The following is a 57,671-nucleotide window of genomic DNA, read 5'->3' as shown; positions in this document are numbered from 1 at the left end:
GATGGATTACGCAAAAGGAGATGCTGTAATTATTATGGATTCCGACTTACAACATCCTCCTGAAGTAATCCCCAAAATGATTCATGAATGGGAAAATGGCTTCCATGATGTTTATGGAAAGCGGGTTACACGACACGGAGAAGGTTTTATCAAAAAAAAGATTTCAAATATCTATTATCGTATTCTCGGAATGCTTTCTGAGGAACCCGTTTTACCTAACGTTGGTGATTTTAGACTATTGGATCGCGTATGTGTTGACAGCATTGTACGCATCAGAGAATCTCAACGTTACACAAAAGGATTATACATGTGGATAGGTTTTGACAAAAAAGAAATCGAATTCGAAGCTAATGAAAGGTTCGCCGGAGAAACAAAATGGCGTCTTAAAAATCTTGTAACCTTAGCCGTAGATGGTATTATTTCCAACTCGAATATCCCATTAAGATTTTCTTTCTACACTGGATTTATATTGTCTTTTATTGGCTTCTCCTATATGCTGTATACTTTTATATCAGCTCTTTTTTGGGGAAATGATGTACAGGGCTACCCAACTATTGTTATTTTAATATTGCTATCAAGTGGTTTTCAATTTCTATTTTTAAGTATTATTGGTGAATATGTAGGTAAAATTTTTAAAGAAGTAAAGAATAGACCTGTTTATTTTACAAAAAAATATTCTGATAACAAAACAAAAAAAACTGAATGAATACTTAATAATGAAAAAGGAACTAGTACAAAACAAAAATTGTACTAGTTCCTTTTCCACTATTTGCGCTCATACGTTTCAAAGCGATGGGCGTATTTGTTTTTTTCATCAACTAAGCCATCCGTTCGCTCCACCAACTGCCAATCGTCCCAGTTAATAGTTGGAAAATAGGCATCTCCTTCAAACGTTTCCTCGATCACCGTTCGATACAGGCAATCAACATAAGGTAAGAAATCGGAATAAACCGTTGAACCACCAACAATCATCAGTGGTTCTTCTTGTTGTTTAGACAGCGCTAAAATTTCTTCTACCGAGTGCATAACTTTTACACCTGGATGATGATAATTCACATTGCGTGTTAAAATAATCGTTTGACGATTTGGTAATGGGCGACTCCCCATTCCTTCAAACGTCTTACGCCCCATAACAATTGTTTTACCTACAGTCATTTTTTTAAAATATTTCAAATCATTCGGTAAGTGCCATGGTAATGTTTGATTTTTACCAATTAGACCGTTTTGATCTTGTGCCCAAACTGCTGCTAACATTAATGACTCCTCCTTATTAAACCGCAATCGGTGCCTTAATCGCCGGGTGCGGTTCATACCCTTCTAACTGAATATCATCCATCTCAAAATCAAAAACAGATTGCTTCTTACTGTTCAAAACGAGTTTAGGCGCTTGACGAATCTCACGTGTTAACTGTTCTTGCATTTGCTCTAGATGATTCATATATAAATGGGCATCTCCTAGCGTATGAACGAATTCACCCACTTCTAAGTTGGTTTCATGCGCAATTAAGTGTGTCAATAACGCATAACTTGCAATATTAAACGGCACACCTAGGAAAACATCTGCACTACGTTGATAAAGTTGGCAACTGAGTCTTCCATCATGCACATAAAACTGGAACATTGTGTGACACGGTGGCAGTGCCATACTCGGCACATCTTCTGGGTTCCAAGCTGAAACAATTAAACGACGAGAATCAGGATTTGTTTTAATCATTTCAATGACGTCTGTTAGTTGATCAATCCACTCGCCTTTAGCAGTCTCCCAGTGACGCCACTGATAACCATAAACTTTTCCTAAATCACCATGTTTTTGTGCAAAAATTTCATCCGTCAAAATCAATTGACAAAAATTCGCTAGCTCTTTTTGGTAACTTTCATTAAAATCTGCATCAATCAGTGCTCGTTGCCCAAAATTAGTCATATCTGGTCCTTGATAATCCGAACTTTTCACATAGCGTTCAAATGCCCACTCATCCCAGATATGGTTGTTATTTTGTAAAAGGTAACGAATATTTGTGTCACCTTTTATGAACCACAATAATTCACTCTTAATTAGACCAAAAGGGACTCTTTTCGTCGTTAATAAAGGGAAACCTTCTTGTAAATTAAAGCGCATTTGGTAACCAAACAAACTCTTAGTTCCTGTTCCTGTACGGTCTTCTTTGAAATTGCCTTCCGATAAAATCTTTTGACCTAATGATAAATAAGCTTGTTCCATCTTTTTCACCCTTCTTTAGTCGGCCCACTCACTTAAGTATTCCCAACGATTCATTTTCTCTTCCAACATGGTTTCTTTTTCTGTAATTTCTTGTTGAATTTTTTGCAATTTTGTAAAATCTGATCCTTGATTATTCATTTCCTGGGTCAATTGTTCAATTGCCTCTTCCAAAGAACCAATTTTATCTTCAATCGTTTCCCATTCTCTTTGTTCCATATAACTCAATTTCTTCTTTTCTTTTTGAATCGGTGTGATGTCTGCATCTACTTTGACCGGTTCACTCTGACTAGTTTCGGTTATTCTATCTTCCAATAAATAATCATTAATTGATCCGAAATAAGGTTGGATTTGCGCATCGCCTTCAAAAACTAATAGTTTTTCAGCCACTTTATCTAAGAAATAGCGATCATGAGAAACAGTGATAATTGCTCCAGGAAAACTTTGCAAGTAATCTTCTAGAATCGTTAATGTATCAATATCTAGATCATTTGTTGGCTCATCTAGTAATAAAACGTTGGGTTGGGCAACGAGTAATTTCAATAAATACAAGCGACGTTTTTCTCCACCTGATAGTTTACCCAATTTTGTCCCATGGACATGTCGTGGGAACAAGAAACGTTCCAATAACTCTGCCACACTCATTTGGGTTCCGTCTTGTCGGGTCACCGCTTCTGCCGCTTCTTGTAAGTACGCAATCATACGTTTATCATTATCCATTGCTTCATTTTCTTGCGTATAATAAGCCAATCGAACCGTCTCGCCAACAGATAACATACCTGTGTCTAACTCTAGACGTCCTGCCAGGAGATTCAGTAAGGTCGATTTCCCTGCGCCGTTCGCCCCTGTGATTCCTAAACGTTCACGCGATTGAATCAGTAAATCAAAATGTTCTAAAATAGTTTTACCGCCAATTTTGTAACTAGCATCTTTTAATTCGAAGACTTTTTTACCTAGGCGTTGAGTCGCAATGTCAATTTCGATATCTTCTGAATGTTTGACTTGATACAAATTATCCTTTAAATCTTCAAATCGATTGATTCGCGCCTGTTGTTTCGTCGTTCGAGCCTTTGCTCCGGCACGCATCCAGGATAATTCTTGTTTGTATAATTGTTTTCTTTTTTCTTCTTGCTCGCCTTCTACACGATCACGTTCAGATTTTTCTAGTAAATAAGTCCCATAGTTACCTTTGTACTCGTGTAATTGGCCATATGACAATTCAAAAATTCGATTCGTCACCCGATCAAGGAAGTAACGGTCATGCGTCACCATCACTAAAGAGCCACGGTACTGCCTCAAGTAGTCTTCTAACCATTCAATTGTTTGATAATCTAGATGGTTTGTTGGTTCATCTAATAAGAGTAAATCTGGTTCATCAATCAAAACTTGCGCAAGCCCTACGCGTTTTTTTTGACCACCCGACAATTCTTTAATTTTTTTATTTAACTCTTGGATTCCTAACTTCTGTAAAATAATTTTTGCATTGGTATCGGTCATCCAAGCATCTTTTTCTGTCATTGCATCTTGTGCTAATTGAAATTCTTTTTGAGCCTCAATATTTTCTCCGTCTTGTTCCAAAATCATTAGAGCTGCCTCATAACGTTTGACTGCTTTTAGTTGTTCGCTCTCACCTTGAAAGACTGCTTCTAAGACCGTTAATTCTTCCGCTAAATCGGTTGCTTGTGATAAGTAACCTACGCGATAATCCCTTGGATAGAAAACACTTTGACGATCGCCATCGCCTTTTTCTTTTCCTGAAAGGATTGAGAGTAAGCTCGTCTTACCTGTACCGTTGACACCGATCAATCCGATTCGATCGTGTGTATGAATCAAAAAGGAAATCTCGTTAAAAATATCTTTATCTCCATATGTTTTTGATAACTCCGTAACCTTTAATTCTTTCAACAATATTCCCCCTATTTTCGTAAAACAAACTTTTCTTGATTACTTCTTAATAAACATCTCATAGTAGGCATCCATAATTTGGTTTGTAATCTCTAAATGAGCCGCAGGTCGATTCAATCCTTGTAATTGAGGAATCACGACAGCAACAGCTACCTTAGGATCAGACGCCGGGCCATAAGCCACCACATTGGAGTTTTCGACATCAATTGTACGTCCCTCATCAACCACAAGAACTTCGGCTGTACCGGTTTTAGCCGCAATTTCTATTTTACTATTACGTAAACGCGTCCCTGTTGTATAGGGATGAGAACCTGTTACAACATCGCGAAATCCTTGTTGGATAATCGCCAACTCCTCTGCAGAAAGATCCACTTCGTTTAATACTTTCGGCTCAATAACTTGTTTGACTTGACCAAGTCCACCATCTTCGCTGTTACCGTAGATTCCTTCAACTAAGTGAGGTTGTAAACGAACCCCATCATTGGCAACCGTTGCGACATATTGCGCTAATTGCATTGGTGTATAGGTATCAAATTGACCAAAGGATAAGTCTAAGATTTTCCCTCCATCGCGATTCGCATCTGACAAGTATGTAACGGGTGTTTGGATACCTGTTTCTTCATCAGGTAAATCAATACCCGTTTCCGTTCCCATTCCATATTGAGCCATCGCTTTTCGTAGTTGTTCATAGGCTTTGGCTTGATTTGGCACACTTGGAACAGAAATCCTATTACCTTGATATTGAATTCCGAGTAATCTCAAGGCAATTTGAATCATATATGAGTTGGAAGAAACTTCCAGTGACTGTCTTGCAGAAAGATTTTGGTTATTGTTACCGGTTGGGTTAAAGATCGAAGCTTTGATCTGCGAACCTTCTAAATAAATCGGTTGATCGTAGATTACTTCATTTCCAGAAAGTACACCATTTTGCCAACCAGCCGTTAAAGTCGCAGCCTTGACAACAGACCCTGGAACAAATGATTTCTTATACACACCAATTGTATCTTCTTGTAATTCTTTCGAATGAATCTCATGGTAATAGCCTGACATTGCCAAGACCCCACCAGTATTCGTATCTAACACGACTACATAAGCTCCTGGGGAATAAGTCGCATAATTAGCATCAACTAATTGCTGATAGTTTGTTCTCAAAATGTTATCGACTTTACTTTGAAATTCTGAATTGAGCGTCAAGACAAGATTGTCGCCTTTTTCGCCCGAGAAAATTTCTTTTTGGCTTTGAATTTCCCCCTCATGATTAATCGTGATTTCACGTTGAGACTTTGTTCCTTGTAAAACTTCTTCATATTGTTTTTCTAAAAAGCTTGTTCCAACACGATCATTACGAGCATAACCCTTCGCTAAATATTCATCCGTTAATTCTGCTGGCAATCCTTGTTTTTCTGTCGACACTTTACCGATTATGCTGCGAAGAGAGTCATTTTCTGCAAGAACCTCTCGCGACCAATCCGTGCCTGTTGAGATACCTGGTAACTCTTTGCTGTGTTCTGACACAATGGCCAATTCTTCATTTGTGACGTTAGAATTTTTTACAAAGACCGTAGTCAACTCCTGAGCACTGTTTAACTGTTTAAAGACAGTTGCCACTTTCAGTTGCTCCTCATCAAAAACAATCTCTTCTGACGTGACCGCATCAACTAAAGCTTGATATTCATTATCTACATTTTTCTTTGGTAGTCTTTCACGAGCGACTTCTAAATTGTCTTTATTCGCTAACCAAGTATCCTTTAAATCTCGTTCGGTTAATTTATCATCAATTTCAATCTCAATCAGTGGTACGAGTGTTTCTGCAACTTTTAATAGTTCATCAGCCGTTACATTTAATCCTCTCGTATAAGTAATTGCTGGATTGGCATGATTTTGAACAAGCGGTTTTCCTTCAGCATCATAGATCATCCCTCGTGGGGTACTTGTTTCAACTTTCCTGATAGAAGAAGCTTCTATTCGTTCTTGTAAACTCTCACCGTTTATAATTTGTAAATAACCTAATTGAACAATCAAAGCGACAAATAAAGCAAATACTATGAAAAATAAAAGGTTGAGTCGAAAAGGAATGTGTGACTTCTGTTTATTTTTCTTGTGATTTTCCTCTGGCATACCTTCAGAAAATATCTTTTTGAATTTTTGCATGTGACTAATTCCTTCCTTACATCATATCTTATCTATTTTACCAAAGATTCGACTTGTTTGGCACCCTTTAACAAAAATTTAAATGCTTATAATTGTTTCACAATTAAATTACATCCTTCTTAACAACGATATAAAAGGCTCATTATTCAACGTTTATAAAAAAAATAAATACTAAACCTTGTGAAACTTTATTTCCAGTCGAACTTTGTGGATAATTAAAAAAAAGAGACATCTCTTCTGAGACGCTCTTTTCAATATAATTTATACTATTTTCAGGTTATTGCGCATAAAATGTCTCTTCGACACTTTCGACACTACTATAATCCCGATCATCATAAAACTGATTGCCGATAAAACCATTAAATGAATATTCGAACTGAGGATCGATTTCTAATTCCTCATTCGTTGGTATTTCTAATTGTTCTTTGAGTAAATTTTGGACTTTTAATAACTCATTCACACCAAGTATTTGATAATAAATACCGTTAATCTGTTCGCCTTGCCCTTCAAGTTGAGCTTGTTCGATATTTTCAAACGCCGGATAATAATTCGTCACAATATCAAGCATTTCATTCCAAACTAAATCGGTGCGTGAATTTTTCTCAACAGCTTTTAAGATTTTCTGATAATTACTTACACTATCTAAACTGAGCAGTTTATCAACAATTTTTGTAATAACCTCTCTTTGTCGACGTTGACGTCCAATATCACCTTCTGGATCCTCTTTACGCATTCTAGCATATGCTAGGCCAGTTTTTCCGTCTAAAGTAATTTTACCTGCAGGTACGTGGACCTTTTCAAGTGTAAAGTCAATCTTATTATTCACTTGAATCCCACCAACAGCATCGATTAAATCTCTTAATCCTTGCATATTCATCATGACATAATGATCAATTGGTACATCAACTAGCTTTTCCACAACATCCATCGCAAGTTCAACATCGCCATAAGCGTAGGCATGATTTAATTTATCAAATGTAACGCCGTCCAACATATCTGATAATATATCACGATCCAAACTAACAATCGTCGTCTGTTTTTTCTCAGGATTTACCGTTACAACCATCATACTGTCAGAACGTCCGTGATCACTTCTACCTAGAGCCCCAGTATCAATTCCTAAAAGTAATATGGAAAAAGGATCCTTATTACCAAAACTAACAGCCACTTCTCTTTTCTTAGTTTCACGATCGACTTGCTGACTAATGGTATCGACTGCTTTATTCGCATCGCTTAAAACTTTCATCCCATAGCCTGTTACAATAGCTATCATAACGACCATTGCGCTCAATATAGATACAACTACTTTTTGATACGTACGCATGTGACACCTCTTTCACTTCTGAAATAACTATAAGAATTTTCCCACAACTCCGCCAATGATACAATGTTTTTTTAAATTTGTTGTCAGATTGTAACAAAAACTTAAGAGAGAGTACCTTCTAGTAAACTGATATCCATAGCTGAATTCGTAAGTTTACTAGTCATTAATCGATTATTTTATTGCCCATTGATTCTAAATCTTTTTTTATTTGCGTAGTAGAAATTTCAGGCGTTCTCTCTAAATAAACAACGTCAGATGATGTTTTCTCTTTAAGAAAATCGAACTGTCCTTCCCAGTCATTTCCCATAACGAAAACATCCACATTATATTGATTAATATCGAATATTTTTTGTTCCCAACTTTCTTCAGGGATCACCAAATCCACATAGCGAATGGCTTCTAGCAACTGCTTACGTTTTTCATATGAAAAATAACATTTCTTTTGTTTTTCTTTCCAATTAAATTCATCTGTCGATAATGCGACGATTAAATAATCGCCTTGCTCTTTTGCGCGACGCAATAAATTGATGTGCCCGTAATGTAATAAATCAAAGGTACCGTAAGTGATGATACGTCTCATTTGTATTCCCTCATTTATCATTTTATTAACTTCAATCACGATAACAAATATCTTTTCAAATAGCAACCAAAAAAAGCTTATCATCCCTCTAGAGAGATGATAAGCTTGATGTTATCGATTATTTTGCTGCTAAGTAAAGTTCGTTTGCTTTATTCCAGTCAACTAGATTCCAGAAAGAATCAATGTAGTTTGGACGTAAGTTTTTGTAATTTAAGTAGTAAGCATGTTCCCAAACGTCTAAGCCAACGATTGGTGTTGCGCCTTCCATGATTGGTGAATCTTGGTTTGCAGTAGAAGTTACTTCTAATTTACCATCTTTTAATGATAACCAAGCCCAACCTGAACCAAAACGAGTTGTTGCTGCCGTTTTGAATAATGCTTTAAATTCAGTGAAGCTACCAAAAGCTTCATCAATTGCTACTTTTAGTTCTCCCACTGGCTCGCCACCAGCATTTGGTGCCATGATATTCCAGAAGAATGTGTGGTTTGCGTGACCGCCACCGTTATTACGAACTGCTGTGCGAATGTCTTCAGGAATCGCATCCATATTAGAAATTAATTCTTCGATTGATTTTTCACCTAACTCAGGGTGTTTTTCAATTGCTACGTTTAAGTTTGTAACATAAGCATTGTGATGTTTTTCATGGTGTAAGTGCATTGTTTCAACATCGATATGTGGCTCTAACGCATCATATGCATAAGGTAATTTAGGTAATTGGTAAGTCATAAAAAATTCCTCCTAATAATAATTGTATTTACAATCTTTAGATTATCAAAGATATGTGAATTCATCAATTCATATGCTTAGTTTTTGAAAATTAACCACTTACTAAACAAAAAATTCGCAACCACAATGATAACCTGCGTTATTAATTTAGCATAGAAATCATGAAAGTGCAAAATTTCGATCAATAACAACATGCTCAACATATCGAGGACAAATGAAAGTCCACGATAGAAGACAAATTTAACTAACTCAAACGTTATTTGTTTGCCACCAATTGCCTTCGATTTAAAGACGAAAATCCGATTCGTTACATACGCAAACAAAACAGAAAGTAACCAAGAAAAACTGTTGGCTATTATCATTTCTATTCCTATAACAGATTTAAAAGTAAAGTAAAAAAAATTAACCAGTTTCGTCAGTATTCCAAACATTAAATACAAAATGACTTACTTATTCTTCACTATTTTCACATTATCGTCTCGTTTAGATTATATTTAATTGGATTTCCTTGTCTTCTTTCGTAACGTCCGTTAAAATGAAACATATTACGTAAACTACTGAGGAGTTCAATTATGTCATACATTCAATTAGTAAAAGCTTCATTTCGTCAATTTGATCAATTAAAAGCGGCTAAAACATTAGCTTTCGGTAAAATAGTCGGTCATTTAATTCTACTTAGTCTCATTTTCGCCATCCCTATTTCATTTCAAGTTATGAAAATTTTCTCAGCGATTCAAACAGATGGGAGAGAAATCGCCAAAAAAATCCCTGATTTTACAATTCAAAACAATCAATTAACAGTGGATAAATCGCAAGAAGGCTTTATTTATCAAACTGATTCAATTATTTTCACTTTTGATCCAGAGGGCAAACGAGATGCCACTGCCATTTCAAATGATCTAGTCGGGAATTTTTTAAGTGTTGGACTTTTAAAGGATCAACTAATCGTATCGCTTCCTGCTACTGAAAACATTACTACAATTTTAGGATCGAATCAATTAAAAATTCCTTATTCAAACCCACAAATTCAGCAATTAACCGGAGAAGCTTTACGAGCAAGCATTAATCAAAACCAGTTACCTTGGTGGTTATTTCCTTTGATATTTCTCATAGCCCTCTATCCTTCATTTATTACGCTAGGTTTTTCATTATTATTTACCACCTTATTCGCGAATCTTTTTGGGCGTTTTCGTGGACTACGTCAAACTTTTTTAGAAAACTTCAAAATTGTTGTACTAGCGAGTACGTTACCTGTGGTAGTCGCAGTTATCGTCAATAGTTTCATCCCCAATTTCGCTGCGGATACGTTCTTAACGATTGGAAGTCTCTTTATCTTTAACTTAGCTACGAGAATCCCTCGACCGCCAGTAAAATAAAAAAAGCACTTGAAATCAATTCATTGTCAGAGTTGATTTCAAGTGCTTTATTTATCTAGTCGTTTGACTCATTGATTTCAGAAAAAGAATATGCAGGCTCTTTTAACTGCTCGTTATAATTTACTTGCATGTTGTACCCTTGAAAGAACCAATCGTCACTTTCCTCTACAAAAAAGAGGACACCATCAATGGTCGTTTGATACAACGGACGTTCTGGTTGATCGACTGACATTCCAACTGAAAAACCTTCATGCACTTGCGTACTTCCATAAACTTTACCAAAAAAACGAATTCCTTGGTGCGAATCAATAACTATTTCTTTTTTAAACCATTCTAAGACTTCTGGAGTTACTGTAACTTTCACTTCGCCTACACCTCATATCTATTTTTAGATCATTTGTTAATTTTTTCATCAAGCATGTCTACGTCATCCGCTGTTCCGATAACGAGTAAATTATCATATTCTCTTACAACTTCCGAAGCATCCGGTGATACCACAACTTTTCCAGTCCCACGACGAATCGCTACAACCGTCAAGCCGTACTTTTGACGGAAGTTCAAATCGATTAATGTTTTATTGAAAAACTTAGGATTCGTCACACGGATTTCTGCCAATGAGAACTCATCCGATAATTCAATAAATTCAAGAATATTTTTAGATACAAGATTATGCGCAATACGTACGCCCATATCTCGTTCTGGATGGACTACCTTATCTGCTCCAATTTTCTCAAGTACGCGTGCATGGTATTCGTTTTGAGCCTTTGCTAAAATATTGGGAACGCCCATCTCTTTTAACATTAAGGTAACCAAGATACTCGCCTGAATATCTTCGCCAATTGCAACAATCACATGATCAAAATTGCGAATCCCTAGCGAACGTAAGGTCATCTCATCTTGAGCATTTCCTACCACGGCATGAGTCGCAATATTCATATATTCATTTACTCGATCTTCATTGCTATCAATGACTAAGACCTCTTGCCCTGATTCTACTAAAGAACGACAAATACTACCACCAAAACGACCTAGTCCGATAATTGCATAGTTTTGTTTCACTTTGCTAACTCCCCTCAATTACTTAATTAAGTGATGCTTAAATGCATAAATTGCGGCTTGTGTGCGATCTTCCACTTCAAGCTTTGCTAAAATATTTGATACGTGTGTTTTTACTGTCTTCAATGTAATAAACAACAAATCAGCGATTTCTTGATTGCTTCGTCCATCTGCAATTAATAATAACACTTCATGCTCTCTCTTTGTTAAATCTTCATGCAATTCTTTTGGCGGTCGTGCCAAATGATTGACCATTTTTGTTGTAACTTCTGGTTCAATCACCCGTTCACCGCGTTTGGTGGAACGAATGGCATCTGCTATTTCTCTAGCAGTTGATGTTTTTAATAAGTAACCACTAGCTCCAGCCTTAATTGCTGGATAAACTTTTTCATCGTCAATAAAACTCGTAACAATTAAGATCTTCGCTTCAGGCCATTCACTTAAAATTTTCGTTGTTGATTCGATACCATCCATAACTTCCATTACTAAATCCATTAGAATTACATCGGGTCGTAACTCCAGTGCTTTATTAAAACCAATCAGACCGTTTTCAGCTTCACCAACAACCTCAATATCTTCTTGAATTGATAAATAAGATGACACGCCCAACCGGACCATTTCATGGTCATCAATTAACAATACTTTTATCATTCGTTATCCCCTCCTAATAGCGGTATTTTTATTTCAACACTCGTGCCTTGATTTGAAAAACTAATAATCTTTAGCGACCCACCTAAACTTGCAACTCGCTCTCGAATATTCATTAAGCCGTAACTACCAGCCTTATTTTTTTGATCTTCAACGTTAAATCCAACACCATCATCGACGATTCTTAATAAAATTGATTGATTGACCTTGTTCAAGTAAACTTCCAATTCAGAAGCTTTTGCATGACGTAATGTATTGGATAATAACTCTTGAATCATTCGAAACAACTGATCTTCTGTAGCTAGCGGCATAACAACTTCTTCCAGTTCCCATTTTAACACAATATTTACTTTTGTTTTTAATTCGAGCAACAATTGCTTAATCCCTTCAGTCAATGTCTTACCTTCCAAAGTAACCGGACGTAGGTGAAGCAATAAGGCGCGCATTTCTGATTGTGCGGCGTTCACAACTTCAGCAATCATCTGTAGCTGTCTTTGGTACATCGTAGGCTTCTCTTCTTCCATTTCATTCAGTGTCGCTAATAACATCATCGCTGCAAATAGCTGTTGAGACACCGAATCATGTAATTCTCTAGCCAAACGATGACGCTCACCTTCTAATAACTCTTCTTTAGAAATACCATCAATCAGATGCGGACGACTATTCACCGTCTGCAGTTCAGATAACACTTCTTTTAGTTTCATTTTGACCATATATATATCATTATCCATCTCAAACAACGTCTGATTCGTTGGAGAATAAAGCATCGGTTGGTCTAGAATCGGATTATCAAAATTTCCACCCGCTAATAAACGTAGTTTTTCTTCGATGGGTGCTAACAATCGCGTTTGATAAAATGATAATAAGACAAAAATAACCAATCCAGCAATAACCGATAAAACAAACAAATAAAAAATCATTGGTAGCCACAATATCCTAATTTGAAATAATTGTGCAATTTGCTTTTCTTTCCCCGTAGTAAACCAATACGACGATGTTGAAACAAGTAGTAGTAAGAGAAATGTCGATACGCCACTGTAAAGTGCAATAAAAACTTTTGGACTTCGCTTCATCATATTTCAATCACCTCGACATCACCAATGAGGGTATTTGAGATAATCTTAATTTTACGTGCGGTCTGTTCAAAATCTCTACTATAAAGTGTTAATCGTTCGTTACGAAGCTCGATTTTTTCATCTTTATAAATCACTTTTCCAGCAAATACACTACAATCTAACTGAATACCAACGCCTGAAGGGACTAGAATACGTGTTCGACCGATTCCCTTACGTACGACAATGATGTTCTCGGCTTTGGGTAAGATTGTATTCCCTAAATCAATAATCGTATCTCCGCTTGCAACTAACAAGTTCATATCGTTCCATTCATAGATTTGCTTACCGATTCGCTGATTGCCAAAAATGGCTTGTTTTTTGATTTCCCCACTATGATCTAACGGTTCCACGCCTTCAACGATAATCATCTCTTTTTTTAGATAAACATTCTTCTTCCTGAGAGAAACCCCTGATAATTCCACGCCTTTTAAACCAATAAATAATACGGCGAAAATGAGCATAAACCAAACAGCTGGTAGATACAAAACACTAAAACAAACAAGCATCACACCTAATAAGAAGGGCCCGTTTGACCATTTTGTATTGTTTTTGTTTTTTTGTCCGCGATAAATTAAAATACTACCTAAAATAATCATTAAAATAACAGATATATTTTGCATTAATTGCCACAATACAAGTAGTGCAATTAAACTTTCAACAACTAGAAAAAAACGCCAAGGTCTATTCATTTACGTTACCTCCTTGTAGAAACATTTTTATAAACAGATTTCTCTCATTATCTTACTCATTGTAACAACTCCCTGATATTTTTCATCCATCTTAAGTCTGAAAAATACAAGAAAAAATAGGAATTGTCTAAATGACTGATTCCTATTTTATCGAATTTATTCTTAATTTACACGGACAATCTTAACTTGCATGTCGCCACCTGGTGTTGAGATCGCTACTTCATCGCCAATTTTCTTACCAATTAAGGCTCTTGCAATCGGAGAGTCATTCGAGATTTTACCTGCGAAGGGATCTGCTTCTGCACTTCCCACAATCGTGTACTCTTCCTCATCACCATCTGGCAATTCAACAAAGGCAACCGTTTTACCGATTGAAACTTCATCTTGATTCACATTATTATTATCAATAATTTGCGCAAAACGAATCATTGTTTCTAAAGTCGTAATACGGCCCTCTACAAAAGCTTGTTCATCTTTTGCTGATTCGTATTCTGAGTTCTCTGATAAGTCACCAAAACTACGGGCTACCTTAATACGCTCAATAATTTCTCCGCGTTTAACAGTCTTTAGTTCCTCTAATTCTTGCTCTAACTTCGCTTTACCTTCTTCAGTCATTGGATATACTTTTTCTACCATAATAACACTATCTCCTTTTGTTTCAATTACTCATTTATTTTCTTTATTAAAAGATAAAAGTAACCTTTTGCTTGAGTCCACAAAAGGTTACCATTCTTTTATTTAAATGTAAACTACTTTCTTCAAATTACTTATTTACATACTGTTCAACAAGGCGATTATGTTCCTCAAGCGTTTCTGAGAAATATACTTTTCCAGTTGCTAAATCCGCCACGAAGTAATAATAAGAATTCTTTTCTGGATTTAAAACGGCTTGAATCGCATTTTCTCCTGGGTTATTAAACGCCCCTGGTCCAAAGCCAGTATGTTTATATAAGTTATAAGGAGAATCAACTTCTAAGTCCGCATAAGTGACGAGTTCTTTATGAACCCCTAGCGCATAAAGAATAGCAATATCTGATTGCAACGGCATATCGATTGCCAATCGGTTGAAGAACACTTGCGCAATCATTCGGCGATCCATGTCTTCTACCCCTTCTTTTTCTACAAGTGACGCAAGGGTTAAGACCTCATGAACATTCCAATCACTTTCTTCGATTTGTTCATAGTAGGCACTCAATACTTCATTGGTTTTTCCGACCATTGGGCTAACAAAGTCTTCGATTGCCATCCCTTCAAAGTAATCATAAGTTGCCGGGAATAAGTAGCCTTCTAGACGATAACGAACGCCTTTAGCTTCCGAAGCATCTGTAAGCAACTCCGGGTATTGTTTCATTAATTTGTCAAAGAATGCATCATCGGTCATTAAAGCAATAAAGTCAGCTTTTTTGAAGGATGTCTCTTTTTCTAAAATATCACCAATTTGATTAATATCATAGCCTTCCGGGATTGTTAAGCGCGCATCGGCTTGATCCGCTGCTAAACCACCTTCTTTTAATTGTTGACTAATCTCATCTAACGTCATGCTTGGTGAGAATTGATAACGTCCCGCTTGAAATCCACTATAATTGTTAAACTTAGTAAAGAAATTAAAAATGGTGCCGTCTTTAATTATTTTGTGGTCTTCTAAAATATTACCGATCATTTTATTCGATGAGCCAACCGGGACTTCAACGAATACCATTTCTTTATTTTCTTTATCAAACGGCGCTAAACTCTCGGTCACATGACGATAAAATGAATAACCTGAAATTGACAAGACGATAAGTAGCGTTACAACTACAATCGTGGCAATCCGACTAACAATCTTGTCTTCTTTTTGACGTCGCTTCTTTGGAGTATCAACCGCAGATGTAGTCGATTTTATTTTTTTATTCTTATCATTACGTGAACTTGTTCGTGTTGCTTGTTTATCTGAATTATTTTTAGATGTCTCATTTTCTTCTTTTTCAGATGCTTTTAAGGAATCCATCACTTTATCTTTCATTGATTTCTCCTCGTGTTGTTCGTTAGACAAAACAACTCCTCCTCACTTTCGGGGTAACTAACTTGTACCATTATACACGAAAGCGAGAAAGAGTAAAACAATCGAATAAAAAAACTGTTTTTTTTTAATAAGCTTTATTAATTATTAATTTCCCACTCAATTTAATGCCATACTATTAAAATCTATACTTTTGACGTAACAAACTTTATAAGAGAGTCTATTCATTCAAATTTTTATGAAAGGATATGAAAAAATGAATTTTATTTTAACGCCGCTCTCTTATTTTATTTTGTATTAAATTTATTTATCAAAAGAAGTTATCCTATCAAACACACTCTGTTAGCCTTAACAAGCTGGACCTCTATTGGTAATAGTAATTGGTACATAACAGCTATATTATTACTTTATATTATTGTTTTTATTTCCTTTAAAATTTGGAAACACAACTACCTTCTAGCAATCACTACAACTTTTATTTTAACAATTGGTACTGTATATATTCAAATATTACTGGATAGACCAGGTTATACATACAACACAATGATATGCTTTTCAATTGGTCTTTTCTATTCATATTTCAAACCCTCTATCGATCGGTTTTTGAAAAGCGATTTAATATTTTTCATCACACTATTTATTATTTTTATAATTAGCTCAAAAACGTTATTTCCACGCTATGCTAGTGGTATCGAAGTTTATACTATTTGGATCACAACTTTTACCGTGCTCCTCTTATTAATTACTCAGAAAGTTCAATTAAATAATTCTTTTTTAGAGTTTTTAGGTAAAAAAGTGTTCACTATCTATATTTTACAACGTATTCCAATGACTATCCTCGCTCATTATGGCGTAGACGATCACTATGTTATCTTCTTTATCATTAGTTTTATCGGCACAGTCATTCTAGCAACTATTTTCGAAAAATATATTATCAGAAATATTAACAAATTGTTTAATTAAAAAAATAAGTGTTGATAGGAAATTTTCATGAGATTTTCTTTCAACACTTTTTGCTTTTTTTAAACAAAAAGAGAGTCTACACTGATAAAGTAAAGACTTTATCAGTGTAGACATTTGGTTAACAAGCTTTAAAAAACAATTGTGTCAGCTGTCCTTCTGGATAAATAAATTTAATCATTCATACATATTTAGATTTACTTGAAACCCATGTCTTCGAGAGCATTAAAAAAATCTTCACCTAAAAATTTTAACATGATTCCACTACTTTAGATAATACCAATAAGAGTTATCGATATTTATTCAAAGATTGGTTTATCAATAAAAAGAAAAAATCGGTAGAATATTTTCTACCGATTTCTATAACCATATTTGATTCCATTTGAGTACGTCAATATTCCTTTACAAACAAAATAAAAGGAATACAACAAAGTATTAATCTCTAGATTACCTTTAAAGATTGTACGGCGCTATTTTCCTTTTATTTTATTGGTTCTCTTTTAAAGAATCGAATCGACTATCCTTTTTGCAGACTGCCCATCTAATTGATCAAAGAATGTATTTTTAAATTTTTCAACTTGTTGTAAATTAATCTCATCTAAATGATCAATTTGATTGAATAATTCTTCATTTGTTCGTACGATAGGTCCAGGTACAAAGTCTTGATATTCATAATAAAAATCACGTTCTGCGATATATTCTTCCAAATCATACGCATAAAAAATGATCGGTCTATTCAATAAAGAGTAATCAAAGATAACTGATGAATAATCTGTAATCAAGACATCCGTCGAAATAAGCAAGTCATTCATATCCATCGCACTTAAATTTAAAATATCATCTTTTAGATCAAATGGTACCCCTTGTGATTTACTCACTGAAGGATGCATTTTAATCGCTAAAATATATTCATCCGAAAAATGATCCACAAATTTACGTAGATTTAACATCATCTTAAATTGTTGACGGACTTTTGGTCCTCCTCTAAAAGTAGGTGCATAAGTAATGACCTTACGTCCCCGAACCTGAGGATGCTTGCGTAAAAATCTATTGTGAATAAACGTTCGATATTCTTCGTCTAAAAGTTTATCTGCACGTGGCACCCCTAAAGGCAGCACTTGACTTTCAGCCACATGGAAAGCTTCTGCATAATAGGGTACAACTTCCTTCGAGGAGCAAATAACTTTTGTATAGTTTTGATGAGCAGCCATTTCAAATTCAACTGTATTAGATTCCAGACTACCTATTGCGCCAAATCCAAATTTCTTAAACGCACCTGCTGCATGCCATAATTGGATGACTTCTGTTTTTTTAGAAGTTTTTAATCCGTATATTTGACGATAATAGTCATCTAAAAAAATGTATTTCGCACTTGCAACATCTTTTAAGAGCTTTCTTTGAGCAGAAAAAGAACGAGTATTTGTTTTTAAATGGCAACGGATATCATTAGTCAGTTCTTCATGCTTACGGACTTCGTCATATACCATACGGAATGTTCCTGTCAAGTTAGCTTCTTTATTTGTTAAAAATAAAACTTTTGTTTTTGGAAGGACTAAACGATATATAGGATACATCACTTTAGTCAGCGTTCTACTTTGAATAAACGTTTTAGCTTTGCGTGATAATATCTTTGATTCTTTCACCAAACGTCGCTTAGCTAAAAACAAGAAGATTGGGAGCGTTGTTTGATATTTTACAGATTGCTTTAATGCTGACATCTTCCTATATGCTTCGGATATTCGGACATTGTCTTGCATGGCGCTAAACACTCCAGACTCAATCTTGTCAAATAATGTTTTTAATAGGCGAATATATTCCCCGTGTGCCTCTTTTTGGATAAATTTATAGCGCTCCACCATTTCAACTGTTAGCATTTGGAAATAAAAAATATTTTCTGCGAATAGCTCTTCAGGTAGTTCTTTTGTAATACCGATGAGTTCTGAAAAAACTTGTTTTTGAATCGACCCATCTTGTAATTTTAGAACTTCACGTATCGACGGCCATAAATCGAATCGAACTACCCGTTCAAAGTATGTTTTGAGTGCATCCAAATAAACATATTGGTTGGTTAGATATTTCTTAAATAACGGCAAGCTAACAAACAAACTCTTGCGTATTTCCAAGAAAGCAATCAAAGGATCTACTGATACGATTTGTGATAACGACGCTTCATCTGTTTCACGAGAGCGATAATTATATACAATTGCATCGATTGTATATATTTTCTGACTTCTTAATAACGCCTCTAAAACAAAAGGTTGGTCTTCACCAATTTTAATATTTTCAGGCATACGTAAATTTTCTATAATTTTACGTTTATAAAGTTTACTTGCTGGACCTAAAGAATAGACAAGTTCGGGGTTCGTGGCAAAAGAACGCATACCTTCATTAAATAGTCCTGCATTATAGTGTCCCCCAATGTACCAAGATCCAGTTGAATTAAAACTTAATGATCGTCCAGTAACAATATCTGCTCCTTCTGCTTGAGCTGCCTCATACAATGCCTTTAAGGCTCCTGAAGGCACGATATCATCTGCATCCACAAAATAGAGGTACTCACCTCTAAACAATTCTAATCCCACATTCCGTGCTCTTGATGGTCCTTGATTTTCTTGTGAAACGAGTGTAATTTCTGGGTGTTTTTCACCTAATTGTTTTAAAATGCTCAGTGTGTTGTCACTCGATCCATCGTCCACAATAACTAGTTCTACACCTGGTAAATCTTGATTCACTAACGAATTAACTTGTTCTTCAATAAAAGCCTCAACATTATATGTTGGGGTAACAATTGATATTATTGGATTTTGTATCTTAGACTGTTGTATAACTTGATAACTCATTTCATTCTCCTACCTAATCTGCTTACTAAATAATTTAACGCAGTCATTAATTTTAACGATAATATCTTCGTTTGGCTCCCATTTGAAGCGATAATTTTCGTTGTTAAATCAGACTCAGTATCCTCTTTTTGCCAAAGGTTAATCTGTTTAACAATTTTTATATATGAAGGAAAAGCCTGTTTTTTAATTAAAAAATAAAACTGATATAGTTCGTTCTTAATGTAATTATTAAAGCCGACAGACTGATTCACTAGTAATTCAAAAATAGCCGGCTTTTTTTCTATTCCCTTTAAAAAACTCTGAAAAAACTTTTTTTGTTGCTTCCCTTCTTGACGATAAATCGATTTAAATAAAACTCTAAGCTCAATTTCACATAGACGATTAACATAAGCAATAAATAATTGTTCTTTTTCATTTTGAGAATAATTATTTTGCTCATAAATGAGCTCACAAGCTTGATTAATAATCATCAATATATTTTTTAAGTTCTCATATGCTTGTTTTGAGTATGTTTGCGTAAGTGACTGATTAGCTGTCTGCCGAACACGATAATAATAAACAATTTCTGAAACTATACTTATCTTTTTTGCCTTTAGATACGTTTGTAACACAAATAACTGATCCTCGGCAAAACGTATCGACTCATCGAATGTTTGATTGTCTATCAAACTGTGATGATACAACTTAGCAGCGGGTCCAATCGCAAAAAAAAGCTCTGGACATTTTTCAATGTTAACTTTTTTACGTGTTTGATTTAATTGATATTTCTGATGCGAAGCTACATCCCAAGTCTTATCCCCATTTGTTCTCACTGTACGCCCAACAACTAATAAACTGTTATCTAAAATTGCAGCCTCCACAAGACTATTCACAGCTTTTGGGGGCAAGTAATCATCACTGTCCACGAACATTATGTATTCTCCCGTTGCCCGTTGAATACCGAAATTCCGCGCATGTGCTGGTCCATGGTTATCTGTCGAGTAAATAAAAACTTTTTCCTCATTCTTTGTCACATCATTAGCAATTTGTAATGTGTCATCCGTTGAACCGTCATCTATCAGTATGATTTCAATTGATAAATACGTCTGATTCAATATACTTTTTAAGCAGTCTGTGATATATTCCGCAACATTATACATTGGTACGATGATTGAAACTTTTTCTTTCTTCATTTTACAACCCGCTTTATCTATCTTTTAAAAGTTTTTTTATAAATTGATAACTTCTTTGACTATTCAATCCATCCAAGAATGGAAAATTTTCTTTTTTTAAGCGAGCAACACTCATCCGCTCCTCAATAGAATACTCATTTAAATTCGCTACTAGTTCTTCCGCATTCTTGGAAATTGGTAAGTCTAAATAAGATTGGTAATCTACAAAGAAGCCAACTTCTCGAGTATATTGATCATAATCAGGAGCGTAAATTTTAATTGGTTTTTCAAAATAACTATAGTCAAGTAAAAGAGAGGAATAATCTGTAATAAAACAATCCACTTCTTTTAACAACTTACTTGATTGTGCAGTATCTTGAAAAATGATGATATTGTCTGAGAAGTGATTATGAATCTTTTCAATCTTCAAGTAAGGATGTAAAGAAACATAGAGTTTCGTTGGTATTTTAAAAGACTGTTTCGAGAATTCTAATAAAAAAGCATTAATATACTTGTAAGCTGGATCTTCATCAGTCGCATCACGATATGTTGGTGCATACAGGATTTGATAAACATTCTCTTTTTTTTCAAGATGATTTACTTTAATCAAATCATCTAAGCGCGGTGCACCTGTCACAACAATTTGATTCCTAGTAATATCAAATGATTGACTTAATGCATCAATATCTGCATGAGAATTAGCTAAAACCCAATCATAATTCGAATGGTGCTTCAAGCGACTTTTTCGGTTTTTTTCAATACTTAATCCGTATCGCTTCAAGTGTCCGATTGCATGCCAGACTTGAATCACAATATTTTCATCTCTTTTAGATTCGATACAATAAATAGGTAAAAAATAATCATCGATAATAAAAACTCTCGATGTTGCTAAGTGGTAAATAGATATGATTGAATACCATAAATATTGTACGCGCCCAATAATACTTCGATTATAATTGAAGCAGATAACTTTTATCTGTACATCTTTTTGTTTTTTAAACTCTAAATAGATATTTTTTAAATTTCCAGTCAGCTCTTGACTGCGATTCGTACAGAAGGTTACTTTATCGTAATTCGTGCGTGTCATTCTTGAAAAAAAATGATACAAATAATGGATTGATTTTTGTAATAAAGAAAGTTTCATCAGCTTATATTTCCCACTTCATAACCGTTTTTCCCCATGTGGTCACGAGATCTTCATCAAAACAATCGATAATATCATTAATTGTTTTAACTGTTTTAACTAATCCAATTAGATTCTTCAATCGTCTTCTTGCACCTGGGTGTAACTCAAGAAAGTCTACTGTTGCTTGAAAATCTTGCACACTGCTTCGACTACTCCCGATGAGTACCAATCCTTTTTCTAAAACCATCCGTGTGTTCACCTCAATGTTGTTTTCAGAAACCCCCATTAAAGCGATAACCCCTTCAGGCTTAATAATGTCAATAATTTGATTGATTGCGTACTGGCTACCCATTCCTCCAGTACATTCAAAAGCATGACTGATTTCAACACTTTCTGGAATCTGATTGACCAAATAAACCTTGTCAGCAAATGAGAAATAATCCAATTTTAATTCATGTTTCCCAAAAACAATAATTTTTGAATTTGGGTATTTATATTTTAGCAACAGTGAGGTAATATACCCCAAATTACCGTCTCCCCAAATTCCGAAAACAGAACGATCATCATTCATTCTTGCTTCAGCACGTTCAATTGTATGATAAGCCACCGACACAAGTTCAATGAAGGCAGACATCTCAAAATCAAAATCTACAGGCAGACGAACCGCTCGATCGCGTCGTAAATAAACATACTCTTGCATATATCCATCATAACCACTCGAGCGAAATTTAGAACTACGCAAGTAATTTTCATGAATAACTGGATCTTCTTCTATCGGCGTATTTGGTACCATTACTACAATGTCCCCACGCTGATACTCATTTTTAGGGTCAAAAATGACCTCTCCAATCCCTTCATGAATTAGTGCCATAGGTAATTTTTTTGCAAGTATTGCCTTATCTCTACTACCCGTAAAGTAGCGTTGATCCGCATGACAAATCGACAAATATGTCGGTCTAACAATGATTGTCTCATCTTTTAACTCTTCGTTAACTGCAATCGATTCAAACTGTCTTGGCGATACGAGTCGATACACTTGGTTTAACATCTAATCGCGCTCCTCTACAATCGTATTTGCAACTTTTAAGTCATACGGTGTTGTAATTTTAATATTGTAACTTTCTCCTTGTACCATAGCAACTTTTTCACCTGCTAATAAAATAATTTTACAAGAGTCACTTAAAATATTTTTTTCTTCTTCTGTTAGTCTGCCATAGCTTTCAACAAACGTCTTGATATTAAAGGATTGTGGTGTTTGTCCTTGATACATTTCCTCTCGAATCGGAATATCAATTAATTCGCCATCCGCCCCTCGAACGATCGTGTCAAAAGCAGGAATCACTGTATCGACTGCTCGGTATTGCTTTAATTTTTCAATATTATCTTTAATAATTCTTCTAGTAACAAATGGACGGACAGCATCATGAGAAATAATAACGTCCTCGTCATTTAAACCATAATTTTCTTCAATGAATCGAATACTATTCATTAACGTATCATTGCGCTCTTTTCCACCTGCCACTAATTCGATACGGTCATCACTAATATATTTATCGATAATATCTTTTGTATATTCCATCCAAGCCTCTGGACAAGAAATGATAATTTTTGAAAACTCCTCAATCATAATAAATTTTTCAATTGTATGAATTAAGATTGGTTTATTTTTGATTGATAGAAACTGTTTGGGCATACTGACATTTCCCATTCGGGTCCCTTTACCTGCCGCTAGAATTTGAGCGTATATCATTTATATTCCTCCTCGTATTAAATAAAGTCAACAAAACGCGCACGGAATTTCATATGTAAATGCGATCCAACAATCATAATTAACGTAATAATTGACCAAAAAAAGATTGTCTGTGTGCCTTTTTCAAAAAACCACGCTTTTGATAAAAAAGAATCTCTAAATCCTTCAATAATATAATAAATTGGATTTAATTCTAATACACGAATAAACCATCGGTGCTCCTCACCTTGTATTAATGTCTGAAAGTTCCAAATTGCACCGGATAAGTAAAACAGTAATCTTAAGACAGACTGCAGCATAATGTGATAATCTCTGACTAAAACGGTGATTGTTGAATTTAAAATACCGAATGCAAATAGAAATGCCATCATACAAATGAAATAGTATAAGTATTGTAGCCAGTAAATCGTTGGATAGACTTTGAAAATAAACATAGAGGCCATTAAAACACCCATCATCGCTCGATAACTAACAAAATTGCTTGCAATATTTACTGTAGGTAAAATACTTACTGGAAATTTCATCTTAGAAACCATACCAACTTTAGAATAGATACTATTGGATCCACCTAAGAGTGAATTATTAATAAAGAACCAAGCAATGATTCCGATTAACATCCAAATAATATAGGGGGTCCCTTCCATTAATCTTCCTCTGTTAACTCCGATACCAAATACCAAATAATAAATTCCTATTTGAATAGCTGGATTTAAAAACTGCCACACCAAACCTAAGTAGTGACTCTGATATGTTGCTCGTTCTTCATACTTCGAAATTCGAATAATCGTTCCGAAATTTTTTATTTGCTCAAATAATACTCTTTTGACATCGTTCACTTTATTTGACTCCTTTATTCATCTCTATGTCTGATTTTCCAAAACAGCGCTTCAACTACAAACACTGGCAATTGTAAAATACGGTGAAACCTTTTAGGATTTGAAAGTGAGCGATATAACCACTCCAAATTCAATTGAATCACCCATTGTGGTGCGCGCTTTACCTCACCACTCAATACATCAAATGATCCCCCAACGTTTTGAAATATCACGCTGTTTAATTGATTATAATGCTTTAATAACCACTTTTCTTGTCGTGGGGACCCTAAAGCAACAAATAGAATCTTTGCCTGACTTTCATTAATTATTTGAACAATTTCTGCGTCTGTTTTTGTCGTATAACCATCGATATAACCTGCTATTTTTATACCTTTATAGTCATTCTTAATATTCTCTACGGCTTTACGAACAATGTCAGGATGCGCGCCAAAAAGAAAAACTGATTGTTCCAATCTAGTCGCAATTTTAAGTAACTCCATCATAACATCAATACCTGCTACTCGATGTTTTATTGCCCCACCTGTCCATTTCGATACTTTGATAATACCGATACCATCAGGGAAGGGATGCGTTGAAGTTAGCAAATATTCTTGTACTTCTTTATCTTTTTTTGCCATCAATAGTATTTGTGGATTGATACTTGTGAGCAACATTTTTTTACTCTTACGAAGGTAATTAGGAACCTCTTCCATCATTGCATCTAATTCTATTACGTCGACTGGTATTCCTAATATTTTTTCCGTATTCTTCATTTTGTTTCTCCTAGTATTTCTAAAATATAATCAATCAAACGTTGTGTTGACGCCCCATCATTGTAACTGTTCCATGTTTTATTTAACGTTTCTGATACCATTACTTTTGGGTTCATCAATTGTTCGATTATTTCAGCTGTATTCCTCGCAGGAATAAATAATTCCATGTCTAATAATCCGTTTTGGATTCCAATTAATTCATCATATTCTTCTTGATCGTACCAAAAGAAAATAATCGGTGCTAAAGGGTTCCATAAGCTGTAATCAAATACGACAGATGAATAATCAGTTATCAAAACATCTGACTTTTGAATGAGTTCATCTAAACCTTGATCACTGCGATGCCATGTAATAAAATCTGTATCTTGTTTATTTTTCATTAAATGTTGAATATGTGGATGCAACTTAATAATCAAGTGATATTCATCTGATAATTCTTTTTCTAATCGTTTTAAATCAAGTGGTGGTAGCTCCTCTTGATCTTCACGGTAGGTCGGAGCATACAAGATTTGTTTTTTCTGTTTCTTATCAACTTGGCATTGGATTTGTTGAGCTAAGTGGTCTGCACGTGGTAAGCCAAAATAAAGTAATTGCTCCTCTTTCGCTCCATAACTACGTTCAAAAACTTTCCCCATATTATTCGAGGCAACCACATATTTATCAATTGCTTGATAAACTTGTGTGTATCGTGTGATATCTGTTGTTGTTTTGAAGACCGTTTGCTTATCTTCTAAGCCAAATTTTTTGATTGCACCAATGGCATGCCAAATTTGAATAATGGTTTGATTTCTTTTTTTTAACGCACCTAAAACAGGAAAATAATTATCAATAATAATTATCCGACTTTGTGTTAGTAATGGAATGACTCTCACAACAAAATAAATCGCATGATCTAGTGGGTAAGCTCGGATCCCTTGTTTTTTTAATCGCAGAACTTCTGCTTTACATTTTTTTTTATAGAGTACGATGACTTCTACTTGTTTTCCTAGCTCTTCAATAAAACCTTTATCATTGTCAGGAAAACTCATCAAATAAATGACACGATTTTTTATTTTAAACATCGAAAGGATCTGTGAATATGACGCAACAAGACGCATATATATTTGCTTAAAAATAACTATCAACCTTCTTCATTATTCAAATCATCATGTAAAACCGACATTGTTTGTACTTGTTCGTGTAACGATTCTTGACTAAATAACGATTTGAATGATTTATTTGAAATATGCAACGTGCCAAAGAAAAAGAGCATCATCACTAAAATACCCACAAATATTTTGGTAAATAAAGACATCGTTCCAATTTCAGGGCCTTTGATTGCAGCCTCATCCAAGCCTTGTCGCTCAATAATTTCTTCAATCGCCTCAACACTAAAATTCATCTGTCTTTCTTTAAATTCATCTTGGTATTCTTTTTTTCTTTCCGCTGATATTGTTCGAAACCAATCAATAAACTTTCGATATTTATCAACAACTTCTGCTGTTTCTCCAAACTCTCGCACATCGCCATAGTGCATCCAAACCACTTTATCGCATAATTTTTCAATTTGAGTTAAAGAATGAGAAACAAAGAATATTGTTTTTCCCTGTGCTTTAAATTCCATGATTCGATCGACACATTTTTGATAAAAAGTATCATCACCTACGGACAATGCCTCATCAATAATCAATATATCTGGATCGTGGTGAACAGCAATAGCAAATCCCAATCGTGAGCGCATTCCACTTGAATAATTCTTGACTGGTTGATTGATAAACTCTCCTATGTCTGCAAATGCAATAACATCATCCATAATACTGTCAATTTTTTCATGCGTAAAACCATTCATTAAACACTTTAAACGAATATTTTCAATTCCCGTTAGTTGCGGCTTTAGACCCGCATTGATCGCGATTATTGATGTTTCCCCTTCGATAACCATCTCACCCGTTGTTTGTGGGATAATTCCTGCCAAAATATTAGATAGTGTCGATTTACCAGAACCATTAATTCCAATTAAACCCACTGATTCTCCAGCATAGACTTCTAAATTGACCCCTTTTAATCCCCAAAAATGGGGAACATTCTTTTGCGAAAATTTAAATAATGATTTCACTTTATCTGATTTTCGTTTATACAAATCATACTGCTTCGTTACCATTGTTAACTTAACTTTTATATTGTTTTTTTGATTCATCATTTATTCACCTTTAATCTTCATTCTGCTAGAAATTTTACACTAAAAATACCAAACAAGCAAAGTTCACTTCGTTATTTTCAAAAAATTGCTGTCTTTTTACATTATTTCGCTTGATTGTTTAAAATTTGCTTTAAATCTGTCCCTTTCATGAAATTTCTTTCATAAAAAGTAGAGCGTTTCATTAGTTCTGTATAAAAAGCATCATATCCCAAACTTTCAATCATGGAATCTTCTTCTGAGAACAAATCAACCCCTAAACCTAAGCGATTATTTGATAACTCAACACCCATTGCTGATAGTGTGGTCGGTAGCATATCTACAGCTGAAAACAAGCGATTTGTTTCTATACCGGTGGGATAGCCTGTATTTAGAAAAAGATTATAAATCGTTCTCTGATAGCTTTCTGGAGTATCTCGCATAAAGTCTTTGTCCATAGTCAAGTGATCTCCCACGACAACAATTGTCGTGTCTTCATAAAATGATTGTGTCTCAATCCATTCAATAAACGACAGTATTTGCTGATCGCTATTATGAATCACGTTACTATATTGATCGTCAAATATGTTGGGTGTGCTTTCATCTAAATAACCGTCTTCAAAATGCGTATCCGCAGTCAATAAAGTGAAATTAAACGGCTCTGATTGACTTCCCAATTCTCTTAACGTTTCCTTAGCAAATTCAAACATTTTTGCATCTTCATACCCCCACCAAACTTTATAATCTTCGGGAATTAATTTTTTTTCTTTTGCCCAGTTATAGTCTCTTATTTCATAATTTCCATGTTGTTGAAAGTACTTATCCCTACCTGCAAAAGCAGCGTCCGATCCAAAGAATAACACTTGATTGTATCCTTCTGTTTCTAATATCTCTCCTAATGAATACGCGCCAGGTAGAAAGGTTTCCCCATCCTTACCATAATTATTGACGTGTAAATTTACGCCACTAGCAGTTTTTAATGGGATTCCTGCTGTTTGTGCAACCATTGCACTTGCTGTGTGACTTGCACCCGGGATAGGTAGCATTCCTCCTAAATATTCCCCATTTGAAAAATGGACCCCTTTATCTAACGCCATGTTGGTAAGGTTCGGAATTAAGTTCTCATCTTTTACCCCTCCCAACTCCTTGGAAGTGTAGCTACTTTCCAGTGACTCTAAGAAGATATAGATTAGGTTCCGCTTTTTTTCAGGGAAAACGTACGTCGACTCCTCGGGTTTTATATAATATTGATTATAGAGTTTTGAGTCTTCGAAATAATAGGCTTTAATGTCCTCATAACCGATTTCATTAACACTTAATACGACACTTCCTCCAACAGATATAACACTCAGGAAAAATAAAATAACAAAACTAGGATCTAAACGTTTCTTACTCTCTCTCCTCTTTAAAGAAATTCGATAAAACAAAACTACGTAGCAAGATGTCAAAATCAGCATGGTATAAAAAATCGTAGTTAATAATGGATTTACCAAGTATTCAATAATTTGGCGGGGATCTGTCCCGGTAAGTGGTTGGCTAAACAAATACATCATTTGATCAAAAGTCACATTGTTAAATGTCACCATTGCCCACGTACTGCTCATATATAATAATATTGCTAAGAAAATCAAAAGTCCTGATATGGCAAATAGAATCCATTGATATATTTTTATCTTTGATTTTTTCAACAAATACTCTCGTGAGACAAGAAAATCTATACTGAATATAAACAGTAGAGTCGTCCCCGCAGCAATTAAAGACAAGACCGTATTGCTTAAATTATCATTAGTGAAAGGAATCAATAGTGCGGGAATATTCAGTAGTCTTCTCCCGAACGATCGCCAAAGAATTAACGTTGCCACAGAACTCATTAATACTGCGAAAAAACTCACGAAAAAAAATGTACTCTTCTTCGATTTTCTCTGTTTCACAAGATAACGCCATAATAAAATAAATAATATAACTATCATAAAAAACACATTATTCACTACTTTCTAGATTGTTCGCTATAAAGAAAACTATAACATAAAGTTGAGGAATTGTTGGAAATGTCATCAAATATTAATAAAAGGAAAACAGTTTCTTCATTTTATTTAAAATAACATCACATCTTTTATTTCGAATAAAAATACCATTAAGCCTTCCACCCTTTCAGAGTTTCTAAACTTAATGGTTCACATTTTATTAACTAAAAAAATAATCATCTTCTAATTGGCGTTTTATATCCAAGCGTTCGACTTCAACTTGCGCATGTACTGCAAAATTTTCACTATCAATCAAAGATAACTGCTCAATTTCAACTAAAATGCGTTCTTTAGATAAATCGATAATTTTCCCTACAAAGGAACGATGAAAATTTTTGGTTTGTATTTCGTAACTTTTCCCAACAACTAATTCTTGTATCATAATAGCAGCCTCCTAGTATTTTTCAAAAATATTGGTTTTAATATTTATAACATGTATGACCTACAAACACAAGTTTTAGTTATCTGAAAATTCCGTAAATTCTTTCAATAACATCACTCAAAATAAAAAGTGTTGAATCGGGCCAAAAAGCCTTCATCAACACTATTAAGTCTAATTATGGATACAAGCGGTTTAACAAGCGCGGGAATGGACTTGCTTCACGAACGTGTTCAATACCTGAAATCCACGTTACAGCACGTTCTAAGCCTAAACCAAAGCCAGAATGAGGAACAGAACCGTATTTACGTAAATCTAGATACCATTCATATTCTTTTTCATCTAAACCAAAGCGACGAATTTCTTCTAAGACATATTGATAGTCCGTTGCACGCTCTGAACCACCAATAATTTCACCGTAACCTTCTGGCGCAATCATATCTGCACAAATCACAACGTCTTCACGTGTTGGATGTGGCTTCATGTAGAATGGTTTAATTGCTTTTGGATAGTTTAAAATGAAGACTGGTTGATCAAATGAGTTCGCAATAAACGTTTCGTGCGGTGAACCAAAATCATCGCCCCACGTAATATCATCAAAGCCATTGTCATTTAACATTTTCACTGCATCGTCATAAGAAATTCTTGGGAACGGTAAGTTCGTATATTTTTCAAGTACACTACGGTCGCGTCCTAAAACATCTAATGCGTAGTCACAGTTATCTAAAACAGATTGCACAAGGAATGCTACGTATTCTTCTTGAACAACTAAGCTTTCTTCTTGTGTTGTAAAAGCCATTTCAGGTTCCATCATCCAAAACTCAATTAAGTGACGACGTGTTTTTGACTTTTCTGCACGGAAAGTTGGACCAAATGAGAAGACTTTACCAAAAGCCATTGCTGCTGCTTCTAAGTATAGTTGACCAGATTGTGATAAATACGCTTTTTGATCAAAATAATCCGTTTCAAATAAGTCTGTTGTTCCTTCTGGCGCTGATCCTGTCAAAATTGGTGGATCGATTTTAACGAAATGACGATCATTGAAAAATTGATACGTCGCACGAATAATTTCATTACGGATTTGCATAATCGCATGTTGTCTTGAAGAACGTAACCATAAATGACGGTGGTCCATCAAGAATTCAGTACCATGCTCTTTTGGAGTAATCGGATATTCATTACTTTCACCAACCACTTCGATATTCTCAATTCCAATTTCGTAACCAAATTTCGAACGGCTATCTTCACGAATTTCACCAGTAACTAATACTGATGTTTCTTGATGAAGGTTTTTTGCTGTTTGGAAAACTTCTTCTCCTACTTCACTTTTTACAACAATTCCTTGGAAGTACGCTGTCCCATCTCTTAGTTGTAAGAAAGCAATTTTCCCACTTGAACGCTTGTTTGCGATCCATGCACCAATTTGGACTGTTTCACCAACATGGTGTTTGGCATCAATAATTTGAATTTGTTTCACTTGTATCTCTCCATTTCTGTAAACTTAAACATCCTTTAAAAGTGTATTACTTTTGGCGCTTTTTTTCAACAAAAGCTTTAATTCTTTTTACAGTTTCTTCTAAAGTATCCCAATCACTAGCATAACTAATGCGGATATTCTCAGGAGCACCAAAACCGGCACCTGTGACGAGAGCAACGTGCGCTTCATTTAATAAATCATCTGTAAAGGTTGTCACGTCTGTATAGCCACACATATCTAGGGCTTCTTTGACGTTTGGGAACAGGTAGAAGGCTCCTTGTGGTTTGGCACAAGTAAATCCAGGGATTTCAACAACAAGCGCATGGAGCTTGTTTAAACGCTCCTCAAATGCTTGTCGCATCGTTTCAACGGAATCTTGAGGGCCAGTCAAAGCTTCAACTGCCGCATATTGACTAACTGCTGTCGGATTACTTGTTGCCTGTGAAGCTATATCGGTCATAGCTTTAATTAATTCAATATTACCTACGGCAAAACCGATGCGCCACCCCGTCATTGAGTACGTTTTTGACACCCCGTTAATAATCATTGTTTGTTGACGAATCGCCTCAGAAATTGTGGCAATTGGGGTGAATTCTGCATCACCATATACAAGTCGACCATAAATATCATCGGCTACAATTAGAATATCATGCGCCACAGCCCATTCCCCAATTGCTTGGAGTTCGTCTTTCGTATAAATCATACCGGTTGGATTGGATGGTGTATTTAAGACAACTGCTTGTGTTTTGGTTGTGCGAGCATGTTCTAAATCGTCCACCGTTACTTTGAACTGATTGGCTTCTAACCCTTCCACAAATATCGGTGTCCCACCAGCAAGACTCACTTGTTCTGCATAGCTTACCCAATAAGGGACTGGAATGATGACCTCATCACCTTCATCTAAAATCACTTGGAATAACGCATAAAGAGCAAATTTCGCTCCGTCTGTAACAAGCGTTTGCGCCGGTGTATAAGTTAGTCCGTAATATTTTTCAATATACTCCACAATCGCTTGGCGCAACTCTGGGATTCCTGCTGTTGGTGTATAAAAACTTGCTTTCCCTGATTGAATAGCAGCAATTGCTGCCTCTTGTATGTTTTTAGGTGTCGAAAAATCAGGTTCTCCTAAAGTCACACTTAAGATATCTAAGCCTTGTGCTTTTAATTCTTTGGCTTTTGCGGACGCTGCTAACGTAACTGAAGGTTTTAAATTTTGTGCTCGTTTTGATAATTTCATTTCATTCCATCCTCCCTATTTTTTCGATTATTCTATCGATGGGATGCTCTTAATTAAAGCGCCATCGCTAAAAGCTAATAAATAATAATGTTCTTCTTCTGAGACTTTAGTCATAACTTCCCAGACGATTTGCTCTTGATACATACCTAATGTCACTTTTTTTATTCGTTCATTTGGAAATTCGGTTCGAACAATTCCTTTTGCTTCCTCTTCAGTAATGCCTTCCTCTTGTTTTTTTATCAAGATTTCTTCACCACTCTTGGGAATAATTACCACAATTTCTTGACCTTTAGCATCTTCACCAACTAAGCTAAAATAAGTCGCTTCTCGGGTAAACCAATAAAATTGATCAACAGATGCGAGCTTAACGTGTTGATTGGCTAGTTCAATCGCCTCGGCCCTTGCTTGTCGCATCGGCCGTGATGCTCGAATATAACCAAGTGACGTAATCAAAATAATTAATAATAAACCAACAATTGTAATAAATAATCCTAGCACTGCTTTTTTTTCTTTTGAATCACTTTGACTCATCTATCGTCACTTCCTTACTGCGTCTATTATAACAGACTCTTTTCATTATACTTAAAAAATTATTCATTGTTTAATGGTGTTTTTTTCAAAAAAGGTTCGCGTTTCTTGTACGATTTCTTGTAATGGCAAGGCAGCAATTGGTAAATGCTTTGGTAAACTTTTTTGTATTTGCTTACCGTAAGAAGCATGAACAAGCCGGTGATCGAGCACAATCATCACGCCACGATCATTTTCCGAACGAATTAAACGTCCTAATCCTTGACGTAAGCGCAAAGAGGTCTTCGGAAGTGACTCTTGTCTGAAATAATTAAAGCCTTGTATCTGAGCGTAGCGTGCTTTCGCCTCAATCAAAGGTCGATCTGGATGTTCGAAAGGAAGACGTGTCACAATTAATAATTGCAATGTTTCCCCAGGTAAATCCACACCTTCCCAAAAACTGTCTGCCCCAAAGAGAATAGCCCCTTTTGTATGACGGAAACGTTTTAAAAGCTTTTCTCGACTACCTCCGATTCCTTGGGCCATAATCTCACGTCCATTTTCAAGAAAATCCATTTGTAATTGATGGTAAACCTTTTGCAATATTTCGTGTGAGGTAAATAAGACCAATGTCGAGTGCTCGATTTCTTCTAAGATACTACGCAAATTTTTGGCAATAAACTTCGAGTACTCAAATGTAGACATCTCTTTAATATCAATCACTTCGTCCAAGACCAATAATCGTGCCTGATTTTGATAATCAAAAGGAGATGGAATGACTTTTAATGGCGTTTCTGGAATGCCTAAGCGATTGGCAAAATAATTCGCTTGACTAGGAACCTTTAATGTCCCCCCTACGAGTATAACTTTTTTGTAACGCTCATACCATGTGGTATTCGGCAAAATAGCGGCTGATAAGTCAATAATCTGTAGTCGTCCACTTTGTTGATTTCCATAAGGATAAATTTTATGGATCAATTGCGCTCCCCAGTTCAGCAACCATTGTCTAACAACTTTCACTTGGACTTCGATCGATTCAAATAACGCTAGTAGCTCACCGTAAACAATTTGCTCTCGATTCAACCATTGATCTTTTCTTTGTAGACAAAGTTTTGCAATCTGATTTTGAATTACTAGTGTTTCCTCGTAATATAAGAATAATTTTTTGCAACTACGCTCTCCGCGTACGGATAGACGCATTTGTTCTTCTTCAATTATGATTTCTTGTTTGACTGGTTGATCGATAAGTACTTCTGCAAGGATTTCTTCTTGTAAATCAATAATCCCTAATAATTCCTCTTGATACAACTCCAATAGATGACGAGCATCAATGTCATTTTCAAACATTTCTTCTAATTGATCGAACAATTGATTTTCTTCACGTAAATGACGGATTTTCCTTTGAAAAGACTCGGTATCAAAAAATTGATTAGTCACTTGCTCCATTATTTCAGGTAAGTGATGGGCTTCATCGATAATTAGTAAATCACTCATTGGCAAGGCCAATTCCTCTCGTTGCGTTTCCTGCGCTAAGAAGGCATGATTTACAATTAAAAAATTACTCTGTTGCATTTTCAATTGTAAATGTCGCAAGAAATCTTCTTGATAAAAAGGCTGATTAGCAGTTAAATAATTCAACCCCCTGTGCTTAACCTCTTCAAAAAACAAATGATTGAGACTCGTCAAATTCAGCTCGCTAAAATCACCTGTCTCCGTTTGTGTTAACCATACAAGTATCCGCATTTGATAGAGACGATACTGTTTTTGTTTCATCGGTTCTAGTAAGGTTGCATGGAATCGCTGTAAATCAATGTAATGACTTTTCCCTTTAATCACAGTCGCTTGAATCGAATGATCTAGCAATTGATTTAATTGTGGAATGTCTTTTTTTAGTAGTTGATTTTGTAATAAGATTGAAGCCGTGCTAATAATGACTGGATTTTCTGGCGTTGCTAAATAACTAGCTGGTAATAAATAACCAATCGTTTTCCCAGTACCTGTAGATGCCTCAATTAAAATCGACTTATCATCGGTAGTTGTTGCATGTCGATGAATTAAATTCATCAACTTACTTTGCGCCCGTCGATAGTCCAAAACTTCTTTAAAAAGTTGTTCTTTTCCTTTTTTCGTTGTTGGATACTCGAATGCATAAAGGGGTGCTTGATAAGTAGCAATCTCTTTTTTCTTAAGAACAACACCGGCTACAACCATGGAATTATCTGGTATTTTTTGTGGTGATTGTTTCATTTGGTTATTTAAATTTTGGATATATTGGCTCGTTTGATAGCTTGTTTCTGAGCTTAATAGTGCAATTTTTTGAATCGTAGCAATCGGTAGTGTTCTTGCTCGTCTTTCAATTTCTAGCAATAGCATCGCTGTTACTTCGGCATCACTCGCTGCTTGGTGGGGATTTTCATGCTCGATCCCTAAACTCTCTGCTAAATCATTTAAACGAAAACTCGCTTCAGTCGGTAAAAAAATCTGAGCCAACTCTACTGTATCGATACCTGGAATTGTCAAGGCTGGTAAACCACAACGTATTAATTCTTGATTTAAAAAATGGTAATCAAAGTGAATATTATGAGCAACAAAATGAGTGTCCTCTAATAAGTTATAAATTGTTGTTGCAACATCTTCAAAGAAAGGAGCTTTCTTCACTTGTCGATTCGATATTTGAGTCAAGCTTTGGATTTGCTTGGAGATAGCTTGCCCTGGATTGATGTCCGTTGAAAATCGTCCAACGATTTCATTGTTCTCAACTAAGACACATCCAAACTGGATAATACGATCCATTTTCGGATTTGTTCCAGTCGTTTCAATATCCACAATCGCATAGGTTTGATTCATGCGTTTTCTTCTCCCCTTTCTATGTTCTGTTGGTATTATACTACACTTTACAGCCCTTTTGAATGAAGGTTTACAAAAGAAATGCATACAAAAAAGGCGAAGGAATATTCCTTCGCCTTTGTTTCATTCAAATTGAATTATGCTTTGTTAACGTTAGTAGCTTGAGGGCCACGTTGTCCGTCTTCAACGTCGAAAGTCACTGCTTGACCTTCTTCTAAAGTTTTGAATCCGTCTCCTTGGATAGCTGAAAAGTGTACGAATACGTCTTTTCCGTCTTCTGCAGTGATGAATCCGAAGCCTTTATCTGAGTTAAACCATTTTACTGTACCTGTTTCCATGTCTAAAAATCCTCCTTGTGTTTCACACAAATATTTTGCAATTCGTTGTTTAGGTGAAAATTTGGGAGATGTTTTTAAAAATGAAACAAACTACCATAATTTACCGTTACAAAAACTACATACTTAGTATAACATACCTAACTTAGAAAAAACATCTTTTTCCTTACTTTTTTTTAATTATCTCAAACATTATTAACTAATAACGCAAAATACCTAACAAGGACTTACCGCCCGGTGCGTCTGCTTGTTCTAAAATGTAAACGTCACCACCATTACTAATCGTTTTGATTGAAGTTAAGTTTAATTCTTGACGCCAATCATATTCTGTATCTGGGTCCTCTCCAAAACCAGGAATCAAATTAGCTGTCGTAATAAAGAGTTTATCCAGACGTCCCAGCTCTGCGCTTTGCTTAATATCAGAAAATTGCTCATAATTTTTTGCTTCGATTAGTTTTTGATACGCAGCGACTTCTTTACGCTCCAACCCTTCTTGAATAGGCGACACATTTTTTTCTAATTCTGCTAGAGAAAGTTGAATCGGAGAAGTATTAACAGCAATATCGGATTGTATATTCAGTCCTTTTGCTACTTTCTTGAACACGGCTTGATTGTCTGGTAACCCATAAAGAAATAGTGGCGCTGGATCCATGCCTTCTAAAAATGTTCTTAGGAAAGTGCTGACCGCATGATAATAATTATTTCGATCAACTTCAATTTCTTCATCTTTAGCCGATGTTCCATGACTGGCATTTCCTCCAGCATTACTTGACGAGCGGAAATTTGCTCCGCCTCCGGTTAACTCATTCCCTAACGCAATCTCCATTGTCACTGGTGCGTCTTCTGGTAAATCGATTTTTGATAATTTCTTGTTTTCCATTTTATATAAGGCAACTGAATCGCGGTTTAAGGTTAATAAGTAGTACGGATAATTAAATTGTCCATTTTTAATAATCGCTAAAATATAGGGTGTATCTCCTACGTAGTATTGGTCATCGACTTCAATACTTAGTCGGTGAACAAAGGTTTCTTTTGGTGTTAATATGACTGCGACACTCTTCGTACTTTGGCGCCAAAAGTCTTGACTTGCTAATAAGACTTCTGCATTTTTTTGAATCACTGACCAATCTTCTGATGGATAGCGTTTTTCAAAACGTTTTTTAGACTCTTTAATAAAATTTTTAAATTTTAACTGATCCTTTTCAACTTCTTGATGCGCAACATGAGTGTTTAACATTATTGTGACGAAGGGGCCTTTTACTTGTTCTGATGTCAATTGATTCAATAATTCCCTACCAATTTTTGCCATAAATGAAAACCTCCTACAGTTTTTGTACTACACCCTTAGTGTATCAGAAGTATGAATTATCGTAAAATAAAACGGTTACATAATAGGTGGAATTAACAGATAATTCTTAATTTTCATCCTTTTTTAGAAAAACAATACCCCCGACCAGAATTGAACTGATAATTGACCCTTAGGAGGGGTCTGTTATATCCATTTAACTACGAGGGCGTAATAAAATAACAATAAAACATTCTTTATTTTAATCCTTTTAAGATAAAAAATAAAGAATGTCTGTCATTTTTCTTAGAAATAATCTTCTAAGATAGGTGATTTCTTAGGCAAAATGGATTCAATCAGTTCGATGGCTTCTGTATCTACCTCTAGAAACTCATGAAAAAGCAATTCTTCTACTGTCTTATATCCTAAAAATAATTGTGTGAAACGTTGGATACTGGTCGTTAGTTTTGGAAGAGTCGTTTGTTCTACTTTATTAATTGTTATCGTTCCTTCATTTGAAGCTTGTATTTCATAAATCCCTTGATTCCAAGGCCCATATACATCTGATTCAATTTCAATTGCAAAAGACTGCTGTAAACCTTCAAATGGATAAATCTTTAAAAAGGCTTCGACATCAACAATTTTAACCATCATTTCAGGACGAATCGAGACATTAGATAATGGGGTTGCTGTTTCAAAAAATGGTGTTGACTGTTTAAATGCTTGCTCGTATTTAAACTCTTTAACAGAATCAATATGCGACGAGATGTATCGATTTAACGATTCTTTCGCGCCCTTTGTCAAATATTGCCATTCAATACAAGTAAAGACACCCTGATTTATTTGATAAACAAGATAACCTTTAGCTTCATTATTTTCATCATAGTAAATGGCAAAATAATTTGATCGATTGAGCTCTAAACGATAATATGTCCACCAATCCTCACGAATAAGATAGCCTTCTTCTTTTTCCATCACTTTCGCATAGATCGATTGTAACGCCTCTTTTGCTTGCTCCCAGTTTACTCGACGTACACTGCCAGTCGTCTTAATTGTCGATTTAGGCCAAGCATGGCTTGGAATTTGGTAGGACACGCGTTCAAAGATTAACTCGTAGCCATAACGACGGTAAAAAGGATACGAAAAAGGAGCCAAATATGAAAATAACACGCCATTTTCACGACAATCATTTAACAGCTGTTTCATAATCTCATCAATTCGTCCACCCCCACGAAACGATGGATCCGAAGACACAAAGCCAACTCCAGCCATCCGATGTTTTTGACCGAAAAAATTCACATGAAATGGCGTCATCATCACTTGGCTCGCTAAATTATCACCCTCAAAAGAGCCATAATTAACCGAGTGATCAGCTAAATATTCAATTCGTTCTCTAGATGCCGTATTTGCAGGGACTTGAAACGCATATTGTGCCAAATCAAACATTTGCTGATAATCATCTTGTTGCATTTTTTTAACACCAGACAAAAAAATCACTCCTTAGATTAAAGGCTATTGTACGATTACTCAGCTAAGAGAGGTAAAAGTATTAGACAAATTTCTACACCCTTTTAACGACACTCCGAACAGTTTCAAATACAATGCCATTTGATTATTCATTATATCGAATACTATATAAAATAAAAAGAGTTGCGACTATTTAATCGCAACTCTTAAAGCGAACAGATTAAATACTTTGTTCACGTTTTTGTTCTTGAATCACACTGATTTTAACAAATGGGATGTAAACTAAAACAGAAATCAGTAAGTTTACTGCCGCTAGAATCGCTCCTGCGAAACTTTGAGTAGCTAAGAATCCACCTAATATTGGCGGTGTTACCCATGGTGGCATAATCGTTGCTACTGGTACAATTCCTAATTTTGTTGACCAAAATGCTGTTGATACTAAAATCATTGGGACTAAGATAAATGGAATAAACATGATCGGGTTTAAAACCATTGGTAAACCGAATAACATTGGCTCATTGATATTAAACAATCCTGGTGCCGCACTTAAGTTATTGACTACGCTAAATGCTTTATGTTTACGACCCACTAAGTAAATAGCAATCACTAATCCAAACGTTGCACCCGTTCCACCTAAGTTAACAAAACTATCAATAAATGGTTTGTTAACGATATACGGTGCTGCTTTCCCCGCTGTAATTGCTGCTAAGTTGGCTTCAATAGCTGGTGCATTAATTGTTTGTAAAAATGGATCAATCATATTCGCACCATGTAATCCAAAGAACCATAAGAAAGGTGTGATAAAAGCAATTAATAATGCTGATGGATAACTATTTGCTAATCCCATAAATGGTTCTTGAACCAATGCATAGAATGAACCGATAATATCTGTTACGCCAAATGCTGCAAAAATTGCTGCAATTAAACCGAACAAACTAATAACAATCATTGCTGGCAATAATGCCGCAAATGAACGTGCAACTGCTGGTGGCACGCCATCAGGCATGTTAATAATTAGTTTTTTATTTCCGATTAAACGGACAAAAAGCTCTGTTGAAACAAGGGCAACAATAATTGCGATAAATAATCCATTACTTGACATTCCTAATGCACCACCCAGTGCAAAGAATGAACCTAATGAAACAGCTCCTGCTGCCAAACCATCTTTTCCATATACCTTAGCTAAATTATAAGCGACAAGAAAAGCAATAAAAACTGACAAAATGGCAAATGTACCGTTCCAAACCGAACCGCCAAACCCTTTCCATGATTCGCCGCCAAAAATCGAAGCCATAAAGTTTTGGAAAGCATCGATTGGTATGTTATTAAACATAACCGCTAACGCTCCCAAAATCATCATTGGCATCGTAACCATAAATGCATCACGAATAGCAACAAGGTGTTTCTGTGCACCGATTTTCGATGCCACAGGAACAAATTTTTCTTCCATAAACTGTACAAACCCGTCCATAATAAATCCTCCTAAATAATACAATTTCATTGCTTTGAACATCTCTCTTGCCTAGATCTTTCTCAAAGATTGACCGCTAGAAAAATGCGTTGTTTGGTTTTCACGTTAAGCATACTTATTCTTTTACTTATGACTAAACAGTGTTCATCGCCACCGAACATGTGGAGGCGATTTCTACTCTGTTTATTGATTATTTTTCTTCAATGCGACGGTAAACATCAACAAATTCTTTTGCTAAATCTGTAAATGCAATCGAAGTCATTAAATGATCTTGTGCATGAACTGTTAATAATGTGACTGTCATATGATCACCTTGTGCTTCTTGTGTTAATAGTCCTGTTTGTGCACGGTGTGCTTCGACTAAAGACGCTTTCGCATCTTCGATTTTTTGATCTGCTAATTCTAAATTGCCCTCTTTTGCTGCGGCAATTGCTTCCATTGCGTCACTCTTGGCATTACCACCAAACATAATTAATCCCATAATTGATTCTAAGTTTTTTTCTTCCATCTGTTCGTATCCCCCCGAATTTCTACTTCATTAAACTTTCTGCTTGTTCTAATACTTTTGGTCCATTCATCATGCCATAATCTTTCATATCAATGACTGCTAACGGAATGCCTTTTGGTTCTAATTTCTTCTCAAATTGCGCTTTCATGAAACGAACTTGAGGACCTAATAGTAAAACGTCAACTGTTTTTGTTTCAATTTGTTGATCGGCTTCTGAAGCTGAAACAGCAAAGATATCTGCATCCATTCCTTTTTCTTCTGCTGCTTTTTGCATTTTTGTAACTAATAAGCTAGTACTCATTCCTGCTGAACATACTAACATGATTGTTTTCTTTGACATCATATCCACCTCATCTAATTTTGTTCTTACACTTATACTATAAGCAACAAGCGTGCCAACTTTATATAAAACAAAAACGCCTTTAAATCAGCCTTTACCACTGTTTTCTCATTTACACACTATAAAAAAAAGAACTACACTCTAAATTCAGTGTATGTCCTTTTCGATTTAATATGATGCTTCTATTCCCTCAAGCATGGATTTAAATTGTTTTTTCTTAAAATAACCCAAAACAATTCCGACAAAGAAGTCATTGGCTTTTTGAATCATTCCGAGGGATGTCATGGTTTCGTGATATACCACTTCGCACGTTTGATTATCCACTGGTTTAATCTCATAACTTGCAATAAATTCATTCCTCGTCGTGACGGTACGAAATTGATACTTATGATTTTGCTCTATCTTTTCGATAATGATTTTTGCATGATTATTTTTCGAGAATGTTTTGATGTATTCAAACCCTTCTAATTGACTCTTTTTAAGCGTTCGGCCCGTTGATTGATCGATATCGTAAACAACGGAATGAATGATTCGGTCATAAAAATATTCAGCTGGTACGTTGAGCGTTCTTTGAATTTCCAATGCCTACACCTTCTCTTTCTCTTTTTTATCGCTAAGTCTTCCCTGATTAAAAATGATTGCCCCTATTACGATTAAAATAATTGCAAAAATCACTTTTCCCCACTGATAAACACCAGTGACAGAATTGATACTATACATAATAAAAATAAAACCAATTGACATGATGAACAGACCATTTTTTAACATGAGAATCTCCTTCCTATTATACGACGTTAAAGTAAAGAACGTGTCCCCAGTCGGTTGCTTTAATCGCATCCTTTGCTTTACGAACAGCTAAGTCACGATCACCAGTCACGTCAAAAATTAATTGAATCCCTTTTTTTTCTTTAAATTTGTAAGTGATGTCTTCTTCATTGATTGCTTCTAACAGTTGTTTAATATTGTCTTGTTGCATTGCTGAATTGATTGTAATCATTTTTCTTCCTCCAGAAATGGAATGAATTGGGGTGGTACGCGACCACCCTCATTCCTTTTTATTTTTATTCGTCGACTTGAATACGGTTTGCTGCAATAATGAATGGTGCCCAAATGACTAATGCGACAGCCAAATTGACAAGTGTCAGAACAATTGCTCGCCAGTCACCACCGGTTGCTAAGAATCCACTGATTCCTGCTGGCATTACCCAGATAACGTTTACAACTACTGGTGCTACAAATCCTAAAACTGTCGCAAAATAAGCAATTGTCGCCGTTGCAATTGGTGCTAAAATAAATGGAATCATAAATAGTGGGTTTAATACAATCGGTAAACCAAACATGATTGGTTCGTTAATGTTAAAGAGTCCTGGACCGAAGGCTAAACCACCAATCGTTTTGTAATCTGCTCGTTTAGAGAAAATGATGATTGCAGTTAATAACATTAATGTCACACCTGCTCCACCTGGCCATACGAATGCTTCAAATGATCCTGCTACCCATTTGTAAGGAATTTCTGCGCCAGTTTGGAAAGCGTTTGTATTATCAACCATTGCTGTTCCATAAATTGTTTGTAATACCGGTGCCATGATGTTTGTTCCATGAAGACCAAAGAACCATAATACGTGCACAAGTAAAACGATAATGAATACCGCACCATAACCTTGAGAAAGACCGAGTAATGGTTTTTGAATCGATTCAGAAATCCAGTCAATTAGTGGCATCCCTGCATATTTTTCGAAAAGGAAGTAAATAAGGCCTGATGCATATAATCCTGTAACCCCTGGAATAATCGCTGCAAAAGCTTTTGATACTGCTGGTGGAACTGATTCAGGCATGCGAATAATGATGTTTTTTTGCATCATTTTCGCAAAAATAATTGTAGAAATAAAACCGAAGATCATTGCTGTAAAGAGACCTGAACCACCCATGTATTTACTAAATGGGAAGAAACCCCAACCTGCTGCATCGATTGCTGTATCACTTACTGCCCAACCTGCATCTGTAATCACTTTCGCTGCATCAGATGATAATGCCTCTGATAACGTTAAAGATAATTTCGCTGATTGTGGAATCCCCATAATAAATGCTGATAATGAAACAATTGCACCCGATAATGGATCAACATTATATGCTTTGGCTAAGTTGTAACCGAGTGAAGCTGCAAAGACTGTCGCCATCACCGCTAATGTCCCTGTCCAAACCAATCCATTAATACCAATTAATGGTGTAAAGAATTTCGTAATTCCATTATCTGCTCCTAAATACGTATTCGGAAAGTCGCGTACAAAGGCATTTAATAATGTTGCCATCGCCCCTGCCATCGTCACCGGCATCAAACCAATAAAGGCGTCACGTAATGCGACTAAATGTTTTTCTGAACCAACTTTTGCCGCAAACGGCAGGATGTACTTTTCTAACCATCTTGTCAAAGCTTCCATTTTCTTCCTCCTAATAACCCACTATTTTTATTTTTCCTTCATCACTCTTTTTATATCATAATGTTATAACATTATGATATAAAATTTTATTCATTTTCTTCAATTAATTTCAGCGCAACAGCTAAAACCTTTTCCCCGTTCATCATTCCATAGTCTTTCATATCAATGACATCAAGTGGAATATTTTTGGGCTCCAATTTTTTCTCAAATTGAGCTTTCATGAATCGCACTTGTGGGCCTAGAAGCAAGACATCCACTTTTTTCGTCTCAATTTGTTGATCCGCTTCTGAAGCAGATACCGCAAATATTTCTGATTCAATCCCTTTTTCTTCAGCAGCTTTTTGCATTTTTGTAACCAACAAACTTGTACTCATTCCTGCTGAACATACTAACATAATCGTTTTTTTCATTTCTCTTACACCCCCTATTTATGGATACGCTTTCTTATAAGCAATATGTGTGCCAAAAGAAAAAAACATGTTAATCCCTTTTACATCAAGGTTTAACATGTTTTTCACACTATTACACTTCATTGTTTTTTGAACACACACTAACCTTCAGTGTGTAATTCAAGTTGTTGCAAATCTAATTTATTCTCTAAAAACATTTGGGTTAAGTAGGCAATCTCATCTTCGGTGATTCGGATTTGATATTTCTTCTCAATCCCCATCAAACCTGTTCGAACAAGATCACTTTCTAGACGGTATTGTTTTTGGAATTCAGCTAAGTTTTTAAATCCTCTACGCTCTTCTCCACGTAAAATACTTTCTACTAAGAAAACGAGATGAATCACTAAGCCCGATTCTGCGGCTGGATCGACAATTAATTGTAAGTGATTTTGCATTTGATGAACTAAACGTTGAAGCTCTTCGATTAATTCCTGTAATGGCTGAACGTGAGTTACCGCTCCTTTCAACGATTGAACAATCGTTGAAACAGGTAGACTATCACTCACTAATCGTTTCAACATGTTTAATTTCTCATCATCAAAGACATCGAATGCTGAAAAGAATGGAATATTTTGATACTCAATTTCAACCGTGCCAGCAATGGCTTTAATTTCATATTCATGCAGGAGTTCATCAATATGCTTCTTAAATGTTTCTTTTTCGATAAACTGCATTTGGATGACTTCTACTTTACTTTGATCGACGACGGGTGCAATTCGTTGATACAATCGAGCTGCGGCCCCTTCTCCCGTGAAACAAGTGACGACCACTGCTTTTTTCAGTTTTAGATCACCTTGAGAATCCTTAAATTGGTCACGAACAACCGTTTCAAATGAGATTTGGATATTTTGGAAAATATCTTCTAAACTACGACCAACATCAGCCATACGCAACGCTTCCAGTACAATCATTGTACTCGTCATTGAAATTGTTTTGGTCCGTATCCCAGTTTCTTCATAAATTAAATGGGCAAATGAATTTAAGGAACCCATATCTGTTAAAAATAAAATCCCATTTTCATAGTCTCTTGGATTTTCTTGAATATGGGTGAGTAAGCGTTTATACATCGTTTGAACTTCGATGTCTAACGTCATATTCATCGCTACTCCTGTCGTTGAGCCTAATAATTCTTGAGCTGTTTCTAACATACTCGTTGCTGTTGCACGTCCATGCATTAAGACAATAATCCCAACTTTTTCAACTGCAAGCAATGCCTCTTGTTGCGCATCTAATGAAAGAAACATACTAATAAAGCCAATTTCATCAAAAGGGATTTCAACGTCTTGCTCTTCCTCAATAATTGACGACAAATCCATTGCCACTTGAAATTCAGACTTTAGATTTTTACGGACACTATTTAGATTAGGGTGAATAATCATGTGATCTTCTGCGACTCTCTCTAACGTACTGTGCAAATGTAACGCAAAAGCAAAGCGCATTTTTTCGTTATACTTTCGCGCAAGTTCTGTTTCTGCAATATCATACAATCGATTGGTTAATTGCCAAATATCTGCCGGAATCAACTCTTTATGTACAGGCATTTGCCCCAATTCTTCTACATAAGTCGCAAAAAAAGCATCGACATCTCGAGAAATCAAGGACTCTAAATCAATATTGGCTACACCCGTTTCACTTAGTGTCGCCACTTTTTCTTCAATATCATTATAGACTTTCATGTTCCGTTCTGGATCTTGAGACCAAACAACTTCATTTGAACCTGGATCAAAATTTAAAAATTCGCCTTTACCATCTAAGAAATAATCTAAACGATCCCCAAGTTCTTTGACTTTTAACAAACCTTTTTGAACGGTCAAGGAACAATCTGATTTTCGAACAATTAAATGCGATTGATCATGGGTACGATAATGAAGGAAAGCCTTCGCACACACCAATTTTAAATCACGCTTAATTTGTCCAATATTCGCCTCAGCATCATAGAGCATAAAAGCAATAATGGCTTCTTTTTCAACTTGAATATGTTGATTCAAGCGATTGGCTTCTTGCTTAATAAACAGGGAGATAATTTGGTAACGTTCGTCGAGTGAGCGAGAAGCTAAATTCGGCAAAGTGATAGACATTGGAATTCGACGATTAAACGTCGTCAAAAAAGTATCCGAATTTTCAGTTGTCGCACCGATAATTTGGACGGATGCTTCGTGAACTTGCGTACTTTCACCTAGTGGACGATAAGTTCCTTTATCAATAAAGGTAAAAAGCATCTCTTGACCTTCTGGAGGTAAGCGATGAATTTCATCTAAGAATAAGATCCCACCGTCAGCAGCCGCAATTAATCCCGGACTATCTTCTTGTGCACCGGTGTAGGCCCCTTTGCGAATACCAAAAATATGCCCAAACAAAAGTTGTGGATTTTGGGCATAGTCAGCACAGTTAAAAGAAATAAATGGTGCGTCTTTTTTTAATGTTTTCGAAGAAACAGCAAAGTGGTACATACATTCAGCGAACATTGATTTCCCCGTTCCCGTTTCACCAAATATAATTGTATGTAGTCCCTTTGGTGGGTATAAAATCGCGGCTTTTGCTTGTTGAATACTGACTTTCAACGAATCATTGGCTCCAACTAAGTTGTTAAAAGTAACCACTGTTGATGTATCAACATGTATTTCTTCTACTTTCGTTTTGAATGATTCGTAAACCACCGGTCGGCCATCACTTTTTTGGATATGTTCTTCTTTAAAAAGTTCATTTAAATAACGACTAACGTTACTTCGATCAATATTTAATAATTCAGCAACTTCATTGGCGGTTAACCCTTTAGGGTGTTGAACAATGATTTGCAGAATTTCACTTTTTCTAGAATTCATTTTTTCTCCTTGATTAATCTATTCGTGAATAGTTGGTGTGCGCTTTTTACGTGCACCTTTATTTTTTTGATCTTTTTTCTTTTTTATTTTCTTTTTCTTAGCTACAGAATGACTAACTTTCTCGGTCTTTTTCTCTGTATTCTTCGCTACTTTTTTAATTTTTTCTTCTGATTTTTTCTCTTTATGTTCGATTTTAGCTGGACGTTCAATCGTGAGTTGCCCACCATGTAAATAGACTTCTGTCACTTCGATAGCTAGCTCTTTTGTCATCCGTTTTAAGTCACGTACCGTATGATCTTGAACAAGTGTCACTATCGTACCAGGTGCTCCCATGCGACCAATTCGTCCACCACGGTGTAAGTAGCTTTCTTTCGTCATCGGAACTTCTACGTTAATCACATAAGGAACATTCGCTACATCTAAGCCTCTTGAAGCTAAATCCGTCGTTAATAATTGACGAATCTTCTTTTCTCTAAAGTGTTCCAATGCTAATTTACGCATTTCTTTTGATTGGTCCGATGCTAAAGAAGCCACAGGAACGTGGTTATAAAGTAATTTTTCTTCCGCACTTCCAAGCTCTGACAATTGATTAAAAAAAACAAAACCTTGAAAGTCTTTCATGTGCGATAAGCTGCGTAACGTATCGACTACTTGACGTTTCGAAACATTCAAGTAATAGTGGTTGACGCCAGTATTTTTTGGATTTAAATCCGTCACATCAATGACTTCTAATTCTTTTGTGACAATTTTTTCAATTGCTGGCAAAGCAACGTCAGCTGTTGCAGAAAAGAAAGCATAGTGCACATCTTCTGTTGTAAATTTTAAAATTCCTTGAACAAAAGCGATTGTTTCAGGTAAAAGCAATTGATCTGCTTCATCAAGAATAATCGTTTGTAGCAAATGCGCCTTGACTTTCTTTTGCTTCATCATTTCCAAGACACGTCCTGGTGTTCCAATAATAACTTCTGGTTTTTCTTTTAATTTTTCAATTTGGCGCTTTGAATTCGCACCTCCAATTAGAGGTTGAACTTTTAAGCCTAAATCTTTTGCCCACAAACGAGCAACATCAGTGACTTGAATCCCTAATTCTTGTGAAGAAGCCAAAATTAATAGTTGATTGCCTTCTCCAGGCTTGACTTGTAAGAGTGTTGGTAAAAGATAAGCTAATGTTTTTCCGGAACCTGTTGGTGAAATTCCAACAATCGTTTCTTTTTTCGATAATGGTTCAAAAACTTGTTCTTGAATCAATGATGGCTCTGAAAAACCACTTTCTTGCCATCTTGCTTGCCATTTTGTTGGCAACTTTCCTTGTATCATATTATTCCTCTATTCTTTATCTGCAGAAAAAGAAACACCTGCTTGGTTTCTTAATTCATATAGTAATCCATTGACTTCTTCTGCTAGTTTTAGCAATTGTTGGTAGCGATTTTGATTCGCTTGCGTTGTCGGCTCTTCAATGATTGCCGCAAAATGATTGGCTTCTTCAACCATTGGATTATCTTTCACTTCTAACGGCAATTCTACCACTTCATTTTCAAGACGTTTATGACGCGTCATATGACTGATTGCGTTAATACCATCTAAAGTAATTGTTTCTGATGTGGTATAAATCTCTGAAGGTAAGAAAGAATCTCCTATTTTACCATGGAGAATCGTCACGTCAAAATCAGGATAGCGTAAAATGACTGTTCCAATACCATCAACCCCTGTCACGATTTTACGTGCAAAATGATGAATCGATTGTGGCATACCAAACCAACCGACAGCCGCATAAATCGGGTATACACCCAAATCTGAAAGTGATCCACCTGAAAATTTTGGTGAGAAGATATTTGGTTCTTCGCCTGCTAAAACAGCATCGTAACGAGACGAATATTTCATATAACTAAAGTTTGCACCGATAATTTGGTCCATTTCCGGTAATATATCTGCCACTTTCTTGAAGTTTGCTTCATGAATATTACGTGCAGCTTCAAAAAATAAAACATTCTTTTCTTTAGCTAATTGAATGATTTCTGCCATTTCTTTCGGCGTTGAAAAAGCCGGTTTTTCAACAATTACATTTTTATTAGCTAAAATTGCAGCCTTTGCTTGATTGAAGTGGAGACTGTTTGGTGACGCGATATAAATCGTGTTTAAGCGTGGTAACGCAAGAAATTCAGCTAAATCTGTTGCGTATTGAACAGTACCATAACGTTCACCAAAAGCTTGTGCTGTTTCTAATCTTCTTGAATAAACCGCTGTTAATTCAAACTTACCTGTCTCAATTGCCGCTGCTACGAATTGGTGTGTAATCCAATTTGTACCAATTATACCTAAGTGAATCATCGTCTTCTCCTACTTTCCTATGTGTTATTTCTTTTTTAGATTGCTTCAGAAAAATAATGGCAAAAAGAGCCCTACTCCAAAATTACTTCTAGATGTCTATTTAAGTGCAACCCATCTTCTTGAAGTGTACCACAAAAACAACTTTTAAGGAGAAAAATTCAAACTAAAGTCGCAAGTTATTCTTGAGTAATATGCTATAATAAAGATTATCAAATGAAAGAAAGTGGTGCCTTAGTGAACAAAAAATTATTATTTATTTCAGCTTCAGTTGTCACTGGGATCGTTGGCTCTCTTTTATTCAAAAAGAACAAGCAACAATCAATGAAAGAGCATCAACAACTATTTATCGGTAATTGGCACTATTTAAGACGTAATAATGAGTGCGTACAAGTTACGATTACTTCTGATTTTAAATTACTCATCCAAGGAAAAGAACAAAACATACGTGATTACCAACTTACGAGCACTCGCCTTTCTTTTCTAGATCAAATGGGCTATGAAATTATGTTAGAACAACAAGCCGATGCATTTTACTTCTATGATGAGACAGAGGATTCATCGTATAAGTTGACCAAACAACTCAGTCACTAATTTTCATTTTCTTCGTAGGAATTCATCATTAAAATCAGATGAACTCCTACGATTTTTATTGCCTTTTTTTACTGTCTTTGTTAAGTTTTTACTAATAACTATTATTAAGGAGTCTATCATGAATCAAAAAAAGAGAAACTGTTCGTTTATCAATCTATTCCTTAGCCTTGTACTATTCTTTTCGTTGACTATACCGGCCTTGGCTGATAGTCAGACCTCGGAAGATTTTTCAGTTGAGGCAAAAGCAGCCTTAGCCCTTGACTTCGAAACAGGGAAAATTTTCTATGAAAAAAATAGTGAAACTGAATTAGAAATTGCCTCATTAACCAAGCTAATTAGTTTCTATGTTATCCAAACAAAAATTAAAAATGGTGAACTAGCTTGGGAAGACCCCGTTGTCATTTCGAAAAACGCTGCCACTTTAAGTACGCTGCCTGAACTGTCAAACATTCCTTTAGTTGAAGGGAAAAGTTATTCTGTTAAGGAATTATTCGACGCAGCAGTAATTGTTTCTGCTAATGCAGCGACAGTCGCTCTAGCTGAAAAAATTGCTGGAACCGAATTTGCATTTGTTGACTTAATGAAAGCCCAATTGATTGATTGGGGCATCGAGGATCCTTTTATTGTGAATGCCAGTGGTTTGAACAACGAAGATCTTCCTGGCGAGGTCTACCCTGGTTCCACAAAAACCTCTGAAAATAAACTTACAGCCAAAGAAATCGCTCTAGTAGCCCGTAATTTAATCCGTGACTTTCCTGAAACACTCGCTGTCTCTTCGCAAGCTTCATTAATTTACGAAAATTCCGAACAAGAAGAAAGCATTATGTACACAACCAATCTATTGCTGCCTGGTATGCCTTTAGCTAAACCCGGTGTCGATGGACTTAAAACGGGAACGACCGACCTTGCTGGTCGTTCACTCGTTGCGACAATGAAACAGGAGGATCGCCGAGTGATTACGGTTTTATTAAATGCGGGTGATGAAAACAATCCAGATGCCAGATATACTGAAACGAGCCGTTTATTGGATTATTCTTTTGAGTATTGGGAGAAAAAAGAAGTGACGAAAGAAGGAGAATCGGTTCCGACAATTAATCCAGTTCCCGTTCAAAAAAGTTTAACAACCGAGGTCCCACTCATTGCACAAGACTCAATCGAATTGTTTCTTCCACGTGATGAAACCGTCGAATCCGCTGTTACCTATACAGTCGATTTCCTCAATACAGAAAAAAGTTTAACTGCCCCGATTGCTGCAAATCATGAAGTAGCTACCCTGGCAATTACTTATAAAGATGATCCTTTAGGTTATTTAGAGCCCGTTGCTGACCCGACTACTTTATTATTAACGTCTAAAATGATCGAACAGGCTTCATTCTTACAATTAACTTGGCAAAAAATCCAACAATTTTTCACAAATATTTTTTAATCGAAAGGAGGAGGCCCGTTGCAAAGCTTATTCTTTTTACTCGTTTTTTTCGTTGGCTTCTTATTCATCTATCAACGCCAACGAAAAAAGAGTGACTCACAATATCTCGTTCCTCTTGGCACTTGGTCGGTTACATTTCTAATCGTTTATTTATCTATTATTGAAATTCAAAACCACTCTTTTTATATCGGCGTAATTCTAGCAATGCTCCTACTCATTTATCTGAATTATAAACGAGATAAGACACGTCTCATTAATGGTTTTCTTTTTAACGTCTGGTTTGTCTCGTTTGGAATTTATCTAGGCTTTCATTTTCTTCAAACGAGAGATGTCATCGTGTTAGGTCTACTTATTATCTTAATGATTTTCGTTTTCGGCTTCGCTCTTTTCGGACTAATCTCTTTAATTATTTTACTGTATTGGAATAGCCTGATTGTTTTAAAACGAGAAGGTCGTTCTCTTGGTAATTTGCTCACATTAATTTTAGCGCTTGTACTGACCGTCATCCTCATTTTTAATTTATTTTTGGTCAATAAGTTACCTGAATACATCGTCTATCTCTTTTCTATTTTGCCTTTTTCATTGACCTATTTTTCTTTCTTCTTTTTAAACTTTTTAACGATTTCTTTGATTTATCAATTAAACCGTCCGAAATTAAAACAAGATTTCGTAATTGTTCTAGGCGCAGGACTGATTAATGGCGAAAGAGTCACACCTCTACTTGCTCGTCGAATTGATCGGGCCCTTGATTTTTATCATCGCCAACTACAGCAAACTGGGCATCCGATAAAAATCATTTTGTCTGGTGGACAAGGGCCTGACGAAAAAGTATCTGAAGCCTTTGCCATGAAGCAGTACGCCTTAGCACAAGGCATCCCAGATACAGACTTATTATTAGAAGATCAATCCACTTCTACTGAAACCAACATGGCCTTTTCTAAGAAAATTATTGAAAGCTACTCCTTTACTACACCAAAAGTAATCTTTGCATCCAATAATTATCATATTTTTCGAGCGGGAATTTTTGCCCGTCAAAACCAATTACGTGCAGATGGTATTGGCGCAAAAACAGCACTTTATTATTTACCTAATGCCTTTTTAAGAGAGTTTATTGCGATTATTGCACTGCATCGTAAAAAACATTTTATCTTCCTTGGATTGGTCACTATCTTCCTACTCTTGATGGCGATTCTTTCATTTATTATATTAAAATAAACAAATTCCCGCTAGACCATGATAGTCTAGCGGGAATTTATTTATATAACGGATTGGTTTCTTAAAACGAGATGGCGCCAACGCGTCTTCAACTGGCCGACTGCCGGTGAAAGTGCTTCTTTGACTGCACAATATTTATCTACCATTGTAACAATATAACTTTCTTTATAGCGTGGTAATGCCAAAGTCGCACCCCACATATGTTTAATAATAATGTCTTTTTCTAAGTCCGACAGCTCGGTTAGCTTCGATGCATTTTCAACTGCAATTCGTGGATGCATATAGGCATGAGAGCCCTCATCAAATTTCGTTGTACGCCAATCATAATAAAACAAATCGTGTAATAGACCGGCACGAGCGATGGCACGAGCATCACCGTTCCATTTTTTTGCTAATTTGTAACTATAATAAGAGACGCTAATTGAATGATCTAAACGCGTCGAATGATAATGTTGCACAAAATCTGCTAGTTTTTGAACTTCCGGTGTTTCAAGTAAATCCTCTATATAAGATAAATATTCTTTGTCTTGTTTCCATTGCTCTGTCATATATCTTAATTGCCACCTTCTTAATCATTCGATAATTTTCACAATTTTAAGTATAGCATCTTTTATTCGAATGTCTAAACAAGGAGGAAGTTTTGTAAAAATGTTAACAGATTCTTAATGGTTCCGATCACTGACAAAGTGATACATTAAAATACCACCGGCAATTCCAACGTTTAATGATTCTGCTTGTCCATAAATTGGGATATATAAATTGCGATCCGTTAAATTTAAGACGTCTTGACTAACACCTTGTCCTTCATTACCTAACACTAGGGCAATATCCTTACGAGGCGTGACTTTCGTATAAGGCAAAGCGTCTTGATTTAATTCTGTTCCATAGACTGGAATCTCGGCTTGTTTAAATTGCTGAATGACCTCGATTAAATTACGATGAATAATTGGTAAGTGGAAGTGGCTCCCTTGTAAACTCCGTAAAACTTTTGAACTATACAAGTCTGCCGTTCCTTCACCTAAAATAACACCGGAAAAACCCGCAGCATCTGCTGTTCGAATCAAAGTTCCAACGTTACCTGGATCTTGCACACCGTCTAATAATAACCACGCTCCAGTAAAGTTCTCGACAATTTGTTCTTGCTTGTCCACTAAAGCCACAATTCCTTGCGGCGTTGGTAGTTCTGATAACGCCTTTAGTACTTCTGTCGAGACAAGATAACAATCGACTAGTTGTTCGTTCAGCCAGTCATTATACAGCTCATACCCTTTTTGATCAATAAACACTTTATCAATCGTTGCACCAGCTAAAACGGCTTCTTCGACTAAATGGTAGCCTTCTAGCAAATATTTTTTTTGTACATCTCTTTGTTTTTTTTGATGGAATTTCTTAACTTCTTTAATGATTTGATTTTTTACTGATTGAATTTCTTTCATCTATTATCACCCGAAATAATTATAGCACGAAGTAAGAAAGATAACTTGTTGAAAGTGATGAAAAACGCTATCATTTATTCAAGGAGGGATTTTTTATGCGTAAAGTACGAATCAACGTTAGCGGTCGCGTCCAAGGGGTTGGGTTTCGATTTGTGACGAAAATGTTAGCTGACTCACTAGGGATTTATGGTTCTGCCAAAAATGAAGACGATGGCTCCGTAACGATTGAAGCCATGAGTCAAAATGACATGTCATTAGAGCAATTTATTGAAAAAGTCAAACGCTCCCCCGCACCATTTGGTCGAGTCGATTCTTTTAACTTAGAAGAAGATTTAACTATTCCCGAAACCAATCGATTTATAACAAATTAGTCTTATTCACAAAATCTTCTTATGCTTTTTGATTTCTTCGATTGAAAACCGACTTTATTTTTAGTATAGTTAAACTTGTGATTACTTTAAATAGAAAAGGAAGAACTCAATGAATAAATTAAAAACATGGCTCGTGGCGACTGGGCTATTCGGTTTACTAATTACCCTTTCTGGGTGTGTGAAAATGTTAGATAACGGAACACCCGATCCAAATGGGACGATTTATCGCTTCATGGTTGCACCATTAGGAAAATTATTAACCTTTATCGCGAATGAATGGCAATTTGGTTATGGTTGGGCAATCATTGTGATTACGATTATTGTACGCTTTATCATTTTACCATTAGGAATTCACCAATCGCATAAATCAATGGTACAAGCAGAAAAAATGCAATACATCAAACCACAAATTGATATTGCACAAGCAAATGCCAAGAAAGCTGAAACTCGTGAAGAACAAGTTCAAGCACAACTTGAAATGCAAAACGTCTACAAAGAAAATGGCTTAAGTATGTTTGGTGGTATGGGATGTTTACCATTGCTACTACAAATGCCGGTCTTTACTGCTTTATTCTACACTGCTCGTTACACACCTGGTATTGACCAAGCAACGTTCTACGGTATTTCACTAGGCGAAAGTAGTTTACTACTCGTAGCGATTGCCGGTGTTGCTTACGCCGTTCAAGGTTATGTCTCATTAATTGGTGTTCCTGAAGAACAAAAGAAAACAATGCGCAGTATGTTAATTGTTTCGCCAGTTATGATCGTGATGATGTCTCTTTCTTCTCCAGCTGGTGTAACGCTTTATTGGGTAGTTGGTGGGGTTATCGGAGTCGTTCAAACATTTATTACAAATGTGATTATGAAACCACGGATCAAGAAAAAGATTCAAGAAGAAATGAAATTGAATCCACCAAAAATTGTCGTTAAACCACTTGAAAAAGCGGAACCAAAGAAACAAGCAGCATCCGCTAAAAATGTAACACCACGTAATATTAGTGCCAATGGATCAAATCAAGGTCGCAATGCTGGAAAACAACAAAAAAGAAACAAATAAATAATATAGAAAAAGGAATCCTGAAGCTATTCGCTCTAGGATTCCTTTTTTTATTGCTTCAAATCGAGTTTTTAAAGCACAATATTTTCTTGTTTCCCTTTTTCCCATTGGACAATATTTTGAAACGTTATTTCTGCTCTTCTGACCATCGCTTCGTCTGTTGCATAACCCACATGCGGTAAAAGAACAGTGTTCGGTGCTGTTAGAAGTGGGTAATCTGTCGGAACGGGTGGCTCTATATCGACACGATCTAGACCAGCTCCGGCAATCGTTCCACGATGCAACGCCTTTGCTAACGCCTCATTATCGACAATTGGCCCAACTGCCGTATTAATTAAAATGGCACTTTCTTTCATCAAATCTAATTTTTCTTGATTGATTAAGTGCTTTGTCTCCGCTGTTAGTGGCGTATGTAGTGTGACAATATCACTCGTCGTCAAAACGTCGTCCAACGTTGTGTACTCGACCCCTTGATTCGCTAACGCTTGATTAACGCTTCGATTATAAGCCACAACCCGGCATCCATAAGCTAAACCTAATTTTGCAACTAAACCACCAATTGCTCCAGTACCGATAACACCTAATGTTTTACCATATAAATCCGTTTGGCGGTAACCAACTTTTGTACCACCTTCTCTTGTAATTGCATCTAACGGTACAATACTACGCAACAATGCTGTGATTAAACCAAATGTCACTTCCGCAACCGAATGAGTGCTATATCCTGCCGCATTGGACACTTGAATATTTTTCTCTTTACACATCTCTAAATCAATGTGATCATATCCTGTAAAGGCGACTGAAATATATTTCAATTGATCGGCAGCTGCAATCACTTCTCCTCGCAATGGTGTATTGGCAAGCACTAAGACTTCTGCCTCTGTGATTCTTTCTTTTAGTGTTTCATCGTCCGTTTTCCCATCACGATAAACAACAAGCTCGTGTCCTTCAGCTACTAAAGGCTGTGCAATCTGTTTAAATACTTCCTCGCTAAGACCTAAAGATTCCAAGACTACAATTTTCATTTCTATCATCCTCCAGTGTTTTGTGATTATTTTATCAATTCTCGTTCACTAAGCATAGCATGATTCGATCTTTGTGACTAGTCAATGTCGAATTCTGTTCTCTTGCCAATCGGATGATATCATTGTTAATTTTTTCCAATTAAAATACAACAATCGGCAAAGAAGATTCTCTGCCGATTGTTGTGATTAACTTTATTTAGTGACTAAATGATCCAAACTTGCAATCATTAATGCCATGCGAGAAATTTGTTTTAATTGATTCAAACGATTGTTTCGTACATTTTGGTCATCAACCATGACCATCGTTTGGTCAAAGTATGCTTCAATTAATGGACGAAGATTAACTAAGGCTTGATAGTTATCACCCATCGTATTTTCTAAGAAGTCCGCCTCAACTGCTGCTGCCGCCTCGTATAGCGCACGTTCAGCATCATTTTCAAATAGAGTCTCGTCAATGACTGTATTTTCACCTGTTGCTTTTTCTGCTAGGTGAATAACACGTGTTAAAGCTTCAATCGAAACTTTAAACTCTGGGTCTTTCAAATGATTTTTAAGAATCGTTGCGGCATGGAAAATTTGAGAAAGATCTTGTTGATCTGCTTCTATAACGGCTTCTATCACGTCATGGCGCATCGCTTTCGTTGCAAAGTATTGTTTTAAGCGTGCCTTGATAAAATCGCTAATCGCTTCGTGTTCAACCGCTAATTGAATACCATAGTTTTCATTTTGGTTAATTTCTGCAGCAATTTCTGTTTGAAGAGATAAGAATGGAAAGAACCAATTTTTATCTGCAATCATACGAACAATACCATATGTTTGACGTCTTAGCGCATATGGATCATTTGAACCACTTGGCACCATACCAACAGAAAAGAAAGTTAAGACACTATCTAATTTATCAGCGATGGCTAAAACTGTTCCAATATTCGACTCTGGTAACTCACCTTCGCTTGATACCGGCATATAGTGCTCTTTAATCGCTTTGGCAACTGTTGCTTTTTCCCCTTGTAATAACGCGTACTTTTCACCCATAATTCCTTGTAATTCTGGGAATTCACCGACCATGTTAGTCACCAAATCAAATTTATAAATTTGACTTGCACGTGTTAAATCCGCTAATTCTTCTGCCGTTAATCCTACTGTTCGGCCGATGATTTGTGCAATTGCGCCTACGCGTTGCATTTTTTCATATAACGACCCAATTTTTTTGTGGAACGTCACTTGTTTTAATTTATCAACACAGTCTGCAATCGTTAACTTTTTGTCTTCTTGGTAAAAGAA

Annotated in this window: 55 protein-coding genes and 1 tRNA gene (2 of these 56 running past the window's edge); 7 read left to right on the top strand and 49 right to left on the bottom strand. The window is 35.8% G+C overall.

All coding sequences use genetic code 11. The annotated features are described in order from the left end of the window. On the top strand, nucleotides 1-706 hold the 3' portion of the coding sequence (locus tag IEV09_RS00875; protein WP_188366374.1) for a glycosyltransferase family 2 protein. 245 nt of this gene lie to the left of the window's left edge; 706 of the gene's 951 nt are visible here — the last part of the coding sequence; its start codon lies beyond the left edge, outside the window; the stop codon is at nucleotides 704-706. Nucleotides 707-765: 59 nt separating this feature from the next. Here the strand turns inward: IEV09_RS00875 and IEV09_RS00870 are convergent, their stop codons facing one another. The 8 genes from IEV09_RS00870 to IEV09_RS00835 form a co-directional block, all read right to left on the bottom strand. Beyond that, nucleotides 766-1,254 carry a dihydrofolate reductase gene (locus IEV09_RS00870; protein WP_188366373.1) on the bottom strand — a complete coding sequence of 163 codons (489 nt, stop codon included), beginning with the start codon at nucleotides 1,252-1,254 and terminating at the stop codon, nucleotides 766-768. A 16-nt stretch (nucleotides 1,255-1,270) separates the two neighbouring features. Next, nucleotides 1,271-2,218, bottom strand: coding sequence for a thymidylate synthase (locus IEV09_RS00865; protein ID WP_188366372.1), 948 nt, complete (start codon nucleotides 2,216-2,218; stop codon nucleotides 1,271-1,273). Nucleotides 2,219-2,233: 15 nt separating this feature from the next. Then, complete coding sequence (locus IEV09_RS00860; RefSeq protein WP_306450154.1) at nucleotides 2,234-4,120, bottom strand: ABC-F family ATP-binding cassette domain-containing protein; 1,887 nt, start codon at nucleotides 4,118-4,120, stop codon at nucleotides 2,234-2,236. A 39-nt stretch (nucleotides 4,121-4,159) separates the two neighbouring features. Beyond that, nucleotides 4,160-6,271 (bottom strand): penicillin-binding transpeptidase domain-containing protein, encoded by a 2,112-nt coding sequence (locus IEV09_RS00855; protein ID WP_188366370.1) that lies wholly within the window; start codon nucleotides 6,269-6,271, stop codon nucleotides 4,160-4,162. A gap of 277 nt (nucleotides 6,272-6,548) precedes the next feature. Next, nucleotides 6,549-7,595: an LCP family glycopolymer transferase gene (locus IEV09_RS00850; protein ID WP_188366369.1), complete on the bottom strand. Its 1,047-nt coding sequence runs from the start codon at nucleotides 7,593-7,595 to the stop codon at nucleotides 6,549-6,551. A 163-nt stretch (nucleotides 7,596-7,758) separates the two neighbouring features. After that, nucleotides 7,759-8,175: a glycerol-3-phosphate cytidylyltransferase gene (gene tagD / locus IEV09_RS00845; protein ID WP_188366368.1), complete on the bottom strand. Its 417-nt coding sequence runs from the start codon at nucleotides 8,173-8,175 to the stop codon at nucleotides 7,759-7,761. A gap of 118 nt (nucleotides 8,176-8,293) precedes the next feature. Next, the gene (locus tag IEV09_RS00840; RefSeq protein WP_188366367.1) at nucleotides 8,294-8,902 is read right to left on the bottom strand and encodes a superoxide dismutase; all 609 of its coding nucleotides are present in this window, start codon (nucleotides 8,900-8,902) and stop codon (nucleotides 8,294-8,296) included. 77 nt (nucleotides 8,903-8,979) lie between these two features. Further along, a complete protein-coding gene (locus IEV09_RS00835) occupies nucleotides 8,980-9,333 on the bottom strand; it encodes a GtrA family protein (protein WP_188366745.1) in 354 nt (117 codons plus the stop codon). Nucleotides 9,334-9,474: 141 nt separating this feature from the next. Between IEV09_RS00835 and IEV09_RS00830 the strand changes: the two genes are divergently transcribed. Then, a complete protein-coding gene (locus tag IEV09_RS00830; protein ID WP_188366366.1) occupies nucleotides 9,475-10,278 on the top strand; it encodes a DUF1189 domain-containing protein in 804 nt (267 codons plus the stop codon). A 55-nt stretch (nucleotides 10,279-10,333) separates the two neighbouring features. On the opposite strand, the gene IEV09_RS00825 is transcribed toward IEV09_RS00830, so the two are convergent. From IEV09_RS00825 to IEV09_RS00645, 37 genes are all read right to left on the bottom strand, one after another. After that, nucleotides 10,334-10,642, bottom strand: a complete 309-nt coding sequence (locus tag IEV09_RS00825) for a HesB/YadR/YfhF family protein (protein WP_188366365.1) — start codon at nucleotides 10,640-10,642, stop codon at nucleotides 10,334-10,336. A gap of 29 nt (nucleotides 10,643-10,671) precedes the next feature. Then, the gene (locus IEV09_RS00820; RefSeq protein WP_188366364.1) at nucleotides 10,672-11,337 is read right to left on the bottom strand and encodes a potassium channel family protein; all 666 of its coding nucleotides are present in this window, start codon (nucleotides 11,335-11,337) and stop codon (nucleotides 10,672-10,674) included. An 18-nt stretch (nucleotides 11,338-11,355) separates the two neighbouring features. Continuing rightward, on the bottom strand, nucleotides 11,356-11,985 hold the full coding sequence (locus tag IEV09_RS00815) for a response regulator transcription factor (protein WP_188366363.1): 630 nt from the start codon (nucleotides 11,983-11,985) through the stop codon (nucleotides 11,356-11,358). Continuing rightward, complete coding sequence (locus tag IEV09_RS00810) at nucleotides 11,982-13,058, bottom strand: sensor histidine kinase (protein WP_188366362.1); 1,077 nt, start codon at nucleotides 13,056-13,058, stop codon at nucleotides 11,982-11,984. The genes IEV09_RS00815 and IEV09_RS00810 overlap by 4 nt, the downstream gene beginning before the upstream one ends. Further along, the gene (liaF, locus tag IEV09_RS00805; RefSeq protein ID WP_188366361.1) at nucleotides 13,055-13,786 is read right to left on the bottom strand and encodes a cell wall-active antibiotics response protein LiaF; all 732 of its coding nucleotides are present in this window, start codon (nucleotides 13,784-13,786) and stop codon (nucleotides 13,055-13,057) included. The genes IEV09_RS00810 and liaF overlap by 4 nt, the downstream gene beginning before the upstream one ends. A gap of 162 nt (nucleotides 13,787-13,948) precedes the next feature. Then, a complete protein-coding gene (greA, locus tag IEV09_RS00800; protein ID WP_245329598.1) occupies nucleotides 13,949-14,422 on the bottom strand; it encodes a transcription elongation factor GreA in 474 nt (157 codons plus the stop codon). A 127-nt stretch (nucleotides 14,423-14,549) separates the two neighbouring features. Further along, nucleotides 14,550-15,818 (bottom strand): endolytic transglycosylase MltG, encoded by a 1,269-nt coding sequence (mltG, locus tag IEV09_RS00795; protein WP_188366360.1) that lies wholly within the window; start codon nucleotides 15,816-15,818, stop codon nucleotides 14,550-14,552. 1,427 nt (nucleotides 15,819-17,245) lie between these two features. Continuing rightward, nucleotides 17,246-19,585: a bifunctional glycosyltransferase/CDP-glycerol:glycerophosphate glycerophosphotransferase gene (locus IEV09_RS00790; RefSeq protein WP_188366359.1), complete on the bottom strand. Its 2,340-nt coding sequence runs from the start codon at nucleotides 19,583-19,585 to the stop codon at nucleotides 17,246-17,248. Then, nucleotides 19,582-20,757: a glycosyltransferase family 2 protein gene (locus tag IEV09_RS00785; RefSeq protein WP_188366358.1), complete on the bottom strand. Its 1,176-nt coding sequence runs from the start codon at nucleotides 20,755-20,757 to the stop codon at nucleotides 19,582-19,584. Before IEV09_RS00785 ends, IEV09_RS00790 begins: the two co-directional genes overlap by 4 nt. 13 nt (nucleotides 20,758-20,770) lie before the next feature. Continuing rightward, nucleotides 20,771-21,880: a CDP-glycerol glycerophosphotransferase family protein gene (locus tag IEV09_RS00780; protein ID WP_188366357.1), complete on the bottom strand. Its 1,110-nt coding sequence runs from the start codon at nucleotides 21,878-21,880 to the stop codon at nucleotides 20,771-20,773. 4 nt (nucleotides 21,881-21,884) lie between these two features. Next, a complete protein-coding gene (locus tag IEV09_RS00775) occupies nucleotides 21,885-22,910 on the bottom strand; it encodes a ribitol-5-phosphate dehydrogenase (protein WP_188366356.1) in 1,026 nt (341 codons plus the stop codon). Next, entirely contained in the window at nucleotides 22,911-23,612 is a 702-nt protein-coding gene (locus tag IEV09_RS00770; protein ID WP_188366355.1) for an IspD/TarI family cytidylyltransferase, read from the bottom strand. Between the two features lie 17 nt (nucleotides 23,613-23,629). Further along, complete coding sequence (locus IEV09_RS00765) at nucleotides 23,630-24,448, bottom strand: ABC transporter permease (RefSeq protein WP_188366354.1); 819 nt, start codon at nucleotides 24,446-24,448, stop codon at nucleotides 23,630-23,632. A 14-nt stretch (nucleotides 24,449-24,462) separates the two neighbouring features. Continuing rightward, complete coding sequence (locus tag IEV09_RS00760; protein ID WP_188366353.1) at nucleotides 24,463-25,200, bottom strand: WecB/TagA/CpsF family glycosyltransferase; 738 nt, start codon at nucleotides 25,198-25,200, stop codon at nucleotides 24,463-24,465. Continuing rightward, complete coding sequence (locus IEV09_RS00755; protein WP_188366352.1) at nucleotides 25,197-26,261, bottom strand: CDP-glycerol glycerophosphotransferase family protein; 1,065 nt, start codon at nucleotides 26,259-26,261, stop codon at nucleotides 25,197-25,199. The genes IEV09_RS00760 and IEV09_RS00755 overlap by 4 nt, the downstream gene beginning before the upstream one ends. A gap of 59 nt (nucleotides 26,262-26,320) precedes the next feature. Further along, the gene (locus IEV09_RS00750; RefSeq protein WP_209651414.1) at nucleotides 26,321-27,379 is read right to left on the bottom strand and encodes an ABC transporter ATP-binding protein; all 1,059 of its coding nucleotides are present in this window, start codon (nucleotides 27,377-27,379) and stop codon (nucleotides 26,321-26,323) included. Between the two features lie 101 nt (nucleotides 27,380-27,480). Then, complete coding sequence (locus IEV09_RS00745; protein WP_229731635.1) at nucleotides 27,481-29,286, bottom strand: LTA synthase family protein; 1,806 nt, start codon at nucleotides 29,284-29,286, stop codon at nucleotides 27,481-27,483. Nucleotides 29,287-29,539: 253 nt separating this feature from the next. Then, nucleotides 29,540-29,761, bottom strand: a complete 222-nt coding sequence (locus tag IEV09_RS00740; protein WP_188366350.1) for a hypothetical protein — start codon at nucleotides 29,759-29,761, stop codon at nucleotides 29,540-29,542. A gap of 175 nt (nucleotides 29,762-29,936) precedes the next feature. Beyond that, nucleotides 29,937-31,235: an asparagine--tRNA ligase gene (gene asnS / locus IEV09_RS00735; RefSeq protein WP_188366349.1), complete on the bottom strand. Its 1,299-nt coding sequence runs from the start codon at nucleotides 31,233-31,235 to the stop codon at nucleotides 29,937-29,939. A 46-nt stretch (nucleotides 31,236-31,281) separates the two neighbouring features. Further along, nucleotides 31,282-32,472: a pyridoxal phosphate-dependent aminotransferase gene (locus tag IEV09_RS00730; protein WP_188366348.1), complete on the bottom strand. Its 1,191-nt coding sequence runs from the start codon at nucleotides 32,470-32,472 to the stop codon at nucleotides 31,282-31,284. 27 nt (nucleotides 32,473-32,499) lie between these two features. After that, nucleotides 32,500-33,003, bottom strand: a complete 504-nt coding sequence (locus tag IEV09_RS00725) for a cell wall elongation regulator TseB-like domain-containing protein (RefSeq protein WP_188366347.1) — start codon at nucleotides 33,001-33,003, stop codon at nucleotides 32,500-32,502. A 63-nt stretch (nucleotides 33,004-33,066) separates the two neighbouring features. Further along, entirely contained in the window at nucleotides 33,067-35,826 is a 2,760-nt protein-coding gene (locus tag IEV09_RS00720) for a helicase C-terminal domain-containing protein (protein ID WP_188366346.1), read from the bottom strand. A 137-nt stretch (nucleotides 35,827-35,963) separates the two neighbouring features. After that, nucleotides 35,964-36,164 carry a cold-shock protein gene (locus IEV09_RS00715; RefSeq protein ID WP_188366345.1) on the bottom strand — a complete coding sequence of 67 codons (201 nt, stop codon included), beginning with the start codon at nucleotides 36,162-36,164 and terminating at the stop codon, nucleotides 35,964-35,966. Between the two features lie 196 nt (nucleotides 36,165-36,360). Further along, complete coding sequence (locus IEV09_RS00710; RefSeq protein WP_188366344.1) at nucleotides 36,361-37,470, bottom strand: baeRF6 domain-containing protein; 1,110 nt, start codon at nucleotides 37,468-37,470, stop codon at nucleotides 36,361-36,363. Between the two features lie 135 nt (nucleotides 37,471-37,605). Continuing rightward, nucleotides 37,606-37,677: transfer RNA gene (locus IEV09_RS00705), tRNA-Arg, on the bottom strand. 75 nt (nucleotides 37,678-37,752) lie between these two features. Next, on the bottom strand, nucleotides 37,753-38,934 hold the full coding sequence (locus tag IEV09_RS00700) for a GNAT family N-acetyltransferase (RefSeq protein WP_229731634.1): 1,182 nt from the start codon (nucleotides 38,932-38,934) through the stop codon (nucleotides 37,753-37,755). Between the two features lie 199 nt (nucleotides 38,935-39,133). Next, on the bottom strand, nucleotides 39,134-40,384 hold the full coding sequence (locus IEV09_RS00695; RefSeq protein ID WP_188366343.1) for a PTS sugar transporter subunit IIC: 1,251 nt from the start codon (nucleotides 40,382-40,384) through the stop codon (nucleotides 39,134-39,136). A 190-nt stretch (nucleotides 40,385-40,574) separates the two neighbouring features. Beyond that, nucleotides 40,575-40,892, bottom strand: a complete 318-nt coding sequence (locus IEV09_RS00690) for a PTS lactose/cellobiose transporter subunit IIA (protein WP_188366342.1) — start codon at nucleotides 40,890-40,892, stop codon at nucleotides 40,575-40,577. 22 nt (nucleotides 40,893-40,914) lie between these two features. Next, on the bottom strand, nucleotides 40,915-41,232 hold the full coding sequence (locus tag IEV09_RS00685; protein ID WP_188366341.1) for a PTS sugar transporter subunit IIB: 318 nt from the start codon (nucleotides 41,230-41,232) through the stop codon (nucleotides 40,915-40,917). A 168-nt stretch (nucleotides 41,233-41,400) separates the two neighbouring features. Continuing rightward, nucleotides 41,401-41,814, bottom strand: coding sequence for a DUF3284 domain-containing protein (locus tag IEV09_RS00680; RefSeq protein WP_188366340.1), 414 nt, complete (start codon nucleotides 41,812-41,814; stop codon nucleotides 41,401-41,403). 3 nt (nucleotides 41,815-41,817) lie between these two features. Beyond that, entirely contained in the window at nucleotides 41,818-42,000 is a 183-nt protein-coding gene (locus IEV09_RS00675) for a hypothetical protein (RefSeq protein ID WP_188366339.1), read from the bottom strand. Between the two features lie 16 nt (nucleotides 42,001-42,016). After that, entirely contained in the window at nucleotides 42,017-42,229 is a 213-nt protein-coding gene (locus IEV09_RS00670; protein WP_188366338.1) for a hypothetical protein, read from the bottom strand. A 64-nt stretch (nucleotides 42,230-42,293) separates the two neighbouring features. Further along, nucleotides 42,294-43,670, bottom strand: a complete 1,377-nt coding sequence (locus IEV09_RS00665; protein ID WP_188366337.1) for a PTS sugar transporter subunit IIC — start codon at nucleotides 43,668-43,670, stop codon at nucleotides 42,294-42,296. Nucleotides 43,671-43,756: 86 nt separating this feature from the next. Then, nucleotides 43,757-44,080, bottom strand: a complete 324-nt coding sequence (locus IEV09_RS00660) for a PTS sugar transporter subunit IIB (protein ID WP_188366336.1) — start codon at nucleotides 44,078-44,080, stop codon at nucleotides 43,757-43,759. Nucleotides 44,081-44,220: 140 nt separating this feature from the next. After that, entirely contained in the window at nucleotides 44,221-46,941 is a 2,721-nt protein-coding gene (locus IEV09_RS00655) for a sigma-54-dependent transcriptional regulator (RefSeq protein ID WP_188366335.1), read from the bottom strand. 18 nt (nucleotides 46,942-46,959) lie between these two features. After that, nucleotides 46,960-48,258 carry a DEAD/DEAH box helicase gene (locus IEV09_RS00650; protein ID WP_188366334.1) on the bottom strand — a complete coding sequence of 433 codons (1,299 nt, stop codon included), beginning with the start codon at nucleotides 48,256-48,258 and terminating at the stop codon, nucleotides 46,960-46,962. Nucleotides 48,259-48,267: 9 nt separating this feature from the next. Then, nucleotides 48,268-49,269, bottom strand: coding sequence for a Gfo/Idh/MocA family protein (locus IEV09_RS00645; protein WP_188366333.1), 1,002 nt, complete (start codon nucleotides 49,267-49,269; stop codon nucleotides 48,268-48,270). 213 nt (nucleotides 49,270-49,482) lie between these two features. On the opposite strand from IEV09_RS00645, the gene IEV09_RS00640 reads away from it, so the two are divergent. The 3 genes from IEV09_RS00640 (at nucleotide 49,483) to IEV09_RS00630 (ending at nucleotide 52,501) form a co-directional block, all read left to right on the top strand. Beyond that, nucleotides 49,483-49,860, top strand: coding sequence for a DUF4828 domain-containing protein (locus tag IEV09_RS00640; protein ID WP_188366332.1), 378 nt, complete (start codon nucleotides 49,483-49,485; stop codon nucleotides 49,858-49,860). A gap of 118 nt (nucleotides 49,861-49,978) precedes the next feature. Continuing rightward, nucleotides 49,979-51,286 carry a serine hydrolase gene (locus IEV09_RS00635; protein WP_188366331.1) on the top strand — a complete coding sequence of 436 codons (1,308 nt, stop codon included), beginning with the start codon at nucleotides 49,979-49,981 and terminating at the stop codon, nucleotides 51,284-51,286. Nucleotides 51,287-51,304: 18 nt separating this feature from the next. Continuing rightward, nucleotides 51,305-52,501 carry a YdcF family protein gene (locus IEV09_RS00630; RefSeq protein ID WP_188366330.1) on the top strand — a complete coding sequence of 399 codons (1,197 nt, stop codon included), beginning with the start codon at nucleotides 51,305-51,307 and terminating at the stop codon, nucleotides 52,499-52,501. Nucleotides 52,502-52,542: 41 nt separating this feature from the next. Here the strand turns inward: IEV09_RS00630 and IEV09_RS00625 are convergent, their stop codons facing one another. Further along, entirely contained in the window at nucleotides 52,543-53,049 is a 507-nt protein-coding gene (locus IEV09_RS00625) for an HD domain-containing protein (protein ID WP_188366329.1), read from the bottom strand. Nucleotides 53,050-53,163: 114 nt separating this feature from the next. Beyond that, a complete protein-coding gene (locus IEV09_RS00620) occupies nucleotides 53,164-53,937 on the bottom strand; it encodes a TrmH family RNA methyltransferase (protein WP_188366328.1) in 774 nt (257 codons plus the stop codon). Nucleotides 53,938-54,032: 95 nt separating this feature from the next. Between IEV09_RS00620 and IEV09_RS00615 the strand changes: the two genes are divergently transcribed. Next, nucleotides 54,033-54,308 carry an acylphosphatase gene (locus IEV09_RS00615; RefSeq protein WP_188366327.1) on the top strand — a complete coding sequence of 92 codons (276 nt, stop codon included), beginning with the start codon at nucleotides 54,033-54,035 and terminating at the stop codon, nucleotides 54,306-54,308. Between the two features lie 109 nt (nucleotides 54,309-54,417). Then, the gene (gene yidC / locus IEV09_RS00610; RefSeq protein WP_188366326.1) at nucleotides 54,418-55,365 is read left to right on the top strand and encodes a membrane protein insertase YidC; all 948 of its coding nucleotides are present in this window, start codon (nucleotides 54,418-54,420) and stop codon (nucleotides 55,363-55,365) included. Nucleotides 55,366-55,436: 71 nt separating this feature from the next. Here the strand turns inward: yidC and IEV09_RS00605 are convergent, their stop codons facing one another. Next, nucleotides 55,437-56,390, bottom strand: coding sequence for an NAD(P)-dependent oxidoreductase (locus tag IEV09_RS00605; RefSeq protein WP_188366325.1), 954 nt, complete (start codon nucleotides 56,388-56,390; stop codon nucleotides 55,437-55,439). Between the two features lie 192 nt (nucleotides 56,391-56,582). Then, nucleotides 56,583-57,671, bottom strand: partial view of a glycine--tRNA ligase subunit beta gene (gene glyS / locus IEV09_RS00600; protein ID WP_188366324.1) — the 3' portion only. Its footprint extends 981 nt past the window's final position; only the last 1,089 of its 2,070 coding nucleotides appear in the window; the start codon falls outside the window, past its right edge; it ends in the stop codon at nucleotides 56,583-56,585.

Source organism: Enterococcus alcedinis (assembly GCF_014635985.1).
GTDB lineage: Bacteria > Bacillota > Bacilli > Lactobacillales > Enterococcaceae > Enterococcus_I > Enterococcus_I alcedinis.
This window is presented reverse-complemented; position numbering and strand designations above follow the sequence as displayed.

Excerpts from the sequence above, each read along its gene's own strand:
- IEV09_RS00870 (WP_188366373.1), bottom strand. The coding sequence starts at position 1,254 with ATGTTAGCAGCAGTTTGGGCACAAGATCAAAACGGTCTAATTGGTAAA.
- IEV09_RS00865 (WP_188366372.1), bottom strand. The coding sequence starts at position 2,218 with ATGGAACAAGCTTATTTATCATTAGGTCAAAAGATTTTATCGGAAGGC.
- IEV09_RS00855 (WP_188366370.1), bottom strand. The coding sequence starts at position 6,271 with ATGCAAAAATTCAAAAAGATATTTTCTGAAGGTATGCCAGAGGAAAAT.
- IEV09_RS00850 (WP_188366369.1), bottom strand. The coding sequence starts at position 7,595 with ATGCGTACGTATCAAAAAGTAGTTGTATCTATATTGAGCGCAATGGTC.
- tagD (WP_188366368.1), bottom strand. The coding sequence starts at position 8,175 with ATGAGACGTATCATCACTTACGGTACCTTTGATTTATTACATTACGGG.
- IEV09_RS00840 (WP_188366367.1), bottom strand. The coding sequence starts at position 8,902 with ATGACTTACCAATTACCTAAATTACCTTATGCATATGATGCGTTAGAG.
- IEV09_RS00835 (WP_188366745.1), bottom strand. The coding sequence starts at position 9,333 with ATGTTTGGAATACTGACGAAACTGGTTAATTTTTTTTACTTTACTTTT.
- IEV09_RS00830 (WP_188366366.1), top strand. The coding sequence starts at position 9,475 with ATGTCATACATTCAATTAGTAAAAGCTTCATTTCGTCAATTTGATCAA.
- IEV09_RS00815 (WP_188366363.1), bottom strand. The coding sequence starts at position 11,985 with ATGATAAAAGTATTGTTAATTGATGACCATGAAATGGTCCGGTTGGGC.
- IEV09_RS00810 (WP_188366362.1), bottom strand. The coding sequence starts at position 13,058 with ATGATGAAGCGAAGTCCAAAAGTTTTTATTGCACTTTACAGTGGCGTA.
- liaF (WP_188366361.1), bottom strand. The coding sequence starts at position 13,786 with ATGAATAGACCTTGGCGTTTTTTTCTAGTTGTTGAAAGTTTAATTGCA.
- greA (WP_245329598.1), bottom strand. The coding sequence starts at position 14,422 with ATGGTAGAAAAAGTATATCCAATGACTGAAGAAGGTAAAGCGAAGTTA.
- IEV09_RS00790 (WP_188366359.1), bottom strand. The coding sequence starts at position 19,585 with ATGAGTTATCAAGTTATACAACAGTCTAAGATACAAAATCCAATAATA.
- IEV09_RS00785 (WP_188366358.1), bottom strand. The coding sequence starts at position 20,757 with ATGAAGAAAGAAAAAGTTTCAATCATCGTACCAATGTATAATGTTGCG.
- IEV09_RS00780 (WP_188366357.1), bottom strand. The coding sequence starts at position 21,880 with ATGAAACTTTCTTTATTACAAAAATCAATCCATTATTTGTATCATTTT.
- IEV09_RS00775 (WP_188366356.1), bottom strand. The coding sequence starts at position 22,910 with ATGTTAAACCAAGTGTATCGACTCGTATCGCCAAGACAGTTTGAATCG.
- IEV09_RS00770 (WP_188366355.1), bottom strand. The coding sequence starts at position 23,612 with ATGATATACGCTCAAATTCTAGCGGCAGGTAAAGGGACCCGAATGGGA.
- IEV09_RS00760 (WP_188366353.1), bottom strand. The coding sequence starts at position 25,200 with ATGAAGAATACGGAAAAAATATTAGGAATACCAGTCGACGTAATAGAA.
- IEV09_RS00755 (WP_188366352.1), bottom strand. The coding sequence starts at position 26,261 with ATGTTTAAAATAAAAAATCGTGTCATTTATTTGATGAGTTTTCCTGAC.
- IEV09_RS00750 (WP_209651414.1), bottom strand. The coding sequence starts at position 27,379 with ATGATGAATCAAAAAAACAATATAAAAGTTAAGTTAACAATGGTAACG.
- IEV09_RS00740 (WP_188366350.1), bottom strand. The coding sequence starts at position 29,761 with ATGATACAAGAATTAGTTGTTGGGAAAAGTTACGAAATACAAACCAAA.
- IEV09_RS00730 (WP_188366348.1), bottom strand. The coding sequence starts at position 32,472 with ATGAAATTATCAAAACGAGCACAAAATTTAAAACCTTCAGTTACGTTA.
- IEV09_RS00725 (WP_188366347.1), bottom strand. The coding sequence starts at position 33,003 with ATGAGTCAAAGTGATTCAAAAGAAAAAAAAGCAGTGCTAGGATTATTT.
- IEV09_RS00720 (WP_188366346.1), bottom strand. The coding sequence starts at position 35,826 with ATGAATCAAACCTATGCGATTGTGGATATTGAAACGACTGGAACAAAT.
- IEV09_RS00715 (WP_188366345.1), bottom strand. The coding sequence starts at position 36,164 with ATGGAAACAGGTACAGTAAAATGGTTTAACTCAGATAAAGGCTTCGGA.
- IEV09_RS00710 (WP_188366344.1), bottom strand. The coding sequence starts at position 37,470 with ATGGCAAAAATTGGTAGGGAATTATTGAATCAATTGACATCAGAACAA.
- IEV09_RS00695 (WP_188366343.1), bottom strand. The coding sequence starts at position 40,384 with ATGGACGGGTTTGTACAGTTTATGGAAGAAAAATTTGTTCCTGTGGCA.
- IEV09_RS00690 (WP_188366342.1), bottom strand. The coding sequence starts at position 40,892 with ATGGAAGAAAAAAACTTAGAATCAATTATGGGATTAATTATGTTTGGT.
- IEV09_RS00685 (WP_188366341.1), bottom strand. The coding sequence starts at position 41,232 with ATGTCAAAGAAAACAATCATGTTAGTATGTTCAGCAGGAATGAGTACT.
- IEV09_RS00675 (WP_188366339.1), bottom strand. The coding sequence starts at position 42,000 with ATGTTAAAAAATGGTCTGTTCATCATGTCAATTGGTTTTATTTTTATT.
- IEV09_RS00670 (WP_188366338.1), bottom strand. The coding sequence starts at position 42,229 with ATGATTACAATCAATTCAGCAATGCAACAAGACAATATTAAACAACTG.
- IEV09_RS00665 (WP_188366337.1), bottom strand. The coding sequence starts at position 43,670 with ATGGAAGCTTTGACAAGATGGTTAGAAAAGTACATCCTGCCGTTTGCG.
- IEV09_RS00660 (WP_188366336.1), bottom strand. The coding sequence starts at position 44,080 with ATGAAAAAAACGATTATGTTAGTATGTTCAGCAGGAATGAGTACAAGT.
- IEV09_RS00655 (WP_188366335.1), bottom strand. The coding sequence starts at position 46,941 with ATGAATTCTAGAAAAAGTGAAATTCTGCAAATCATTGTTCAACACCCT.
- IEV09_RS00650 (WP_188366334.1), bottom strand. The coding sequence starts at position 48,258 with ATGATACAAGGAAAGTTGCCAACAAAATGGCAAGCAAGATGGCAAGAA.
- IEV09_RS00645 (WP_188366333.1), bottom strand. The coding sequence starts at position 49,269 with ATGATTCACTTAGGTATAATTGGTACAAATTGGATTACACACCAATTC.
- IEV09_RS00640 (WP_188366332.1), top strand. The coding sequence starts at position 49,483 with ATGAAAGAAAGTGGTGCCTTAGTGAACAAAAAATTATTATTTATTTCA.
- IEV09_RS00635 (WP_188366331.1), top strand. The coding sequence starts at position 49,979 with ATGAATCAAAAAAAGAGAAACTGTTCGTTTATCAATCTATTCCTTAGC.
- IEV09_RS00625 (WP_188366329.1), bottom strand. The coding sequence starts at position 53,049 with ATGACAGAGCAATGGAAACAAGACAAAGAATATTTATCTTATATAGAG.
- IEV09_RS00620 (WP_188366328.1), bottom strand. The coding sequence starts at position 53,937 with ATGAAAGAAATTCAATCAGTAAAAAATCAAATCATTAAAGAAGTTAAG.
- IEV09_RS00615 (WP_188366327.1), top strand. The coding sequence starts at position 54,033 with ATGCGTAAAGTACGAATCAACGTTAGCGGTCGCGTCCAAGGGGTTGGG.
- yidC (WP_188366326.1), top strand. The coding sequence starts at position 54,418 with ATGAATAAATTAAAAACATGGCTCGTGGCGACTGGGCTATTCGGTTTA.
- IEV09_RS00605 (WP_188366325.1), bottom strand. The coding sequence starts at position 56,390 with ATGAAAATTGTAGTCTTGGAATCTTTAGGTCTTAGCGAGGAAGTATTT.